The 57,671-nt window shown below is 38.0% G+C and carries 57 protein-coding genes, 6 pseudogenes and 1 riboswitch (1 of these 64 running past the window's edge); of the genes and pseudogenes, 38 read left to right on the top strand and 25 right to left on the bottom strand.

Annotated features, from left to right (window positions below; all coding sequences use genetic code 11):
- Positions 1-792: 792 nt before the first annotated feature.
- From NST56_RS11710 to NST56_RS11685, 6 genes are all read left to right on the top strand, one after another.
- A complete protein-coding gene (locus NST56_RS11710; RefSeq protein WP_339176822.1) occupies positions 793-1,278 on the top strand; it encodes a hypothetical protein in 486 nt (161 codons plus the stop codon).
- A 267-nt stretch (positions 1,279-1,545) separates the two neighbouring features.
- Complete coding sequence (locus tag NST56_RS11705; RefSeq protein ID WP_268505101.1) at positions 1,546-1,800, top strand: PH domain-containing protein; 255 nt, start codon at positions 1,546-1,548, stop codon at positions 1,798-1,800.
- Positions 1,801-1,867: 67 nt separating this feature from the next.
- Complete coding sequence (locus tag NST56_RS11700) at positions 1,868-2,425, top strand: SMI1/KNR4 family protein (protein ID WP_339176819.1); 558 nt, start codon at positions 1,868-1,870, stop codon at positions 2,423-2,425.
- Positions 2,426-2,524: 99 nt separating this feature from the next.
- Positions 2,525-4,279 carry a T7SS effector LXG polymorphic toxin gene (locus NST56_RS11695; RefSeq protein ID WP_339176817.1) on the top strand — a complete coding sequence of 585 codons (1,755 nt, stop codon included), beginning with the start codon at positions 2,525-2,527 and terminating at the stop codon, positions 4,277-4,279.
- A gap of 1 nt (position 4,280) precedes the next feature.
- The gene (locus NST56_RS11690; protein WP_339176815.1) at positions 4,281-4,844 is read left to right on the top strand and encodes an SMI1/KNR4 family protein; all 564 of its coding nucleotides are present in this window, start codon (positions 4,281-4,283) and stop codon (positions 4,842-4,844) included.
- Positions 4,845-4,948: 104 nt separating this feature from the next.
- Positions 4,949-5,410 carry a YrhA family protein gene (locus NST56_RS11685; protein ID WP_268449763.1) on the top strand — a complete coding sequence of 154 codons (462 nt, stop codon included), beginning with the start codon at positions 4,949-4,951 and terminating at the stop codon, positions 5,408-5,410.
- Between the two features lie 289 nt (positions 5,411-5,699).
- Here NST56_RS11685 and NST56_RS11680 read toward each other — a convergent pair whose 3' ends face one another.
- Positions 5,700-5,780: a putative holin-like toxin gene (locus NST56_RS11680; protein ID WP_229147581.1), complete on the bottom strand. Its 81-nt coding sequence runs from the start codon at positions 5,778-5,780 to the stop codon at positions 5,700-5,702.
- 339 nt (positions 5,781-6,119) lie between these two features.
- On the opposite strand from NST56_RS11680, the gene NST56_RS11675 reads away from it, so the two are divergent.
- The 4 genes and pseudogenes from NST56_RS11675 (at position 6,120) to NST56_RS11660 (ending at position 11,341) form a co-directional block, all read left to right on the top strand.
- A complete protein-coding gene (locus NST56_RS11675; protein ID WP_339176813.1) occupies positions 6,120-6,482 on the top strand; it encodes a hypothetical protein in 363 nt (120 codons plus the stop codon).
- 271 nt (positions 6,483-6,753) lie between these two features.
- Positions 6,754-9,348: a phosphoenolpyruvate synthase gene (ppsA, locus tag NST56_RS11670; protein WP_339176812.1), complete on the top strand. Its 2,595-nt coding sequence runs from the start codon at positions 6,754-6,756 to the stop codon at positions 9,346-9,348.
- 428 nt (positions 9,349-9,776) lie between these two features.
- Positions 9,777-10,073: pseudogene (locus NST56_RS11665) on the top strand (YolD-like family protein).
- A pseudogene (locus tag NST56_RS11660) lies at positions 10,066-11,341 on the top strand (UV damage repair protein UvrX). Before NST56_RS11665 ends, NST56_RS11660 begins: the two co-directional pseudogenes overlap by 8 nt.
- Before the next feature lie 26 nt (positions 11,342-11,367).
- On the opposite strand, the gene phrK reads toward NST56_RS11660, so the two are convergent.
- Positions 11,368-11,490, bottom strand: coding sequence for a phosphatase RapK inhibitor PhrK (phrK, locus tag NST56_RS11655; RefSeq protein ID WP_004399440.1), 123 nt, complete (start codon positions 11,488-11,490; stop codon positions 11,368-11,370).
- The gene (gene rapK / locus NST56_RS11650) at positions 11,487-12,602 is read right to left on the bottom strand and encodes a response regulator aspartate phosphatase RapK (RefSeq protein ID WP_339176810.1); all 1,116 of its coding nucleotides are present in this window, start codon (positions 12,600-12,602) and stop codon (positions 11,487-11,489) included. The genes phrK and rapK overlap by 4 nt, the downstream gene beginning before the upstream one ends.
- Positions 12,603-12,885: 283 nt before the next feature.
- Here rapK and NST56_RS11645 point away from each other — a divergent pair, with 283 nt between their 5' ends.
- Entirely contained in the window at positions 12,886-13,398 is a 513-nt protein-coding gene (locus NST56_RS11645) for a GNAT family protein (protein ID WP_010334533.1), read from the top strand.
- A 225-nt stretch (positions 13,399-13,623) separates the two neighbouring features.
- Here the strand turns inward: NST56_RS11645 and NST56_RS11640 are convergent.
- From NST56_RS11640 to NST56_RS11625, 4 genes and pseudogenes are all read right to left on the bottom strand, one after another.
- A pseudogene (locus tag NST56_RS11640) lies at positions 13,624-14,430 on the bottom strand (acyltransferase family protein); the annotation flags it as partial.
- A gap of 114 nt (positions 14,431-14,544) precedes the next feature.
- Positions 14,545-14,757 (bottom strand): aspartate phosphatase, encoded by a 213-nt coding sequence (locus tag NST56_RS11635; protein ID WP_339182191.1) that lies wholly within the window; start codon positions 14,755-14,757, stop codon positions 14,545-14,547.
- Positions 14,711-14,827, bottom strand: a pseudogene (locus NST56_RS11630) (aspartate phosphatase); the annotation flags it as partial. The gene NST56_RS11635 and the pseudogene NST56_RS11630, both read right to left, overlap by 47 nt.
- A 73-nt stretch (positions 14,828-14,900) precedes the next feature.
- Positions 14,901-14,981, bottom strand: coding sequence for a hypothetical protein (locus NST56_RS11625; protein WP_229147583.1), 81 nt, complete (start codon positions 14,979-14,981; stop codon positions 14,901-14,903).
- Positions 14,982-15,355: 374 nt separating this feature from the next.
- Here NST56_RS11625 and NST56_RS11620 point away from each other — a divergent pair, with 374 nt between their 5' ends.
- Both NST56_RS11620 and NST56_RS11615 read left to right on the top strand, forming a co-directional pair.
- Positions 15,356-15,808, top strand: a complete 453-nt coding sequence (locus NST56_RS11620; RefSeq protein WP_010334515.1) for a hypothetical protein — start codon at positions 15,356-15,358, stop codon at positions 15,806-15,808.
- 50 nt (positions 15,809-15,858) lie between these two features.
- Positions 15,859-15,984: pseudogene (locus NST56_RS11615) on the top strand (hypothetical protein); the annotation flags it as partial.
- A 143-nt stretch (positions 15,985-16,127) separates the two neighbouring features.
- Here the strand turns inward: NST56_RS11615 and NST56_RS11610 are convergent.
- Both NST56_RS11610 and NST56_RS11605 read right to left on the bottom strand, forming a co-directional pair.
- Positions 16,128-16,463, bottom strand: coding sequence for an LCI fold-containing protein (locus NST56_RS11610; protein ID WP_339176807.1), 336 nt, complete (start codon positions 16,461-16,463; stop codon positions 16,128-16,130).
- A complete protein-coding gene (locus NST56_RS11605; protein ID WP_168748018.1) occupies positions 16,447-16,821 on the bottom strand; it encodes a YoqO family protein in 375 nt (124 codons plus the stop codon). Before NST56_RS11605 ends, NST56_RS11610 begins: the two co-directional genes overlap by 17 nt.
- A 425-nt stretch (positions 16,822-17,246) precedes the next feature.
- On the opposite strand from NST56_RS11605, the gene NST56_RS11600 reads away from it, so the two are divergent.
- On the top strand, positions 17,247-17,888 hold the full coding sequence (locus NST56_RS11600; protein ID WP_010334513.1) for a glycoside hydrolase family 11 protein: 642 nt from the start codon (positions 17,247-17,249) through the stop codon (positions 17,886-17,888).
- A 793-nt stretch (positions 17,889-18,681) separates the two neighbouring features.
- Here NST56_RS11600 and NST56_RS11595 read toward each other — a convergent pair.
- Both NST56_RS11595 and NST56_RS11590 read right to left on the bottom strand, forming a co-directional pair.
- Positions 18,682-18,921, bottom strand: coding sequence for a hypothetical protein (locus NST56_RS11595; protein WP_326192254.1), 240 nt, complete (start codon positions 18,919-18,921; stop codon positions 18,682-18,684).
- Positions 18,922-19,103: 182 nt separating this feature from the next.
- Positions 19,104-19,607 (bottom strand): DinB family protein, encoded by a 504-nt coding sequence (locus tag NST56_RS11590; RefSeq protein WP_168748017.1) that lies wholly within the window; start codon positions 19,605-19,607, stop codon positions 19,104-19,106.
- Between the two features lie 313 nt (positions 19,608-19,920).
- On the opposite strand from NST56_RS11590, the gene NST56_RS11585 reads away from it, so the two are divergent.
- From NST56_RS11585 to NST56_RS11575, 3 genes are all read left to right on the top strand, one after another.
- Positions 19,921-20,541: a lytic polysaccharide monooxygenase gene (locus NST56_RS11585; protein ID WP_326332554.1), complete on the top strand. Its 621-nt coding sequence runs from the start codon at positions 19,921-19,923 to the stop codon at positions 20,539-20,541.
- Positions 20,542-21,015: 474 nt separating this feature from the next.
- Positions 21,016-21,291, top strand: a complete 276-nt coding sequence (locus tag NST56_RS11580) for a hypothetical protein (protein ID WP_326333434.1) — start codon at positions 21,016-21,018, stop codon at positions 21,289-21,291.
- A gap of 82 nt (positions 21,292-21,373) precedes the next feature.
- A complete protein-coding gene (locus tag NST56_RS11575; protein WP_339176805.1) occupies positions 21,374-21,769 on the top strand; it encodes a UPF0715 family protein in 396 nt (131 codons plus the stop codon).
- Between the two features lie 12 nt (positions 21,770-21,781).
- Here the strand turns inward: NST56_RS11575 and NST56_RS11570 are convergent, their stop codons facing one another.
- The gene (locus NST56_RS11570) at positions 21,782-22,012 is read right to left on the bottom strand and encodes a membrane protein (RefSeq protein WP_026014719.1); all 231 of its coding nucleotides are present in this window, start codon (positions 22,010-22,012) and stop codon (positions 21,782-21,784) included.
- A 71-nt stretch (positions 22,013-22,083) separates the two neighbouring features.
- Between NST56_RS11570 and NST56_RS11565 the strand changes: the two genes are divergently transcribed.
- The 4 genes from NST56_RS11565 (at position 22,084) to xynB (ending at position 26,512) form a co-directional block, all read left to right on the top strand.
- A complete protein-coding gene (locus tag NST56_RS11565) occupies positions 22,084-22,227 on the top strand; it encodes a hypothetical protein (RefSeq protein WP_339176803.1) in 144 nt (47 codons plus the stop codon).
- A 354-nt stretch (positions 22,228-22,581) separates the two neighbouring features.
- Positions 22,582-22,845: a permease gene (locus tag NST56_RS11560; protein WP_339176801.1), complete on the top strand. Its 264-nt coding sequence runs from the start codon at positions 22,582-22,584 to the stop codon at positions 22,843-22,845.
- A gap of 645 nt (positions 22,846-23,490) precedes the next feature.
- The gene (locus NST56_RS11555) at positions 23,491-24,882 is read left to right on the top strand and encodes an MFS transporter (protein WP_168748015.1); all 1,392 of its coding nucleotides are present in this window, start codon (positions 23,491-23,493) and stop codon (positions 24,880-24,882) included.
- A 28-nt stretch (positions 24,883-24,910) separates the two neighbouring features.
- Positions 24,911-26,512 (top strand): xylan 1,4-beta-xylosidase, encoded by a 1,602-nt coding sequence (xynB, locus tag NST56_RS11550; RefSeq protein ID WP_268447406.1) that lies wholly within the window; start codon positions 24,911-24,913, stop codon positions 26,510-26,512.
- A 170-nt stretch (positions 26,513-26,682) separates the two neighbouring features.
- On the opposite strand, the gene NST56_RS11545 is transcribed toward xynB, so the two are convergent.
- Positions 26,683-27,837 (bottom strand): xylose repressor, encoded by a 1,155-nt coding sequence (locus NST56_RS11545; protein WP_010334504.1) that lies wholly within the window; start codon positions 27,835-27,837, stop codon positions 26,683-26,685.
- A gap of 269 nt (positions 27,838-28,106) precedes the next feature.
- On the opposite strand from NST56_RS11545, the gene xylA reads away from it, so the two are divergent.
- From xylA to NST56_RS11530, 3 genes are all read left to right on the top strand, one after another.
- A complete protein-coding gene (xylA, locus tag NST56_RS11540) occupies positions 28,107-29,444 on the top strand; it encodes a xylose isomerase (RefSeq protein WP_339176795.1) in 1,338 nt (445 codons plus the stop codon).
- A 156-nt stretch (positions 29,445-29,600) separates the two neighbouring features.
- Positions 29,601-31,100 (top strand): xylulokinase, encoded by a 1,500-nt coding sequence (gene xylB, locus NST56_RS11535; protein WP_326217535.1) that lies wholly within the window; start codon positions 29,601-29,603, stop codon positions 31,098-31,100.
- A 347-nt stretch (positions 31,101-31,447) separates the two neighbouring features.
- Positions 31,448-32,143, top strand: a complete 696-nt coding sequence (locus NST56_RS11530) for a glycoside hydrolase family 11 protein (protein WP_326333439.1) — start codon at positions 31,448-31,450, stop codon at positions 32,141-32,143.
- 227 nt (positions 32,144-32,370) lie between these two features.
- On the opposite strand, the gene NST56_RS11525 is transcribed toward NST56_RS11530, so the two are convergent.
- Together NST56_RS11525 and NST56_RS11520 are read right to left on the bottom strand one after the other, a co-directional pair.
- A complete protein-coding gene (locus NST56_RS11525; protein ID WP_326333440.1) occupies positions 32,371-33,810 on the bottom strand; it encodes a flavin monoamine oxidase family protein in 1,440 nt (479 codons plus the stop codon).
- A 94-nt stretch (positions 33,811-33,904) separates the two neighbouring features.
- A pseudogene (locus tag NST56_RS11520) lies at positions 33,905-34,501 on the bottom strand (thermonuclease family protein); the annotation flags it as partial.
- A 299-nt stretch (positions 34,502-34,800) separates the two neighbouring features.
- On the opposite strand from NST56_RS11520, the gene NST56_RS11515 reads away from it, so the two are divergent.
- Positions 34,801-35,280, top strand: coding sequence for a hypothetical protein (locus tag NST56_RS11515; RefSeq protein ID WP_010334498.1), 480 nt, complete (start codon positions 34,801-34,803; stop codon positions 35,278-35,280).
- Between the two features lie 290 nt (positions 35,281-35,570).
- Positions 35,571-36,050: a DUF4944 domain-containing protein gene (locus NST56_RS11510; protein ID WP_326197491.1), complete on the top strand. Its 480-nt coding sequence runs from the start codon at positions 35,571-35,573 to the stop codon at positions 36,048-36,050.
- 159 nt (positions 36,051-36,209) lie between these two features.
- Here NST56_RS11510 and NST56_RS11505 read toward each other — a convergent pair whose 3' ends face one another.
- Positions 36,210-36,566 carry a YoqO family protein gene (locus NST56_RS11505; protein ID WP_326192241.1) on the bottom strand — a complete coding sequence of 119 codons (357 nt, stop codon included), beginning with the start codon at positions 36,564-36,566 and terminating at the stop codon, positions 36,210-36,212.
- 318 nt (positions 36,567-36,884) lie between these two features.
- On the opposite strand from NST56_RS11505, the gene NST56_RS11500 reads away from it, so the two are divergent.
- On the top strand, positions 36,885-37,241 hold the full coding sequence (locus tag NST56_RS11500; RefSeq protein ID WP_339176787.1) for a DUF3221 domain-containing protein: 357 nt from the start codon (positions 36,885-36,887) through the stop codon (positions 37,239-37,241).
- A 149-nt stretch (positions 37,242-37,390) separates the two neighbouring features.
- Here NST56_RS11500 and NST56_RS11495 read toward each other — a convergent pair whose 3' ends face one another.
- Positions 37,391-37,936: a hypothetical protein gene (locus tag NST56_RS11495; RefSeq protein ID WP_339176786.1), complete on the bottom strand. Its 546-nt coding sequence runs from the start codon at positions 37,934-37,936 to the stop codon at positions 37,391-37,393.
- 178 nt (positions 37,937-38,114) lie between these two features.
- Positions 38,115-38,603, bottom strand: a complete 489-nt coding sequence (locus tag NST56_RS11490) for a VanZ family protein (protein ID WP_339176784.1) — start codon at positions 38,601-38,603, stop codon at positions 38,115-38,117.
- Positions 38,604-39,654: 1,051 nt separating this feature from the next.
- Here NST56_RS11490 and NST56_RS11485 point away from each other — a divergent pair.
- A complete protein-coding gene (locus NST56_RS11485) occupies positions 39,655-40,428 on the top strand; it encodes an acetoin reductase (RefSeq protein ID WP_268449671.1) in 774 nt (257 codons plus the stop codon).
- A 286-nt stretch (positions 40,429-40,714) separates the two neighbouring features.
- Here NST56_RS11485 and NST56_RS11480 read toward each other — a convergent pair whose 3' ends face one another.
- Positions 40,715-41,752 (bottom strand): pectate lyase, encoded by a 1,038-nt coding sequence (locus NST56_RS11480; RefSeq protein WP_339176781.1) that lies wholly within the window; start codon positions 41,750-41,752, stop codon positions 40,715-40,717.
- 170 nt (positions 41,753-41,922) lie between these two features.
- On the opposite strand from NST56_RS11480, the gene NST56_RS11475 reads away from it, so the two are divergent.
- Together NST56_RS11475 and NST56_RS11470 are read left to right on the top strand one after the other, a co-directional pair.
- Positions 41,923-42,600: a YoaK family protein gene (locus tag NST56_RS11475; protein ID WP_268449713.1), complete on the top strand. Its 678-nt coding sequence runs from the start codon at positions 41,923-41,925 to the stop codon at positions 42,598-42,600.
- A gap of 255 nt (positions 42,601-42,855) precedes the next feature.
- Positions 42,856-43,554, top strand: coding sequence for an expansin EXLX1 family cellulose-binding protein (locus NST56_RS11470; RefSeq protein ID WP_229147329.1), 699 nt, complete (start codon positions 42,856-42,858; stop codon positions 43,552-43,554).
- Positions 43,555-43,883: 329 nt separating this feature from the next.
- On the opposite strand, the gene NST56_RS11465 is transcribed toward NST56_RS11470, so the two are convergent.
- Positions 43,884-44,180, bottom strand: a complete 297-nt coding sequence (locus tag NST56_RS11465) for a hypothetical protein (protein WP_339176779.1) — start codon at positions 44,178-44,180, stop codon at positions 43,884-43,886.
- A gap of 110 nt (positions 44,181-44,290) precedes the next feature.
- Positions 44,291-46,333: a molybdopterin oxidoreductase family protein gene (locus NST56_RS11460; RefSeq protein WP_339176778.1), complete on the bottom strand. Its 2,043-nt coding sequence runs from the start codon at positions 46,331-46,333 to the stop codon at positions 44,291-44,293.
- 148 nt (positions 46,334-46,481) lie between these two features.
- Positions 46,482-46,573, top strand: a riboswitch (SAM riboswitch).
- A gap of 96 nt (positions 46,574-46,669) precedes the next feature.
- Between NST56_RS11460 and NST56_RS11455 the strand changes: the two genes are divergently transcribed.
- The 7 genes from NST56_RS11455 (at position 46,670) to NST56_RS11425 (ending at position 54,212) form a co-directional block, all read left to right on the top strand.
- Positions 46,670-47,692, top strand: a complete 1,023-nt coding sequence (locus NST56_RS11455; protein WP_339176777.1) for a 2-hydroxyacid dehydrogenase — start codon at positions 46,670-46,672, stop codon at positions 47,690-47,692.
- Positions 47,693-47,710: 18 nt separating this feature from the next.
- Positions 47,711-49,189 carry an FGGY family carbohydrate kinase gene (locus NST56_RS11450; RefSeq protein WP_339176776.1) on the top strand — a complete coding sequence of 493 codons (1,479 nt, stop codon included), beginning with the start codon at positions 47,711-47,713 and terminating at the stop codon, positions 49,187-49,189.
- Between the two features lie 93 nt (positions 49,190-49,282).
- Positions 49,283-50,527 (top strand): MFS transporter, encoded by a 1,245-nt coding sequence (locus NST56_RS11445; RefSeq protein WP_286058461.1) that lies wholly within the window; start codon positions 49,283-49,285, stop codon positions 50,525-50,527.
- 442 nt (positions 50,528-50,969) lie between these two features.
- Positions 50,970-51,521, top strand: coding sequence for a MarR family transcriptional regulator (locus NST56_RS11440; protein WP_010334482.1), 552 nt, complete (start codon positions 50,970-50,972; stop codon positions 51,519-51,521).
- Between the two features lie 12 nt (positions 51,522-51,533).
- Complete coding sequence (locus tag NST56_RS11435) at positions 51,534-52,472, top strand: ABC transporter ATP-binding protein (RefSeq protein ID WP_339176773.1); 939 nt, start codon at positions 51,534-51,536, stop codon at positions 52,470-52,472.
- 10 nt (positions 52,473-52,482) lie between these two features.
- Positions 52,483-53,229 carry an ABC transporter permease gene (locus tag NST56_RS11430; protein ID WP_168747995.1) on the top strand — a complete coding sequence of 249 codons (747 nt, stop codon included), beginning with the start codon at positions 52,483-52,485 and terminating at the stop codon, positions 53,227-53,229.
- Complete coding sequence (locus tag NST56_RS11425; protein ID WP_339176772.1) at positions 53,223-54,212, top strand: ABC transporter permease; 990 nt, start codon at positions 53,223-53,225, stop codon at positions 54,210-54,212. The genes NST56_RS11430 and NST56_RS11425 overlap by 7 nt, the downstream gene beginning before the upstream one ends.
- 213 nt (positions 54,213-54,425) lie before the next feature.
- Here NST56_RS11425 and NST56_RS11420 read toward each other — a convergent pair whose 3' ends face one another.
- From NST56_RS11420 to NST56_RS11410, 3 genes are all read right to left on the bottom strand, one after another.
- Positions 54,426-54,953, bottom strand: coding sequence for a GNAT family protein (locus NST56_RS11420; RefSeq protein ID WP_339176771.1), 528 nt, complete (start codon positions 54,951-54,953; stop codon positions 54,426-54,428).
- Between the two features lie 57 nt (positions 54,954-55,010).
- A complete protein-coding gene (locus tag NST56_RS11415) occupies positions 55,011-55,775 on the bottom strand; it encodes a hypothetical protein (protein WP_268505127.1) in 765 nt (254 codons plus the stop codon).
- 68 nt (positions 55,776-55,843) lie between these two features.
- A complete protein-coding gene (locus NST56_RS11410) occupies positions 55,844-56,149 on the bottom strand; it encodes a DUF948 domain-containing protein (RefSeq protein ID WP_268449362.1) in 306 nt (101 codons plus the stop codon).
- Positions 56,150-56,302: 153 nt separating this feature from the next.
- On the opposite strand from NST56_RS11410, the gene NST56_RS11405 reads away from it, so the two are divergent.
- Positions 56,303-57,019 carry a 3-ketoacyl-ACP reductase gene (locus NST56_RS11405; protein ID WP_268505128.1) on the top strand — a complete coding sequence of 239 codons (717 nt, stop codon included), beginning with the start codon at positions 56,303-56,305 and terminating at the stop codon, positions 57,017-57,019.
- A 28-nt stretch (positions 57,020-57,047) separates the two neighbouring features.
- On the opposite strand, the gene NST56_RS11400 is transcribed toward NST56_RS11405, so the two are convergent.
- Positions 57,048-57,671, bottom strand: the 3' portion of a protein-coding gene (locus NST56_RS11400) for a cytochrome P450 (RefSeq protein WP_268505129.1). Its footprint extends 594 nt past the window's final position; 624 of the gene's 1,218 nt are visible here — the last part of the coding sequence; its start codon lies off the right edge, out of view — the gene reads right to left on this strand; it ends in the stop codon at positions 57,048-57,050.

Raw genomic sequence — 57,671 nt, 5'->3', positions numbered from 1 at the left:
AGAATTCAAGGATCTAGATCCAAGCGATGTTGATAAAGCTGTATTGTTTCACGCACCTTATGTGAAAGATGGGGAAGCATTTTATGACTCAGAAGAACAGTATCAAACTGAGGCTTCTCTTCATTATTTGATTAGAGATTTAGAGGGATATTAGTGAGTTTATTGTTAAAATGGCTGAGGATTTAAAAGATAAGGATAATGAATTAGCAAGCTGGTTAAGGTTGTAAGGGTTATTTAAATTGCCATATGGAGTTAATATGGATGCAGATGAGTTTTACAGACGGTTGCAACAAAATGAAGAATTAAAAAAACTGGTGGGTACAAGTTTAAAAACCATTGTCAAAACCTAAAGGAAGACACAAAAAACGCATCAGACTTTTCATCAGCTCAACAGGTTATAGCTGAAGTGTATGTTGCTTTACTCTCTTCATTTGAAGGTAAAGCTAAAGAAGCATTAGTACAAAGACTCAATGAAAATGCAACAATGCTGACAAACGCCACAGAGAACAGAAGTGCTTTTTTGAGAAGTATTAAAACTAAATAGTTAAAATAACCCCTTCACAAATTTTGAGGGGGTGTTTTTATTTTTTGGCATTCTAAATTAATTTGGGCTGCCGCTTAACATTTTCATCTTTATGGAACCTAGAATTCTAACAGCAGGAGATACGAAGCATAAGCCCGAATTTGAATACATCTCGAATAGAAAGTGCCCTGTATATGTATCATCGTTGGTGCCACTTCTTTCCCCTTTGTTTTTTAGTTTCGCTTTTGAAATGACAGGAGGACAACGCTGTGTGGAAAGCTTTAAGACAGTTACTCAAGAAACAGAAAGATCACAGTCAAATAGACGAACGTTATTTACAGATTCCAGAAAAGGATTTAAATCTTGATTTGAAACAAAAGGTAATTGAATTGGAGAGATTAGGGGAAGCAGTATCCGAAAAACTGCAAAATAAGTATACAGATGCTTTTGGAATTCAGGGTAAACAAAACCTTAGCATCCAGATTTGTAGGGACATAGATGGTGACATATTGAGTAATTTAACAGCTGAGAGGTGTTTTGAAAAAGAATACCGTTCACAAATAACATTTAACTATGGAGCTACGAAAGCCTACAATGAAGATTTGGACTGTTATACAATTGATTTATGGTATTTCTACGGCGGATATAAAGGAACCGGTTATGGAACATTATTCGATTTAAATAAAAATGACTTAGAAATAGAAATTGAAGAGACACTATTATTTTTACTCAATGATAAACAATCCGAGAAATAAAAAAAGAGAGCCGCAAAGGTCTTTCATTCATCGTTCAAATGCATAGTTGTCAAGATCCCTGTCCATTTTAGATTGGTAATCAGGGTGAGAGCTCCTGCTTCAACTTCATTTTCCTTTCTTTATTTATATTGGTAGACCATCAATAATTATAATCCTATATCCAATTATTGAGAATTTGATTTTTCCATAATATTATCAAGCCCAGTTTAATACTTCACAGGTTATGTTAAAATTTTACTGATTCATAATCAAAAGGGGAATGAGATTATGCTAGGGATTAAAGTTGAGAAATCAAACGAAAACTTAATTATTCATTGGCAACTTTCCAAAGTTGAAATTCCAATAAGAGAAATCAACGATGTATTCCTTGATCCAAATTACGGGGGAGAGGAGAAACGTGCAGTAAGGATAGGGTTTCCTTATGGCTCTACGGATAGGGTAGTGATTAAAACAGCTAATAGCACTTATATTTTGTTCACCACTCATGCAGCTATGATTATGAATAAAATTGTTAATGCTTAAAATATTTAAATTTCATTCACCATGTATTCGCAATGATAAATAGGTATTTACATTTGGGGTGAGTTATATGACTAACTTTGTTCATATGACTGTAAATGGTTTGAAAAGTCTCTTAGATGAAAAAGGAGCCATTAAATTGTTTTGTTCTGAAGGAGATACCATGGAATGCCTTGTTACTTTTTCCTCGGACAAAGCAACCCTTAATGAGATTCAAAGTTTTGAAACTAAACACCAGATTACCCTTCCAGAGGATTATCAGAAGTTCATCACACTACATAACGGTGCGAAAATTTTTGAGATTCTTGCTGATGGGGAGAATATAGGTGGAGGACTTCAGCTATTTAGCCTTGAAGAGATTGAAGAGGAACTAAACTATGAGGATTTGTTTGAAGGTATCAATGGTATCCCAATTGGCTACTTATTGGAAGAATGCCATTTAATGATCGATAAAGATAAAATTAAACAAGGTGATCCTAACTATCTCTATATATTTGAAAGTGGTTTAGAATATAATCCATTAAATTTAAACTTTGAAATATTTTTAGACCGGTATATATTGGCTAATGGGGAACCTTTTTGGGATTGGCGCTACTATACCGCAGAAAATTATTATAGAACAAGATAGTGTGATGTATAAGACAGTCATTTTGGCTGTCTTTTTCTGTTATTCAAATATATGATTGTGGTAAAATTTACATAGAGTGGGGCTAGGAAGGAGAATGATATGAAGGTATTTGAGGCTGATTCATTACTCTTTGAAGCGGATAAAAGAACCAAAGAGTATAAGGAACTAAGGTCACAAATGGTGAAGCTCAGAAAAGCGTTTAAAGACGTAGCCGACCTAGATGATAGCGAGTTTTCAGGTAAGGGTGCTGACAACATTAAAGCATTTTTTTATGATCAGATCGGCGTAACAGACCAATGGATTGATCTTATCGATATGAAAATTGCTTTCTTAAGCAGCATTTCTGCAAAACTTGAAGATGCTAAGATATCTGATGCTTACATAGAAGAAACCTTTCTAGAACATGAACTTGTCAATGCATACACAAAATCAAAATCCATTATGTCTGAACAAAAGAAAGCAATGAAAGATATTTTAAACGACATCAATGATATTCTCCCCCTTGAGATATTCTCAACAGAAGACTTCAAAGACAAACTTTCTTCTGCAGATAACAAACGTGAAAAAACAATCGATAAGCTAAACAAACTTGATGAGGATTTAAAAACTGAGTACGCTGAGACTGAGCCAAACGAACAATTTATTCAGCAAGATTTTAAAAAGTTGCAGGAGTCAACAGGTAAAGGGAAGAACGCCACACCAATTCACTATAACGCCAAAGCGTATAGAGAAAGTGACATACATAAGAAAAAAGGCGATATTGAGAAGCATTCTGAAGCTTATTTAAACGTGAAGAAAGAAGAAGCTAAAGAACGTGAAATTAAAGAATTAAAGAGAAAACTTAATGATGGTGTATCTGATCCTGATGAGTATTTAGAGATTGCTAAGAAAGTAGGCTACGAGAATCTCGAGCCGGCTCAAGTTCAGCTTGCAGTGCAAATTGAACAAGCGAAGCAACTAGAAGGAGCAGGAGAAATCACCTGGGATATCGTAAAAGGTGTAGGAGTTGGTTTATACGATGTTGGAAAAGACACTGTAACCGGCATATGGGATTTCATCACCGATCCAGGAGAAACATTGTCAGCACTGGGCAATGCAGTTCTTCATCCGGTCAAAACATATGATGCTGTTTCAGCAGCAATAGAAGAGTCGTATCAAAAAGATATGGTGAATGGAGATGCCTATTCTAGATCAAGATGGGTTACCTATGCTGTTGGTTCAGTGGCTGTAGCTGTTTTTGGAACCAAAGGTGCAGGAGCCATTAATAAAGCAGATGCAGCGGGTAAGGTCATAAACAAAGCAAGTCAGGCAGGGAAGAAAATTAATGACGTCAAGATTCCAGATTTTCTGCCTTATAATCCTAAGTACGACCTTGCCATGGCAGGGGGCGTGCCATACAATGTAGTAAACGGAGAAAGTTTAAAAAATAGGCTACTCCAATTAATTCAATCTGCAAATCCAAGAACCAGATTGCCGAGAACTAAAGGGCGCTGGGAAGGTACTCCAGGTAACAGTAAATGGTACTCTGATAAACCAGAAGTAAATGCAGTAACTAAAGGAGAGCCTATAGTATTTAAAGACAATAGGCCAATTTTTACACCTTGGTCTAAGGGAACAATTAAGTTTAAAAAGGGCGAACTAACTGGAGAAAACTCTGACTTCGCTAAAGTTTATAAACGTATCAAAAAAATGAAAGGTTTTAAAACACAGGCCGAAGCTGAAGATTGGTTGAAATATACTGCAAAGCTTACTCCACACCACCTAGACAACAAAACTATTCAGTTGATCCCAACTGCACTACATAAGAATGTACCGCATATAGGGTCTGCATCGGACTTAAGGAGAGGTTATTAATATGAGCTTTCAAGATATCAATAATAAAATGAAGCAATTTGAGCTTAAGTACTATGGAGAAGGTTCTCATAAAAAAAGTAGCGAAGCAATTGAGAAATTTGAAAAAGACTTAGGGGTCGCAATAGATGATCTATTTAAGCAATTTGTACTGTACTACGGGGGTAGTAATATACTGGCAGACAATGTTGTTTTCCCAGTACTTGAGAAAAACCCATGGGCAGATGATAACAAACCTAGATTAGGTATATTCTATGGGTTTGGCTTGGACGATGACGACTTTAATATTGCAGCTCTTACTGATACATACGATGATCAAATGCCTGATTGGATAATACCAATAGCTGATGCTGATGGTGGAAACCAAATATGCCTTGGTATAAAAGGGGAAGGAACAGGAAAGGTTTATTTCTGGGATCATGAGTTGACGAATGGAGTAAAAGACACCTTTCTGATTGCTGATACATTTGAAGACTTTATTCAAAGCTTATCAGTTGAAGAGGATTCAGAGAAAGAAGATGACGGTATTCTTTTCATGGAATTAGATGATGATTTACTAAACAGTTAAGCAAAAGTATTGCAAAGATAATGTTTAAGCTCTCGATAGGAGAGCTTTTTTATTAAAGTACAAGGGTGGATTAGAATTTAGCCGAGATAAAAGGGGGCAGTTTTATGTCGGTAAATAATTTATTAGGAGAAATTCGAAAAAGAAAAGCAAAGTATGGAGATGAACCGAACTCTCCCGCCACAGAAAAAGAAATCAATAAATTTGAAGCGGAGGTTGTAGGCAAGTTTCCAATAAAGGAGATTCCAACAGGTTATAAGGAATTCCTTCAAAGTGTAAACGGATTAGACTACAATGGTATAGTGATTAACGGGATCGACAATGATTTATTGGAAGAAGAAAAAGATGAAGAGGTTTACGGCTTTCTTGAAACAAATGAACTTTGGCACGAAAATGATGAGCAGAAAAAATATCTGTTTTTTGGTGACTCAGATACAGCCTGGTATTGCTTAGATGTAATTGAAAATGAGTACCTAGAGCTTGATAAACCCTCTGGAACGCCTATGAACAAATTTGATGATTTTAACGCCATGCTAGCTGATGCATTGAAAGTTAGTTTAGACGACTAAGAAAAAGTATTGCAATTGTATGAGATTTTGCAGAAATAAGCATCCAATTCAATAAAATAATGGTTTTATCCATAAAGCAATTGTATTGCAAATAACATTGCCGTCTGGTTATAATTAGGGAAAGATAATATAATTATTTTTTGCATGTGCTTAATGGAAGTGCATAAAATAAAAAAGACTAGGGTGTTGGCGCACCCCGGTTTTGTACAAAAAGCTGCCCGTCAAGGGGCTTGCTCGATGTGGTTTCTTGGTAGACCTATCCCTTCAGGTTCTGAGGCTCAAGGGAGGTCTATTTTTTATTTATATACGTCAACAGGGCAATTATAAACGACCCGAATGCAAGCATCATTAATGCCTGGAATGTTGACATAGCATCACCCCCTTTGTTAGGGGATGAGTAAGACTCCCTTCAGTGAGCAAACTTAGTGTACAGGAAATATTATATTATACATAAATCCCCTTGTTGTTAAAAATTAACAATATACTGACAACGAGCATGTGAAAGAATTTCTATCAACATCATTTATATTTGAAATGACAGACACATATGGTAGTTTGCGACTCGCAAAATTCAATGTGCAGCCCTAATTCAACTATTGAGTAGGATTGTTAAAAAGTGTTGATTTGTTGTTTTCAGCAATCGGTCTATATTACTGAATAGAAATTTAATAACTGTAGGATTATTAAAAACGAAAAGTGAGGATTGTATATGAAGACTGTTAGTCAAGAAATCCAAGATTTATCCATTACATCCTTGGAGTCAACTTTTAGTAAACTTTCAAATGCTTATAAAAGCGCGACAGAAAAAGGTTCAAACACAACTCTTGTCAAAAAGAGACTAAACGCCGTAAAAATTGGTTTGGAAAGCCTAAAAGGTACTTGGAATGGCGACTATTTTTGTTATGAACAAGAAATCATATTGACCTCTAAAGAAGTTCTACAAGATATCATTTCTTCTATAGAAAAACAAATAGCAAAAGCAAAAGAAGGCAGTTCTCAAAAAACATTAAACGAGCGTCGCTTAACTGCACTAAAACTGGCAATCGAATCTTTAGAGAACCGTCTTATATAAGACAGTTAATTGTTCCAGAATCGGGTGCGTTACATAAACAAACAAGATTGGAGGAAACCCTGTTTTTTAATGTGGCTAATGGTAGCGGGAAATTAAAAAAGAACCTGGTGAAATTGCCCAGGTTCTTTTTATATTGCACAAAAATAGACACGGTGATATAATCATGCTACGTGCGCTTTATTAATAAAAGTTATAGTTATCCATCTTATATTTTCATTATATCATGCTGTAAAGCTCTTGTCAATTTTTATTTTTGAAGGGGAGATGTAGAATGAGTTCTTTGGTTCTTGGTTTTCACGAAATTGAAAAAACACAGCATTTGCTTGTTGGAGGAAAAGGGTTAAATGTAGGTGAATTATCAAAAATTCAAGGTATACAAGTACCAGAAGGATTTTGTGTCACAACAGTAGGATATCAAAAAGCTATCGAACAAAACTTAACGTTACAAGTGTTGTTGGATCAATTGGCCGTGTTAAAAGTTGAGGATCGAGATCAAATTGGTAAAATCAGCAGGAAAATTCGACAAATCATTATGGAAGTAGAAATTCCTTCCGATGTTGTGAAAGCAGTTGCTCACTATCTCTCCCAGTTTGGCGAGGAACATGCCTATGCCGTGCGTTCGAGTGCGACTGCTGAAGATCTACCACATGCTTCTTTTGCAGGTCAACAAGATACCTATCTAAATATTATCGGCAAAGAAGCGATCTTGCAGCATATCAGCAAATGCTGGGCTTCCCTATTTACAGAACGAGCGGTAATCTACCGCATGCAAAATGGATTCGACCACAAACAAGTTTATTTATCCGTTATCGTTCAAAGGATGGTTTTCCCTCAGGCTTCGGGGGTTTTATTTACCGCTGATCCGATTACCTCTAACCGAAAGGTGTTATCCATCGATGCCGGTTTTGGACTTGGTGAAGCACTGGTTTCTGGCTTCGTATCTGCAGATTGTTATAAAGTGCGGGAAGAGGAAATCGTTGAGAAGAGGATCGCAACCAAAAAATTAGCTATCTATGGAAGGGAAGAAGGCGGAACAGAGACTAAGCAGATTGAACCTGATCGGCAGATGTCTCAAACACTCACTGACGGGCAAATTCTACAGCTGGAACACATTGGAAGGGAGATCGAAGCTCATTTCGGCCAGCCGCAAGATATCGAATGGTGTTTGGCTGATGATACGTTTTATATTGTTCAGAGTCGGCCGATCACTACTTTATACCCGATCCCTGAAGCGATTGATCAAGATAATCACGTCTATGTATCTGTTGGTCATCAACAAATGATGACAGATCCCATAAAACCTCTTGGATTGTCTTTTTACCTGTTAATTACTCCTGCGCCTATGCATAAAGCCGGTGGAAGGTTGTTTGTAGATGTTGCACCTAGGCTGGCTACACCTGTCGGCCGAAAAAATTTATTAAATACCATGGAATCCGATCCGCTTATAAAAGGCGCACTTATGACCATAATAGAGCGAGATTTTATTAAATTGTTACCAAATGATCAAACGGCACCGATTTTGGGCAGAAGTCATACAGATATGCTGGCACAATTCGAGAACGATCCGACAATCGTTTCTGATTTGATTAAGCGTAGTCAAGCATCAATAAAAGAGTTAAAACAAAACATTCTAACGAAATCGGGATCGGATTTGTTTGATTTTATTCTGGAAGATATCCAGGAATTAAAGAAGATTTTATTTGACCCGCAAAGTTCGGCTGTTTTTATGGCTGCGATGAATGCCTCAGCATGGATCAATGAAAACATGAACACGTGGTTAGGCGAAACAAACGCAGCTGATACGCTTTCTCAATCTGTACCGGGTAATATTACGTCGGAAATGGGTCTGGCGCTGATGGATGTCGCGGATGTGATTCGCCCATATCCAGAAGTGATTGATTATTTGCAGCATGCAAAAGAAGATAACTTTCTGGATGAATTGGTTAAGTTTGATGGAGGAAGGGAAACCAAAGACGCTATCTGTGATTATCTAAGCAAATACGGGATGCGATGTGCCGGAGAAATCGATATTACGAAAGCTCGTTGGAGTGAAAAACCAATTACACTTGTCCCGATGATTCTTGGTAACATCAAAAACTTTGAGCCTAATGCAGGCAATCGAAAATTTGAGCAAGGCCGCCAAGAAGCTTTAGAAAAAGAACAAGAGTTAATAGGTCGATTGAAGCAATTGCCAGATGGTGAACAAAAGGCTAAAGAAACCAAACGAATGATTGACCTCATTCGGAATTTCATTGGGTATAGAGAGTATCCCAAATACGGTTATGTTAGCCGTTTCTTCGTTTATAAGCAGGCTTTACTGAAAGAAGCTGAGCGACTCGTTCAAGCTGGCGTTATCCATGACAAAGAAGATGTGTACTATCTCACTTTTGAAGAACTTCACGAAGTCGTACGCGCAAACAAACTTGGTGATCAGATCATCAACAAACGAAAAGAGGATTACAAATTTTTCGAAAAACTAACCCCTCCGCGCGTTTTCACGTCTGATGGTGAAATATTATCCGGTGAGTACAAGCGAGAAAATTTGCCGGCTAATGCGATTGTAGGTCTACCTGTTTCTTCCGGAGTGATAGAAGGAAGAGCGCGTGTCATTTTAAACATGGAAAATGCCGATCTGGAAGACGGAGATATATTAGTCACCTCCTTTACCGACCCTGGCTGGACACCATTATTTGTATCCATAAAAGGTCTAGTCACCGAAGTTGGGGGACTGATGACCCATGGATCGGTTATCGCGCGTGAATATGGCTTGCCGGCAGTTGTCGGAGTGGAAAACGCAACCAGACTAATCAAAGACGGGCAACGAATTCGCGTGAATGGAACAGAAGGATACATTGAAATATTGTAATGCTTAAATCAAATTACAAATCACTGTCAAAGTGGACGGTTATTCTTTTATCTTCTTGAGCAGCGATAACGATACTTAGTGAATGATGAATATTGATGGTTTGCTACACACATTGAGGTCTTAGCTATTTTCGACAAGATCAGAGAATCAATGAAATATACACGAAATGTAAAAACATTACTTTAATATAAGCAAAGCCGGAACCCCATGGAGTGGGAATCCGGTTTTTTTATGTGAAAAATACTTGGCATGCGAAATCCGCATTTTGTTGGCGGAACACCTTTAAATGAAGATTTTAATTACCAACATTTACATCGAACGATTGTTCTGGTTCATTTTGAATGAAGAACGTTTGTTCTGTTGATATTAGATCAATAAAGGAGTGAGTCGATATGCTTAGAGACCGAGGAACAATCAAATGAACATCAATGATGCTTCCAGAACATTTAACAAGCTTAAACAAGATTTGATTGATGTATCAAAAATTGAAAAACCATCCTTAGATAACCAACAAATTGAAGAGATGGATATTCTCGTCTCTGAAGCACTTGAATTTAATAAAGAAGTTGAAATTCAAACTCTTTAACAATGGATTCGTTGAAAATGTTACCGGCAGAGTCCATTACATTAATTTTGAGGAACAAAAGCTTCACGTAAAAGACCAGAACGACAATACAGTTTATATCCACATGAATGACATCATAGGAGTTACATACAATGATTAATTACTCACAATTTCCACGTAAGAATATACTTTGTGTCGATATGAAATCCTTTTATGCTTCTGTATCGGCTGTAACAATGGGGCTTAATCCTTTAACATGCTATCTTGCCGTTGTAGGGAATACGGAGAAACAGGGAAGTATAGTATTAGCTGCATCTCCTGCACTTAAAAAAGATTTTGGAATCAAAATAGGATCGAGACTATTTGAGATACCTGAAGATCCAAGAATACACATTGTAAATCCGCAAATGAAGCTTTTCATCAGAGTTTCGGCTGAGATTACAAAGCTGTTTTACAGATTTGTTCCTGAAATGTGTCCATACGTATTCAATTGATGAATCTTTTTTAGATGCAGGAAAAGAAGATCCTGAAGAAATGGCCAATGCAATTCAAAGGAGCATGTGGAGTGAATTTGGCCTAATGTGCACAGTAGGCATCGGGGACAATATGTTGCTTAGTAAGCTTGCGCTTGATCTGGAGAGTAAGAAAACAAAGAGCGGTATTGCACGTTTGAGATATGAAGATGTGCCAAATAAACTCTGGAAGGTTCACCCGTTGTCTAAAATGTGGGGGATAAGAGTGAGGATGGAAAGAAACCTAAATCGGATGGGAATATCAACTGTAGGTCAGTTAGCCAAGTTTCCCTTAGAGCTACTTGAGAAGAGATTTGGAATAATGGGGAACCAGTTGTATTATCATGCTCATGGAATCGATTTATCTGAAATAGGTGCTCCGTTGATGCAGGGTCAAATTAGTTTCGGTAAGAGTCAGATTTTACTGAGGGATTATACAAGGAGAGAAGAGATTAAGGCTGTTCTGTTAGAGATTTGTGAGGAAGTCGCAAGAAGGGCACGTACCCATAATAAAGTTGGCCGAACAATCAGCCTGGGAATTGGATACAGCAAGGATGAGCTTGGTGGTGAATTCCATCGATCCAAAACAATTGATCTTCCCACAAATATCACGATGGATATTTATAGATGCTGCTTGATGCTTTTTCATACGTTTTACTCGGGTAAGACTGTGCGAAGTATCTCAGTCACACTTTCAAATATTGAGGATGATGTACATCAGCAGTTGAGTTTATTTGAAGTGGATAACGAGAAGAGAAGAAAGCTTGGGTTCGTTATGGATGGAATTAGAAGCAAATACGGATCGAATGCGATACTAAGAGCAGTCTCTTACACACCCGCAGGGACAGCGCTTCATAGAGCTGGGCTTACTGGGGACATAAATCATAAAATAAAAGCCCACTCAAAGTATGAGTAGGGCTAGATTAATGAATCAACCTTTTTTTAACCTCCGACAGGCCTTTCAGCTACCTGGATGTTAGATGGTGAATCTGTACTTAATTGCGTTAAAGCTACCCCACTTAAAATTACAGCTAAAATAGATACGCAAAGCACAAGTTTTTTCATAAGATTCCCTCCACCTGGTTCATTTTCTGTTCAGCCCAAATTTTCGCATTGAAAAAGCTTGTTGCTTCTTCAAAAGCACCTATTGATTCAAACCTTTTTGCAGCGATGTAGGACAATTCATCTACACTTTCAAGTTCATTTTGTTGTTTTAAAAACTCAATATTACTATTACAATTATTAAAATTATTTTTTAATTCCCCACAATAAAGGTTATATAAGATGCTAATTTTGGCTTCGTATACTTTATTCTCCATTAATATGAGTCTTTCCTGTGCTTTATTGTAAAAATTAATGGCTTTCATTTTTTCGTCAATTTTAAAGAGTTCTTTAATCATCATGAATAAAGAATTTATATAATAAATTGAATGTAACCAAGATTCATATCCTATTGCTTTTTCAAGAGATTCAATGCATTTATCAGGTTTGTTCCAATCAGAATAAACGATACTAAGATTGTGAAATAATTGAGCTTTTAAAAATTCATCTTTTGTTTCTTTTGCAATATCAATTGCTTCTAAATAATATTTTTCTGCTTCCTCAAAGCGTTTCATATCAGCATAGTTTGCAGCTGCAATCATTGTTGATGTAGCTAGTTTGCATTTATAATCAGGGTGTCGCTTATATATTGAAATTGCATTTTTTATATAGTGTTGTGCCACAATGCTTTGTTTAACAAGAGTGTATAAGTAAGAGACTTTAGAGTAAAATTCAGCTGCTTCAATTTCATCCGGAATTTCTGCAAGCTTTTTCTCAGCTAATCCATATAAGTTAATTGCTCGATCATAGTTTTTGTTGTATGCCTCATACATTGCTTCAAATAAATAAAAGTTGTATTCTAATTTATCATTTGTTTTTTTAATGAAGTTTTGATTGTCTTCAGTAAAATAGGTGTGCTTTTGCAAAGGTTCTCCTCGTGAGGAATGCAGCAACATTTTATGTCTTTCTTCTAATAGACTATAATACGCGAGAACTTCTTGATCTTCTTCCATATCATCAAAAAGTTTTTTTATCTCTGAATAATATTTAATTGATTCATCTACCTTTTGTTTTTTTATAGCAATGTACCAGTCATTCAGTGTAGTAGCGACAACTTCTGCAGCAATCTTACTCATTCAAACCCCTCTTTCTGAATATTTCAAAAACTCTAGAAAACAATCATAACATAATCATTGAAAAAAATGTAAAAGGGTGTAAAGTTTTTGGCGATTTTTCATTTAAATACCCTCCTCAATTAAAAGAAGGGTAGGGGTTTTATCTCGGTGAATCGTATTCTATTGCTTGTTCCCTATCAGAATTTCCTGAGTTGTTTGTGAATAAGGGTAGTGTTTAAGAGGTTATTGATGTCTTTTTATCGAAATAAAGACTAAGTTTAAGTATTTTGAGGGGAGTTCCTTTATGCATATAACAACAAAAAGGTTATTAATACGTGAATTTAAATTCAAAGATTGGAAAGCTGTATATGATTATACATCAGATATTAATGTTATGAAGTATATACCAGAAGGGACTTTTACTGAAGAAGATGCAAAAGAATTTGTAAATAAAAACAAGGGTGATAACGCTGAAAAATTTCCTGTAATACTAATAGATGAAGATTTCCTTATAGGGCATATTGTTTTTTATAAGTATTTTGGTGAACATACATATGAAATTGGGTGGGTGTTTAATCCGAATTATCAAAATAGAGGATATGCTTCTGAAGCCGCACAAGCGATCTTGGAATATGGATTTAAAGAAATGAATTTACATAGGATTATAGCTACTTGTCAACCTGAGAATATTCCCTCATACCGAGTTATGGAGAAAATCGGAATGAGAAGAGAAGGCTTTTTCAAAAGATGTATTCCACGAGGCAATGAATGGTGGGATGAATATTACTATGCTATTTTAGAGGAAGAGTGGAAATGAACGATTAAGGATTTTTAAGTATTGCTGATGGAGCAGTAAGAAAAACTTTACTTCAAAAAAGGTTTAAGATTTCTGTGGGGGTCATTTGTTTTGGAATCTCTCGAGATAAATTAGCCCTCTTATGCAAACTCGGAATGGAATTCGGGCTGCCTACATAAGAACAGCCCTTTGCCATTAGCTCGCAATCTTTAGTTTTACTGGTTTGTTTGTCTTAATACTACGTAATTAAAGAGCGGGTTTTTCCACTATTCTGTATGAAAGAAAAGCTACAGCAGCAGTGACAGCGATTAGAATTAGGATTAGTGGATAGTCAGAGAGTGATTTATCAATTCCAGTGTATAAGAAAATGTTGATAATCACCATGTGCCATATGAAAATTCCCATACTGATGTCGTCTAACCGGTTTAGCTGCCACAATATCTTTGGCCCATTGTAGCCGAACCAGACGATCGCATAACTCAGAGGAATAAACCATAAAAAGCTCCATAGTGTACTGTTTAGTGAGCTGAGATGTAGAAGGTCGATTTTAAAGAATAAAAATAAAGTAACAGACAATAAAAATAAAATAATACGCTTCGGTGACTTACTCCATGCCTTTGCCCAGAAGATACCCAAAGTGAAATAAAACATCTGCGGCAGGAAAGTATGTAAGTACAGCTTACCGATTACACTGCCAGGCAATAACTTCAAAGTTAAAAAAGAAATCAACACACTGAAAGTGGAAACAGCAAAAGAGCAAAGAATCATTTTCTTGAATCCGAAACGTTTATAAAACCAATATATAGCTGGTAGCACCAGATAAAAGCTAATCTGAACAGGAATTGTCCAAAGTGAATCGTTAAGGCGACCTGTGCCAATGTGATGGAATATGTCAGGGAAGTATTGAGGGTATAGCACAAGATTGCTAAGAAGCCATATCCAGTACTCTTTAGTAGTGAATAATGTAAGTGAGAGGGCACCTAGAACAATTAACAGTATTGTGGAGACTATAGCATAGGTGTATATAGCGGGTGCAATTCTAATGATTCGGCTCCAAAAAAAATTGGTTACATGATTTCCTTTAAGTTTGGATCTCTCATAAGAAGCGAAAAAGAAAAAATGCGCTTAGAAAAAAGAACATTTTGGAGGGGGTATAAGAAAAACATATTAAGAAGTATGTCCTCTGCTTGCAATTTCATACGAATGACCATCAGTAAAACCAATACTGGCTGTATGTCCTCTGCGTGCTTCTTGGACATCTTTTTGAGTGTTAGTTAAATAAATGCTTACAAATCCAATTAAAACAATGGCTAAAATAAAGACAGATGCATGCTTAAGTTTCATAAAGACAATCCCATCTCTGAATTTGTTTACGGGCATAAAGCACTTTCTCATAATAAGCAACAGCCACTTTATGGTCTCCTTTTTCATTGTAATACTTCGCTGCATCTCCCTCCTATATGAAATATCTAAATATGTAATATTTTATCATATTTAAATGAATAAGGAAGATTAATATTATCTTAAAAAACGGAAAAACAAGAGATGGATAGGGGGTTTTTTTTTGGTGAATCATATTCCAATGCCTGTTCACTATCAGACATTCCTTGAGTAGTTGGGCCAACAATATGATCCATTGGTTAAAACAGTTAGAAGGGCATTAAATTTCTCTGTCAAATCGTCACCATATACAGTCAAATCATATTTCCTCTACGATTAACAGGCTTATCATAAAAATTTAAAAAGAGCTGAAAAAGTAGTAAACATAAGGATTTTTGATGCTTTATAAAACATAAACATGATGTTCACTTGAACAGAGGAAGTTAAGGAAATTTAAATACTTGTGCAAAGGGAGAAACAATAATTTAGGAAGAGCATTTTTCTGAAGGGATAAAAAAAATGAAGTATTAATCATATACATATGAATAATCAATCCAGAAATCAGGAAAATTAACGAAAAAATTGTGAGGAACTTTCAATGAAACAATTTATTTTAGTTTTATCCTTATTAAGTATGATTGTTGCCTATCCCCTTCAAACAAACGCGAGTCCAATGCCTTGCAGTGTAATACTGGAGCCGGTAAATAAAAATCTTAAAAATGCTAAAGGTGTAGCATTAATCTATAAGGTGCAATTGAACCCGCCGAGTGCTGCCAGAACCAATATAAGCATTCTTGCTGTCCATCTTCCTGCTCCTTCTTCTTTTGGAAATTACGACAGTTACGAAGGATTTGCTACTATACCAGGTGAGATTAGTTGGCGGTTTAAACTTTATCCTACTCCTGAGGAAGAGAGCCCTAGTTGGGCGGGAAGGTTTGACTTAATTACAGCCGAAATGAAGAATGTTAAAGTTCAAGTTCGTCTAACTAATTCTAGAACTCAACAGTTGGGACCAAGTGTGTTAACGAATAATATTCAATCTTGTGATTAGAAGTTACTTGAAGGCACAAACGTGGTCAAACTTGGATTGGATTGAAGTTTATGATTAAATCGATTATTTTGTCTAAAGAGAAACCGATAAGCGGAGAATCAAATAAAAAGGTAGTCGCAATTTATGACTATAGGGATGAACCAGAGGAAGCTTTTTGGGTGCACTTATCAAAGGGGGGACGATCTGTTTTTAGCCAAATGGTGAGGGGGCGTTGTTGTACGAATAAACTTAAGGTTCTAGGCACAAATATTTCAATCATACTCGAGAAGAAGTTCTTGAGGTTAAAAAAGGGAGCTAGAAGCCCCCAATTGCAATCTTTTTATTCGTACACCTTCGTAATGGCCAATCCAATGTCCTTCTGAGACTTTTGTAATCCTTTTAAATACCAGCGGATTCCGTCTTTTTCAAATGTGTTGGCAAAAATACCTGTAGTGCTAGGTAAATCCCATGTGATAGCTTGGGCTTTAAAATCATCATTTGTAACATTTGCAATTCCCTGATCCGGGCTCGTACTTGCAGCGAAGGCTGGAAATGCTGAAACAAGTTTTTTGGGTTGCGCAGCGAGAAACAGAGGAAATAGAAATGAGAAATTTGATATTACATTTGATTTCATACATAAGAGACCACAAGGCAAAGAGTTAAAACTCTTTACCATGAGGTGTTTTCCTTAACCGATTCGCAATAAGCTTCATTAAATTCACTGCAATAGATACCAATACAATGATCAAAGCGATCTCAAGTAAGATGATAAGTCCAATATTGACATTGTGGCTATCAAAGTAATCACCGGTCAAGGAAAGGAGCTGATATATACCTAGCATTAGAGTTATAAAGATTGCTCCTAATGCTATTAGAGACTTTTTAGAGAAATCCTTAGCATGTTCGAAATTATAAATCATTAAGAATACAAATAGAGAAACCATAGCAATTTCATGAGTCAACGAATCACTTGCTGAGAACCCTTGAACAATTAAGGAAACAATTAATCCAATTATTCCGATTCTTTTATTCAAGATATCACCTGCTTTTATGATCTATGTGTCAGCTTACCAATTAAAGGGGAGTTTCTCAAGATGATACTCTTTAAACTTAACTTAAAATCGTGATGTTATTTAGATTTCAAGGAGCTGAAAAATGAACTCTCTTTTATATGGCATTCATATGGCTGCTTTCATTAATAAAGACTCCATCAGATTTAGAAACAAGAATTGCGATTCTACGAAAAAAGGATTAGGTTATGGTGAAACAAGATTACTTATAATGTAATTTTTGGGCCCTTGTAATTAAATTACAAATATTTGTAATATTCACTCATAAATTCATGGTATTATATTGAAGGGAACGATCAGAAGCTTTGGGGTAGTAATTAAGGATGTTTTAAATAGATACGAGTGCTACCTCATGTCAAAGTCAGAAAAAATATTATAGGAGGTAACATATGTTTAAGTTTACAAAGAAATTCTTAGTTGGGTTAACGGCAGCTTTGATGAGTATGAGCTTGTTTTCGGCAAATGCCTCTGCAGCTAACACAGACTACTGGCAAAATTGGACTGATGGGGGCGGAACAGTAAACGCTGTCAATGGGTCTGGCGGGAATTACAGTGTGAATTGGTCTAATACCGGAAATTTCGTTGTTGGTAAAGGTTGGACTACAGGTTCGCCATTTAGGACGATAAACTATAATGCCGGAGTTTGGGCGCCGAACGGCAATGCATATTTGACTTTATATGGTTGGACGCGATCCCCTCTCATAGAATATTATGTAGTGGATTCATGGGGTACTTATAGACCTACTGGAACGTATAAAGGTACGGTTTACAGTGATGGGGGTACATATGACGTGTACACAACTACACGTTATGATGCACCTTCCATTGATGGCGATAAAACTACTTTTACGCAGTACTGGAGTGTTCGCCAGTCGAAGAGACCAACTGGAAGCAACGCTACAATCACTTTCAGCAATCACGTTAACGCATGGAAGAGATATGGGATGAATCTGGGTAGTAATTGGTCTTACCAAGTCTTAGCGACAGAGGGATATCGAAGTAGTGGAAGTTCTAACGTAACAGTGTGGTAACAGATCATCTTTAATCCGGGGTAGCTAACGGGCTGCTGATCGTTCCTTGAGAAGTTTTATAATCATTGTGATTGTGAGTTACTAAGAGGCGACAGTCTTTTAGTTGGAATTCTAATATATGCCTCGGGCATGGTAAATGATTATTAAAATCGTTAATAATGGTTAAAGGTCGTTTTCTACTAGGCGAACGGCCTTGGCATTGCTGGTAGGGTATTCTCCATCAGGTTTTATAACTTTCCCTATAAGTTTAATGGAATAGTATTAAATTGAGAATGCTTTCAATTTTTTTCTCTTGCTCTCAACAGACACCTTCATATAATCCTTCTTCATCAAATATAAGCCTTAAGCAAATTAAAAATATCTCGGTAGTTGAACCAGATCCTCAAAACGTTATCCTCGTTAAAGATGGGACTGTTAAGAACAAAAAGTCTAACTTTTATAAAAAGTTATCGAGCTTTTATATCGGCAAAAATGAGTTAACTTAAAAAGAGTGGACAGAAGCAACCTCCTCACAATTCAAAAACGATAAATTGCAGGTAGAAATGGTAAGTTGGTATATGCCAATGAATACTGTAATAAATTCAGTATCCAAGGAGGCTTAAAACCCTATTACAATATAATTAAGAATAAGAAAGACTCTCATATTAAGGGTGATATGAAGTATCTTGTCAGGCACTAGGGTTTGCATTGGTCATCGTATTTTGCTGGATCTGATAGCTTTCTCATTACAGATAGAGGTGACCCAAAGGTCGCTGAATAGAGTTTAAACAAAAACCCTCCCTTTCTGGGAGGCTTAAAATGATATATTTACTAATGTGTAAACCAACGCAACGATGAACAAGAAATATGAAATATAAGAAATTGCTTTTGACGACCTTGCTTTATGTTTTTGGAAAGTATATATAAGTGCAAAGCCCAAAAAGAAGACAGTCACAAACCAAGAAGTGTATGGAGGAAATATTGCGACCAACAACACCATTATCGTTGAAAAAATAAATGAAGAGTAATGAGTACCTTTTTGATCATTATTCAAAGAAATCACCTTAATGAATTTTTACCCATTTTAATGTGTATCAACACAATTTAAAAAGAGATTAAAAAAATGCCAGACATTATTTCTAATGTGAACAAAAGAAAAGAGCATGTTTTGAAAAAAATGATCAACACATGCTTTTATATATTGTAATGGGTTAACTTCTTTATAAAAAAGTTTGCTTACATTTGCGGGGGTTCCAAACCAAATGTTGTCCATTCCTCTTTTGCTGGACCATAAATACCAGGAACAGTTAATCCTGCCTGTCTCATAAGAACAGTCATTTGTCCTCGGTGGTGATTTTGATGTTGAATCAAAAACATCAAAAGTGAACCATTTGGCAATTGTTGACCAATAAAGTTGATACGTTCTTGAAGTGTATGATCAGTCCATTGGGTTTTTAATGCCTGTACAAATGCATTACTGGCTTGATGATAGCTGTCTGCTATAAACTGAGCCGAAGTAGGAACAGGGTAATCATCAGCAGGGGCATGAAATGTTAAGTCTGTATTTGAGGTAATGATGCGAATGGCTGCAACAGTATGCCAAGCAATACGGCCTAAAGTCCAATTTTGTGAAGTGATTTCTTGTTTAAGTGATTCATCAGTTAGACTATTTAGCAGTTTCTGTGTAGCATCGGCTTCGAACTCCCATGATTTCAAAAAATGGTCTAAGGTTTGAAACACAAAAATCCTCCTTAAGATTTTTTGTTTTCTTTTTACAGTTTCATTATACCTGCCCGTTTAGGTAAAAAGAACAAAACTTTAGACAAGAATGATTCAAGTAATAAATTGGTGAATCACTATAAGAATATACAGAACACATATATCGAGCCGCATGGTTAAATGATGCTGCATATGATATGTGTTTTGGAGTTGCCAAAGCAGAGATTGAAGAGTGCTTGCCATCAAAAATAAAGAAGGAGATTACCTGACATATAATGAATTATTATATCAGGAAAGAGAAAAACGTTACAGCAAAGGGAGGAATGAGTTGGTAATGAAGGGTTTTATCAAAGGCGCTGTTCTAACTGCTGTTCTAGGTGTTGGTGTTACTTTATTTGCAGGTGATGTATCTGCACATGGGTATATAAAAGAACCTGCCAGTAGAGCGTACATGGGGTCCTTAGAAAAACAAATAATTGGTTGGACGGCAGCTACACAAAAATATGGTTCTGTAGTTGATAGTCCTCAATCGGTAGAAGGCCCAAAAGGTTTTCCATCCGCGGGTCCACCAGATGGAAAAATTGCATCTGCAAATGGAGGCTCTGGTCAAATTGACTTTGGGCTAGACAGGCAGACTGCAGATCATTGGGTAAAACAAAACATGCATGGAGGACTAAACACCTTTACTTGGCAATATACTGCTCCTCACGCTACATCAAAGTGGCACTATTATATAACCAAGAAAGATTGGAATCCAAACAAACCATTAACAAGAGATGAGTTTGAATTAATTGGAACAGTAGATCACGATGGTTCAAAGGCAGATACTAATCTTTCTCATAAAATTTATGTACCAACTGATCGCAGTGGTTATCATGTCATTCTAGGGGTGTGGGACGTTGCGGATACCTCTAATGCCTTTTATAATGTAATTGATGTAAACCTAATGCAATGATATTAACCTCCAACGATCAAACTTAACCCCAATGGACAAGAATATGAGGCTTCATCAGAAAATTTCCACCGCATCTGGCACAGTGTTTACCGCTGAGGTTTTAATAGCTGCCAATAGTTATGACTATACCGGTAAAAGCGATGAGTATATCCGATAAGCCATCACCAGCTTTACTGTATCAACGAAGGAAACTGTAACGAACCGGGAGGACACAGAGTGTTTGAGTGTGGAAGTTTCAGAATCATATACTGTGAAGCTACTTAGAGGAAGCTATACTATTGCCGATCGGTTAGATGTTCATGCATCTGCCGATCTTTTTTAAACTTTAATAGTTGTTTGCTCAATATTAATTTCATTGTTATCTGAAGCAACTATTGAAATTATTAATGACCCTGATGTTTGAAGCAATAGCACAGAGCCAATGACGTCCTTAATAAAACTACGATTTTAAAGAGAACGGAGATTTATTTTAATATGAATTTTAAAAAAGCTGCAGTCATATTTTCATTTGCTTTTCCAATTATTTCAGCTATATTAATACTTAATTTTTTGACTGGGATTATATCAATGGCGTGGCAAGGAATGCCGGTATTGTTCCCTTTATTACTCTCACCTATAGGGATAATGATGGCATTAGTTTCAATAAAGACAAATAAACGGTGGGCTATATGGGGAATCATCTTAAATTCAGTTTTGTTTCTATTCCCTTTCTTTTGGTTTATAGGTGGAACTTTGTTATTCGGAGTCTAATTTTTAATATGACGTGAAAATCAATGAAGATGTTGAACAATTCAATCACGGTTAAAAAGGATACATGGTAGGGGGTGCTGAATTGAGCCTCAATCAAAAGACGTTAAACAGTTATGTTTATACGCTGGTATTCTCAAGTTTGTCATATGGTCTAGTCTTTGGCTTGTATATCTTTGTTTATTCAGATTTTATGGCGATCGCATTAATCACAATAGGTATCATTGCATTCTACTCTTTTATCACTTACTTAATATTTGCTTTTCCTTTACAATTATTACTAAGAAGAAATCCCAGAAAGTTCAGTTTGATCTATTTTTTAATTTATACTGCAGTAGCTCTTCTAGCTGTGTTCGTGTTCTGGTTTATTGATTATCCGCCTAGTGCTCTTACAGTGTTCAGGAGCTTACATTATTACATAATGAGCATTGCTGCTGCGTTAATTTATTGGTTCTGGGATTCCATATGCCTGCAGAAGTAGTTTATCTACAATTTAAATCATGTATTTCACAACGTTCACAACAAGTATAAAAGCCGCTGATCCGAACAACAAATACGCAGACCTTATTTGTTTCTTTGAAAGTGTCTCCACTCCCATTAAAACAAAGAGAAGTGCAACCAATACTTGGAGAGAAAACAAGAGGAATGCACTTTGATGATATAAAGAATACACGCATAGGATTAAAGCTACACATGAGATCAAAATTTTTGAAGCTTTAAGCAAAGAACCACTCCTAGGAAGTTTTATTAAACCATAACACGATATGAGCTTTTAGTGGGAGAGGCAAAGGGGTCATGATAAAAGAAGTGTTTTATTTAAAATTGGGGGGGGTTAACTTGAACATTTTTATTTGGATTGCCATGTTTATAGCTATTTTTGGCGGCTCTTATGCAGGTTACAAAAGGAATAAAAAGAAAGAACTTAAACAGGAAAAGTAAATAATATAAGTTTACGGAAATGGACTGTGAGATTCTTAAAGAGTATTAAGTTAAATGCTCTTTTCCATTCCACATCTCCGGCATTCAAGTAAGAATACACCGCTCTTTACAGAGGCTTTTGAATAAATCTAATCGCCTTTGTTGAGGGTAAGGAGTATTTATTTGGTATTGGAATAGAGTGGAAAGAGGATGGTGAGTCAAAAAGCATAGCAGCTGAGAGGATTTGTAGAGTGGGCTGCTATACTTGTAGACCTATATCAAAAGCGGTTTAATAATGGAAACGGATTTAAAAAGGGGTGAAAAGCCATCAAAATATTAGTTGTGTTATCCAGTTTTATGGGAATTGTGTTATCAATGATTGGACAAATATTTGGAATCCTAACCGATTTCTTTATTCCAGGCATTGCTCGGTTTATAGGGGTATTAGCGGGTATTCTAGTGTTACTTAGTTTGAAGTCAAGAAATAGAGAAATACAGGCTTTTATAGTAGGTTCAAGTACTGCGTTAGGAATAATGGGATCAGGAATTTTATATGTTCCAGCTGCGATTATCAATGTCTTCATTAGTTTCAAGCTAAACAAAAAGTTTAAAAAAGAGAACGTAAAGGAGCAGATCTGAATAGACTGCTTTTTTTAGGACTACCATGGAAAATTGCAGGAATAAAATAATATTTTTATTCAAAGTAAGGTTTAGATTCAAAATTTTACAGGCTTTTTAGATATTAAACAAAATGGTATGAGGTACGATCATTACTTTGTCAGGTTTTTTTGAAGAGAATCATCAGGATATTTGAGAAACTGAGTGTATAAAAAAAAGAAGGCGATCATCAACATTTGCTGCAGGGTGATTTAAATTTTCTGAAAAAGCATTGAAAAAGTGAATAGGATTATATAATATGAAGTCAAGTTAGTTTGTCCAATCAACAAACTAATGAAGGGTGCTTGTTTAGTTTCATAAGAAAACTAAGTATAAAGGGGGGGAATGAGAGGCTCGATCCAATTGGAGCTAAACAATATATAACACGAAAGAGTGAATCTTTAAATTCTTTCCCAGTATACGAGATATTACGAAAAAATGATTTATTGCTTGCTGATACAGACCATTTTGTACGATGAAAAATGCTCTTTGAAATTAAACCACTTTGTTTTTTTTTTTTTTTTTTGAAAGCGCTTTAATAAAACACTTTCCGGCCGATGTGATTGAGAAATTTTTAAACCATTTCATACTGTTCCTTATTTAAGGATCGAAAAGGGAGGAAAAGTCATGATCAGTGAAAATTTAAGGAAGATTAGCATGACTGAAAAAGTTGGTTATGCTTCTGGAGATTTTGCATGTAATTTAATTTATGCAACGGTGTCTACTTATCTTTTGTTCTTCTACACCGATGTATTTGGTTTATCGGCTGCAGCAGCCGGCACCATGTTCTTAGTGGTTAGAATCATTGACGCTCTCGCTGATCCTTTTATTGGAACAATAGTAGACAGAACAAATAGCAAATTTGGACGCTTTCGACCGTATCTTTTATTTGGAGCTTTCCCATTTGTAGTACTTGCAATACTCTGTTTTACAACTCCAGATTTCTCAGATATGGGGAAATTAATATATGCCTATGTTACCTATGTTGGCTTGTCGCTTACATACACAACCATAAACGTTCCATATGGCGCGTTAACTTCTGCAATGACCAGAAATAATCAAGAAGTTGTTAGTATAACATCTGTTCGTATGTTATTTGCAAATCTTGGGGGACTTGTCGTTGCATTTTTTGTTCCCTTATTGGCTGCTTATTTAAGCGATACTTCCGGCAACGAATCTCTTGGCTGGCAGCTAACCATGGGTATTTTGGGAATGATAGGCGGGTGCCTTTTAATCTTTTGTTTTAAAAGCACAAAAGAGCGTGTCACTCTTCAAAAGTCTGAGGAGAAAATTAAATTATCGGATATATTTGAGCAATTTCATGTGAATCGTCCACTTGTTGTATTAAGCATTTTCTTTATTATTATTTTTGGAGTGAATTCAATAAGTAATTCAGTTGGCATCTATTACGTGACATATAACTTAGGAAGAGAGGATTTAGTGAAGTGGTACGGTTTGATTGGAAGTTTGCCTGCTTTGGTCATTTTACCGTTTATTCCAAGGCTTCACCAATTATTGGGAAAGAAAAAACTACTAAACTATGCATTATTACTGAATATTATCGGCCTCTTAGCTTTACTATTTGTTCCGTCAAGTAATGTATATCTTATCCTCTTCTTTCGATTAATTGCTGCTGCTGGAAGTATCACCGCCGGGGGATATATGTGGGCGCTCATTCCTGAAACAATAGAATATGGAGAGTATAGGACTGGGAAAAGAATGGGTGGGCTCATTTATGCTATTATCGGATTTTTCTTTAAATTCGGTATGGCATTGGGAGGGATTGTTCCTGGATTGGTTCTAGATAAGTTTGGATACGTGGCAAATCAAACACAAACCCCGGAGGCATTAACGGGAATTTTAATTACAGCAACTATCATTCCAGTATTCTTGCTGGTTCTAGCCATGATTGATATTAATTTCTATAATTTAGATGAAGAGAAATACAAAAAAATGGTACGAGAATTAGAGAATAGAGATAAAGTTTATTTGGATAATATCGAGGAATTCAAGGCTTAAATAAGAAAATGGCTGAGGAGGAGTTCAAATGAAGATTATTAATCCAGTACTTAAAGGATTCAATCCCGATCCAAGTATCTGTAAGGTAGGAGAGGATTATTATATCGCTGTCTCTACATTTGAGTGGTTTCCAGGTGTCCAGATACACCATTCAAAAGATTTAGTGAATTGGCGTTTAGTCGCACATCCGTTACAGAGAGTTTCACAATTAGACATGAAAGGGAACCCTAATTCAGGCGGGGTTTGGGCGCCATGTTTAAGTTATAGTGACGGAAAGTTTTGGCTGATCTATACGGATGTTAAGGTAGTAGATGGCGCATGGAAAGATTGTCATAATTATTTAGTTACTTGTGAAACGGTCAATGGTGATTGGGGGGACCCAATCAAATTAAATAGCTCAGGATTTGATGCTTCTTTGTTCCATGATACGGATGGAAAAAAATATTTATTAAATATGTTATGGGATCAGCGAATTGACCGGCATTCATTTGGAGGAATTGTTATACAGGAATATTCTGATGAGGAGAAAAAATTAATTGGTAAACCGAAAGTTATTTTTAAAGGAACCGATAGAAAACTAACAGAAGCTCCGCACCTTTATCATATTGGGAACTATTATTATTTATTAACTGCAGAAGGAGGAACACGGTTTGAACACGCTGCAACAATGGCCCGCTCTACAAATATTGAAGGTCCATATGAAGTTCATCCCGATAATCCAATCTTAACGTCATGGCATGATCCTGGAAATCCATTGCAAAAATGTGGTCATGCATCCATTGTTCAAACACATACAGGTGAGTGGTATTTAGCTCATTTAACGGGACGTCCTATTCATCCTGACGATGATTCAATTTATCAGCAGAGAGGATATTGTCCTTTAGGCAGAGAAACTGCTATTCAAAAACTCTATTGGAGAGATGAATGGCCTTATGTAGTAGGTGGAAAAGAAGGAAGCTTGGAGGTAGAAGCACCTTCTATACCCGAAACAATGTTTGAAGCAACGTACCCGGAAGTTGATGAATTTGAGGATTCAACATTAAATATAAATTTTCAAACTTTAAGGATTCCTTTTACGAATGAATTAGGTTCATTGACTCAGGTGCCAAATCATTTACGATTATACGGTCATGAATCATTAACCTCGACATTTACTCAGGCATTTGTAGCCAGACGTTGGCAGAGTCTCCATTTTGAAGCGGAAACTGCTGTAGAGTTTTATCCGGAGAATTTTCAACAAGCCGCTGGATTGGTGAACTATTACAATACAGAGAACTGGACGGCTCTTCAAGTTACGCATGATGAAGAACTTGGCCGTATTCTTGAATTAACAATATGTGATAACTTTTCTTTTTCACAACCATTAAAAAATAAAATTGCTATTCCTCGAGAAGTAAAGTATGTATATTTAAGAGTAAATATTGAAAAGGAAAAGTATTATTATTTCTATTCTTTTAACAACGAAGATTGGCACAAAATTGACATTGCATTGGAATCGAAAAAATTATCTGATGACTACATCCGTGGGGGAGGGTTCTTCACAGGAGCCTTTGTAGGGATGCAATGTCAAGATACCAGTGGTAATCATATTCCGGCCGACTTTAGATATTTTCGCTATAAAGAAAAATAATTTTTGCATGAAAAAAGGAGACTTCTATTTGAGAACTCCTTTTTTCATATTAGAAGGTGTCATATGCAAATATCCTTCAGAAATACTCCTATTCAGCTTTAAAATAACAAAACAAAAGAGCTCATCTAAAGATGAGCTAGAACATAGGGATTTGACATTTTAATCATAAATTACATTGTAATCATATCTAGAAAATGATCAATAACAATGGAGGACATTCCTAATGCTGGTGCATTTTTTCCTAAGAAAGAAGGCAATAATTCATAGCTATTGCCTAATTGGGAATAAACCCTGGACGACACTTCGCTTCTAATTGAATTTAGTACCATAGGATGCGATTCAATTATGCTGTTTCTTAAAATGATGGCTTGTGGATTGAATGTATTTAGAATATTGGTAAGGCCTACTCCTAAATAAAATCCAAAAGTCTGTAATGCATTTAAAGTGCCGATATCATTCAGATGGGCGAGGTCTATGATCTCTTGATAGGACACTTTTTTCTCTTTAGTCTGAAGAGATTTTAATAAAGCCTTCTCTGAAGCATACAATTCCCAGCAACCCCGGTTTCCGCAACTGCATTTAGGACCATTAAAGTCTATTGTCATATGTCCCATTTCTCCGGAGAATCCGCTTATCCCTCTATATAAATCATTATTGATAATAACACCAATCCCTATCCCTGTACTGATACTTGCATATATAATGTTATCGTGATTTTTTGCAGCACCAAATACTTTTTCTCCATATGCGCCGGCATTTGCCTCATTTTCAATAAAAACGGGCACATTGAACTTCTCTTGTATGAAAGATTTTAAGTCAATATCTCTCCAGTTGGAGTTCGGAGTGAAAACAATTTTTTGATTTTTATCAATTAGTCCAGGCACGCATATGCCTATACCAATAAGCCTGTACGGAGATTGTGGCATATGCGTAATAAAGTGATGAATCATATCAATTAAAATATCTTTGGTTATTTCTGGAGAATTCGATTCCAAATGGTGGTGTTGATCAAGAACGATCGTTCCTTCAAGGTCTGTTAAAATGCCATTAATATAATCCACACCAACATCTATTCCTATGGAGTATCCCGCCTTTTTATTAAAAACAAGCATGACAGGTCTTCTTCCGCCACTTGATTGTCCTTGACCGATTTCAAATACAAGATTTTCTTTCATCAGGGTGTTTACCTGTGATGAGACAGTTGATTTATTTAATCCAGTCATTTCAGATAATTTTGCTCTTGAAATAGGTGAATTCTTAAGAATTTCTTTTAATAATAGCTTTTGATTTACTTTTTTGACAAAGGTTTGATCAGCGATATCCACTTCATCCACTCCAATAGTATAAACTTTATATTAAGTTACATGTTTTCGGTTTCAGTATGAGACATAGTACATAGCTAATTTACCTTTATTATATCTAATGTGTTCATGAAAAACTTAAAAAAATATTGAAAATACTGATGAGGTTATATAAAATTAAAATAAGTTAGTTTGTTCGAGCAACAAACTAATATGCAACTTACTTACATTATGAAATAAAAATGCTGAATTGTATGATCATGTTTTGAATTTATTTTTAAGGGGGAAATAAGATGGCTCAAACTCATTCTAGTTCAGTCAACTATTTTGGAAGCGTAAACAAAGTGGTTTACGAAGGGAAAGATTCCACTAATCCTTTAGCATTTAAATATTATAATTCTGAAGAAGTAATCGGCGGAAAAACGATGAAAGAGCATTTGCGATTTTCTATTGCCTATTGGCACACATTTACCGCTGACGGCACAGACGTTTTTGGGGCAGCTACGATGCAAAGACCATGGGATCACTATAAAGGAATGGATCTGGCGAAGGCGAGAGTAGAAGCAGCTTTTGAGATGTTTGAAAAACTGGATGCACCATTTTTTGCTTTTCATGACCGAGATGTTGCACCAGAAGGAAATACGTTAAAAGAAACAAATCAAAATTTAGATATCATCGTGGGCATGATTAAAGATTACATGAGCAATAGCAACGTTAAGCTATTATGGAATACTGCAAACATGTTTACGAATCCCCGTTTTGTCCATGGTGCCGCAACTTCCTGCAATGCAGATGTGTTTGCGTATGCTGCAGCACAAGTAAAAAAAGGGTTAGAAACAGCAAAAGAGCTTGGCGCCGAGAACTATGTATTTTGGGGCGGCCGTGAAGGATATGACACATTGTTAAATACCGATTTAAAATTGGAACTTGATAATTTGGCGAGATTTATGCATATGGCAGTGGATTATGCGAAGGAAATCGGATATACAGGACAGTTGTTGATTGAACCAAAACCAAAAGAGCCGACCACTCATCAATATGATACAGATGCAGCAACAACCATTGCCTTTTTAAAGCAATATGGCTTAGACAATCATTTTAAATTAAATCTCGAAGCCAATCATGCCACATTAGCCGGGCATACATTTGAACATGAATTACGGATGGCAAGAGTACACGGTCTTCTTGGCTCTGTTGACGCGAATCAGGGTGATCCTCTTTTAGGCTGGGATACAGATGAATTTCCAACAGATTTATATTCTACGACATTAGCAATGTACGAAATCCTGCAAAATGGCGGCCTTGGAAGCGGCGGATTAAACTTCGACGCGAAAGTTAGAAGAGCTTCTTTTGAGCCTGATGATCTAATATATTCCCATGTTGCGGGGATGGATGCATTTGCAAGAGGATTGAGAGTAGCCCATAAATTGATCGAAGATCGTGTGTTTGATGATGTGATTCAACATCGTTATCGCAGCTTTACTGAAGGAATTGGTCTTGAAATTACAGAAGGAAGAGCTAATTTCCATACTCTTGAGCAATATGCGCTTAATAATAAATCAATTCAAAACGAATCAGGAAGACAGGAGCGATTAAAAGCTATATTGAACCAATACATTTTAGAAGTATAACAGATAAAGAGAATCACGATAAAAAGGTTTGATACCCAAGTTACCTGAGGCTGCCCGTCATGATTTCTTACCTTTTGCTTATTGTTATGACGGGTACTTTCTATAATTGGGCTTTATTTTAAGTGAGTGGTTTTTATAAGGGTAAGGGGTGAAAAAATGAAGTATGTCATTGGAGTAGATCTTGGAACGAGTGCTGTTAAAACAATTTTAGTCAATCAAAACGGCAAGGTTTGTGCAGAAACGTCGAAGAGTTATCCGCTCATTCAAGAGAAGGCAGGGTATAGTGAGCAAAATCCCGAAGACTGGGTGCAGCAAACAATTGATGCATTGGCTGAATTGGTTTCCATATCCAACGTTCAAGCCAAGGATATTGACGGGATAAGCTATTCAGGACAAATGCATGGGTTAGTCCTGCTTGACCAAGACTTAAAGGTGTTGCGTCATGCAATTCTTTGGAATGACACCAGAACGACGCCTCAATGTATTTGGATGACTGAAAATTTTGGCGATCATCTGCTTGATATCACAAAAAACCGAGTTTTAGAAGGGTTTACATTACCTAAAATTTTATGGGTGAAGGAACATGAGCCTGAACTTTTTAAAAGAACAGCTGTTTTTTTGCTTCCCAAAGACTATGTGAGATTTCGTATGACTGGTGCCATTCACACCGAATACTCCGATGCAGCAGGAACGTTGCTTTTACATATTACTCGCAAGGAGTGGAGCGATGATATTTGCAATCGATTTGGTATTTCTGCAGATATTTGTCCTCCGCTTGTTGAATCTCATGATTGTGTAGGATCGCTGCTTCCTCACGTTGCGGCGGAGACAGGGCTATTGGAAAAAACAAAAGTATACGCCGGGGGAGCTGATAATGCTTGCGGTGCTATTGGAGCGGGTATTCTTTCTTCCGAAAAAACACTATGCAGTATTGGGACGTCAGGGGTCATACTTTCCCACGAAGAAGACAAAGAAAGAGACTTTAAAGGGAAAGTGCACTTTTTTAATCATGGAAAAAAGGATTCTTTTTATACAATGGGAGTCACACTCGCTGCAGGGTACAGCTTGGACTGGTTTAAAAGAACGTTTGCACCAAACGAATCGTTTGAGCAATTATTGCAGGGAGTGGAATCTATTCCGATAGGAGCCAATGGACTGCTATACACTCCTTATTTGGTTGGTGAAAGAACGCCACATGCTGATTCTTCTATTCGGGGAAGCTTGATCGGAATGGATGGAGCCCACAAAAGAGAGCATTTTTTGAGGGCAATAATGGAAGGCATCACATTCTCTTTACATGAATCAATTGAGCTATTCCGCGAAGCCGGAAAATCAGTAAATACTGTTATTTCTATTGGTGGGGGAGCTAAAAATGAAACGTGGCTGCAAATGCAAGCTGATATTTTCAATGCGAGCGTGATTAAGTTAGAAAATGAACAAGGCCCAGCCATGGGGGCTGCTATGCTAGCTGCCTTTGGAAGTGGGTGGTTTGAATCCCTTGAAGATTGTGCAGAGCAGTTTATTCACAAGGCTTCTACATTTTATCCCAAGGAACAAAATGTTCAACAATATAAAACGCTATTCGATTTATATAAGAAAATTTACACTCACACTAAGGATCTCAATACAGCTTTGAAGAGCTTTCGAACAAACTAATGATTAGTGAGGGCCGGTAAGCGTTTATTTTTTCCAGGAGATCAATGAAAGAACAATTAACGACTCATCATGATCATAAGCCCCTTTAATCACATAACTACAGCTGCATCATAGAAGTTGGGTTTATATATCTGTTAACAAAATTGAAAGCGGTATCAAAGAATCTTTAGTGCAATTCTATTGATAATCAAAAAACACAAAGCTATTACATTACCAAGCTAAATTTTTAGGGGGATAGCTGCAGGAAGAATATTATAGCTACTATGCTGCTTTCTTTTAAAAGGTGGTGAGGGACAAACATTACGGTAAGACTCAAATACAATCTAATCAAACAGGAGGTATACCAAATGAAACAAAAAAGAATGAAGTTTTTTTTAGCGGTTTTATTTAGTCTATTGCTGACATTACCTGCATGGTCCGCACAGGCGGCAACTACAATCACCTCAAATCAAACTGGCTCCCAAGATGGCTATGACTATGAATTGTGGAAGGATTATGGGAACACAAGTATGACGCTCAATAGCGGCGGCGCGTTTAGTGCCCAGTGGAGTAACATTGGGAATGCTTTATTTAGAAAAGGCAAGAAATTCGATACAACCAAGACTCACTCACAACTTGGAAACATATCAATTCGTTACAACGCAACCTTCAATCCGGGAGGAAATTCTTATCTATGTGTTTATGGATGGACGAAAGATCCACTCGTAGAATATTATATCGTCGATAATTGGGGCACCTATAGACAGACCGGAATACCAAAGGGTACTATTACTGTTGATGGAGGGACATATGACATTTATGAGACCACTCGCATCAACCAACCCTCCATTATAGGCATCGCGACTTTTAAACAATATTGGAGTGTCCGACAGACAAAACGCACGAGCGGAACCGTATCTGTCAGCGAACACTTCAAGAAGTGGGAAAGCTTAGGAATGCCAATGGGTAAATTGTATGAAACCGCGCTTACGGTAGAGGGATATCAAAGTAATGGCAGTGCTAATGTAACTACGAATGTACTGACTATTGGCGGTAAGCAATAAATCATGCTGATTTGGTAACCGTTCAAACTCTTGATTTACGATCAAATCGGAAGTATTGTCTACGCACAAAAAACCCCTCACAGTCATGTGAAGGGTTTTTTTAAATTAGTAGCTATACTATCTAATTGCTGTTTCTCTAGTATTCAACAACATCAATGTCCGTCATTAAAAAGCAATATCATATCTAAATAAAGGAGTCGATAAAAGGAATATAAAAAACGGAGGATTTAAGTGATATGATTCACTCCATACGCCGTTCGTATTCCGGATTCAATCGCTCCTTGCATCCATCCATGAGTAAGTGAGGCGTGTTCTCCAGCGAAATGTATTTTCCCTTCAGGGGTAGGGATATATGGATACAGCTGTAATTCCTGTCCTGGTTCAAAAGCTGTGAATCCTCCAGCTGAATAAGGGTTGAGGGTCCAGCTAAAAGAAGCGCCGGTCACAAATTCTGACCACACTATATCACCATATATTTCTGATAAATTCATTAAAGTATAGCGGAGGCGCTCTCCCTCTGAAAGACTGTCCCATATCAGCGCCTCATCCGCCCATGTATAACTCGCTACAATAACAGCATGACCATTCGAGCCAATGTCAATGCTGGGATAATATGAAAATCTTATCGGAAGATCAGTGATCGATTTGCCGCCGCGCTGCCCAGCTTTTTCCCAAAAACGACTCTTAAACTCTATTCCGATTTTTGTTGCAGCAATATAGTTGAGTTCACGAATGGCCCGCCGTTTATAATAAGAAAATGAATCATATGGTTCGACTTGGACAAAACGCAATGTTGAAAATGGAATGGTTATGATAGCGAGATCGCCTGTCACTTCCAAATGGTTTGCTGTCTGTTGATGAATGCAGTTGATCGTAACATTGTTTTGATTTTGAGATATTTTCACCATTTTATGATGGAAGACAATATGTTCTTTTAATTGGGGAAGAAATGCTTGAGGAAGCCGATCCATGCCGCCTGTTATTTCATAGAAGCGAGTTGGCGACGTATAGAAGATGGATTCCCGTAACACTTCAACAAGGGACATACCCATATATGCTTCCATATCCAACAGTACGCCGATCATATCGATTGCACCGTTTGAAAAATAAGTATTCAAGTAAGATGCTAACGAATGGTTCCTGTACTGTGCTTCAACAACCCGCCAATTTCTCGCGGGATCTACAGAAATAAAATTGAGGATAGGCTGCAATACAGAAAGCATCAGCTCTTCGGCCGTTTTTCCTTGTTCATTTTCTGCAACTGGGTATCTTAAGATACCCGTATTGCTTTCAAAATGATGAAGACGTGTTTGAATGCCATTGGCGTAAATGATGTCCATTGGAGTTCTGTTCAAAAATACATTGGTTGGCAGGCTGAATTTTTTTATATATTCCCAGGTTAGAGTATGGATCTCCGGAATGCGCATTGGTCCAACATTGAAATACAGCCCGGCACTGAAGGGAGATCGCAACGTGCAAACTCTGCCCCCGACTCTATCACTCGCTTCCAGAATCGTCACTTTATGTCCTGCGTTCTTCAGTAAAGATGCAGAAACAAGCCCAGCCAACCCGGCGCCAACGATAATAATGTGCTTTGGGTACTGTGATGAGTTAAGACCATTTCTAATAATCGCAATCATGTCTTCGTTCTTTAGTAGAGCATTCATTTATGTAAGGCACCCTCTTTTTTGATTTATTGCATTATATTCATTCAAAAGGGTGTCTATCACGAACTATATCCTTTTTTCACTTGTGTTTTTCAGTGGAGTGCTGCTTAACACAGCCTTTAAATCCTCTGGCATTCACATAACCGTTTTTACTCCAAATAGAACGTTTTTTCGTTTGTGCCTCCTGTTCATCTTTTCTAAACTGGTTTATGTATTTCGTATTTGGCTCATAAACATATGCTACTCTGGCTAATCCTTCTTTTAACAGTGTTTCTTGAACAGACTTGCCATCGACATAAACGTAAGCTAACAGCCTTCCGAATTTATCTCTGCGCTCTCCTTTATCAAATTCTAATTGCAGCTTGCCGCCACTAACCAATTCTTTGTTTCGTTTAGATGCATCCTCGCCATATGGCTGAACACATGAATTTGGCTTTTTAGTCTCTGGAGTATCAATGAGCAAGTAGCGAACTGTGTCAATATTGCCGTTATAGCTAACTTTGATCGTATCTCCGTCAACAGGCCTTTCTAACACAGCATCCACCAAGCCTTTTTTTGCTTCAGGTTGAGAATTCTTGGCAACTGGCTGTTTAAGATCTGAATTGCTTTTTTCAGCAGTATCATTTAATCCGCAGGCTGCCAACGAAAAACTCAAAGCTAATAGACTAAAGCCTAACATTGCTTTCTTCAATTCCATTTCACCTTCTAGAATTTATGTTCTGTTTCTAAGTCAATCAATCAACATTCATTATACTGATATCGCTATTTATTGTGAATGTAATTGATCTTAACACGTACAAGCTCTTGATCAATATTCAAATATCACAAAAAGGTTTCGAAACCATAACATAATAGAAATAGAACATGTTCAGCTGAATTGCCTGAAATTATTCGAAGCATAAGGGAGGGCTTTTTATTATGCGTTCAAAATTAAAGATACCGGAAACTTATATTGGGTAAGCTAATGAAAAAGAAAGAAGGAGATACGAAGTGAAGAAGCACTTACTTTCCTTATGTGTTTTAATATTTGCATTGATTTTTGTTCAAACAAAGACTCAAGCCCTGACATTTACAGAGTTGCCAATTAAACAAAAAACAGAGCAATGGTCAGTCGAGATAACCGAAGCAAAAAATGCAAAGGAATTAGCGAGTCCAAAAAAGGGGGAATATCACGTCTATTCAATGGACATCAAAAACATAGGGGAAGCCGCAGCTACAGTAGATGTACAATTGTATAGAAATGATCCTGATTCAACCACGAGGTTTTCACTTTTTGGCTGTCCCAACGAAAATTGTGTGAGACAGAAGGAGGATTTAATAAGCTTAGCCGAAAGTTTAAACGATGGTACCCCGCTGAAGTTTACACATTTTATGGTGGCTGAAAAGGCATCTGAATTGGAGGTTGTTATTATTTGGACACAAAAAGGAAAAGAAGGACGCCAATTAAAACAAACCTTTACATTCAGTTAGAAAAGGTTAATTAGACAATATAGTGACCTACATAGGAGCTTGAGCATTAAAGCTGTTTGAATGTTGTTTCCATTTGGGTTAACAGGCAGATAATCAACACCTGATCAGTCTTAAGGCAGATATAGCTGCGTTGCGAATCATATGAGCTGAGAACCACCAAGAAAGTCTAATATAGCTGAAAAATTTGAAAAGATAATTATTGGGCTGCTTGAACAGCAGCTCTTTTTCATTTTCAAGTAACATTTTGATCATTTATTCTACTAATTAAAATGAAGAAAGCGAGGGAAAACATGAGAAGCAAGCATAAAATCAAAAAAGTACTAATCATTACAGCTCCATTATTGATTTGTTTAGTAACGTTCTTTGCTATGATAGCAGGAGACAAAGTGAAATATGAGGGAAGCAGCAGGAACGGATTGTGGGTTTCTACCATTGAAAAATCAGATAAAACTTCGATTGGACCTAATTACTTCTTGAATTTATATTGGCAGGGGAATAAGAAAGAAGCGAAAAGAACCATTGTTGAAAAAATTACATTATACATAGATGGTAAAAAGTATGATGACAGAGAGAATTATGATTTATCAGAGTACACAGGTGAAGAAATGCCAGGCGGAGGACAAATGGAAGACCACATTGCTACGTTTGATTTTATGCCTGAAGATGAAGTAATCGGACATGATGTAGTTGTTAAGGTGGAGTGGAAGACTGGTAAGGAGAAACATACAGATCAAATGAGATTACAAGAGAAACCATGGTATAAAAGATAAATCTGCAATGGCGAGTTTAGGTTTAGGGATGAAACGTCCAACATATAGGTCTGCTTTCAAAAACATCTGATTGATAAGTACATGTCAGGATAAAGGCATGTTTTTATCCAAGTAAAATAAAAACATGCAAGTTTGGCTCCTTCCCTGTACATAAGATACTTACATTTCTTTTAAATGCTCGTAAAGCAATCTAAAGCAAACAGTACCAGATATCAAAGGGACTGCAAATAAAATAATCACTGCTGTGATCTCCCAGCCGTTAAAGAAATCGTGGTTTTTAATGAATACCTGTCCTTCTATAATGATAAAAGCTACGATTCCTGTTAATACTAAAAAGCATGAAAACAGAATGATCCGTGCTTTTGTTTTTAGCTTTTTAAACTCATCTTTAAAATAAATGAAAACGAGAACGAAAGAGCAAAAGGATGCTGCAGTGCTTATTACATCAATATTTTTCGTGACTTTCTCAATGATGACACATAAGATGAAAAGAAAAAATGCTAAGTTTTTAGACAAAAAATCTCTCCTTATTTTATGGCTACCCAAAAAGTTTACAAGCTTTTCACAAAAGACACAATGCGATGTTAGTAAATGAGTCTATTGGTCAACTAAATAGTTAATTTATCATATTGTACCATGTACTAAATATTCAATTGTTTTTTGTGTGCAGGCACTAGGGAATGATGTGTAACGGAAAGGGAAAGGGAAAGCTGAATTGAAGGGAGTTTACCGTGTACATCTGTGCTGCAAATCTATAAATTTGTCCTGTCGTTACGGGTGCAACACTTTTGTGTCACGTTATTATAAAGATATACACCAAAAAGGGAGAGATAAATGCATAAAATCGCGATACTGGTCTTAGCGTTCTTTGCTTTTATTTCAGGCTGCAATGATAAGGAAGAAAATAAAATAAAAACGCCAAAGATGCAGAACCTTGTTGGTTTTATCCTTATTAAGGATGAAAAGTCAGCCATATTTCTTGAGGGCAAACATACTCCTGATAAAGAAGACTTTCAATTGTCTCAAGATAGACTAATAAAAAAATATAAAAGTCATGTTGTGATATTGGGATTAAGTCAAATTGAAAACAAAGAAGACCTTGTGACAGGTAAAAAAATGAAGGTGTGGTTCAACACTCTTAAAGAATCTGATCCTCCAAAAACAATAATTAAAAAATTTAAAAGGTTATAACAGTTGGCATCCCCCACATATGATCATTTCATAAAAAGCTCTCCAAACCATATATAACAATTTGAAGAGTAATAAATATAGCATGAAAAACAGCACTCACACGAAGACGTAGTGCTGTTTTAACGTTTGCAGAACATTGCATAAAAGGGTTATTTCCAGACTGACAAATATTTCTTTCGATATTTGCTATCTTTCTCGAGCTCAATCAATTCCATTGCTATTTCCCTAATGTACTCATCTTTGTCTTCATCGTATAATTTTTTTAATCCTACAATCATATCGTAGCGAATCAATGTATGATGTTTTTCGTTTATTCCATTTTTAAAGCGATCAATAATATGAGTAAGCACCATTTCTTTTTGTTTTGGCCCAGCTAAGCCAACCTTCCAAATTGATTGTAAACTATGCCGAGCAGTTACAAATTTTGAATCCTTGGTCACTTCCCATAATGTTGGAAAGTCGCGCAGCATCCGTTTATCCGGATCACTGATTGCTAAACCAGCAAGAAACTGTGCTGCTCTCGCTCGCCTGTGGTTATCCGGATCGGTCAGCCATCCTATTAATTGGTCCCACACTTCATAAGCCCAGTCTACTTTCTCTTTTGTGGCGTTAATAATATTCTGAAAGGCTTCTAATTGCAGATTTTTGTCCTTTGCTTCTAGATGTTCAAAATGAGATTTCATTATACTGTCCATTTTCGTATCACCTTAAAATGATTAGTTATGTTAATTATATCCTTTCACTTGCGATCTTCCAATAAACATCATTTCTCGTGCTAGTGATGGTTTTTGATTGAACAATTAATTGACACCTTTTCGATCATATTGTGTGCTTGAGGGAGTTACATGTCTTCATCAGAAAGTGATTCAATGTTTATGAAAGAATCGGAATTTTTTTATATAACGACGGAAGAATACAAAACAGCCCGTATCCTAGTGCAGCACCTGACGTATTAAGGATTAAATCATCAACGTCAAAACTTCTATAAGAATTTCCTAAATACATAGAAATCGAAAGTTGCGTTAGTTCTATAAACAATGAGATAAAAAAACCAGTTAATAAAATTCGTTTTAGGTTCCTTAACTTGTCAAATAAAAGAGGGAACAATAAGCCAACTGGCAGCAGTAAAATTAGATTTCCACCAAGAGATCTTATCACATAAAACTGCAAACCCAGATGATAAATATCTACCACGAAGCAAAACGGGATAAAGTTATTTCCATACAAAAATGGATGATAGGAATCGTTCCTCAAGTTCGCAATTAAATCGCGATCTATAGGTAAAGGAAATATTGTAACACTTATCAGTTCAAAGAAGTAAACAAATAAACAAAAAATAACAAGGTGCTTATAAATGGCCATTCGTTCTTTCTTATATATAAATCGCTTCATAATTCTATAAAGAATAAAACAAATATAAAGTACAAACATCAATATCAAGAGAAAAGTTGAGTCAAGCATAAATACACCACGAGTTCTTTTTTTGATCTATTCTAACATAATTAGGAAAGAGATTGAGATTACAATATTAGAAGACTTTTATCTAGAATGCAATGTGTTTAATTGCTTTCAAAAAGGGGCGTTCTTTTAAAGAAAGCCTAATTTCGTATGGACAAACGCATTTGGCTGTGAGGCAAAATACAATACAGTAAAACCAGAGGAACGAATGGAGGGTTCGATGTGTTTAGACAATATCCAGTTTGGTATACGCCTTACGATCTGAACTATCATGTGCCTCAACACCTAACAATCTCTTATGATCCACAACGATGTTATCAACGTTGCATGTATCAAACTGGCGGTAACTATGAGTTATGTGACAGATTATGTTATGGAGAAATACAAGTGTAAAAGAGGGGACTTTCTCCTCTTTTACACCACATAATAAAAACCAACATTAAGAATCTGATAATAAAAAAAGGAATTGAATAGGGATAACTCTATTTGAATGATGAAAAAGTGAACCAGGTCGATGAGCTCCTCTTCATCATTTAAAAAAACGACTTCATCACGCATTCTTTGGAATCAAGACCAAAATGGCATTACACCATACGAAATTCAATGGTATGTATGTTAAGCAAGAGAAACTACATTGAGAAGTATGACCATAACGATGACATAATAGCTCTTGGGAACCGCTTTAATGTATTCCTAATACAATGTAGTACAGCGCATGATGACTAAAGAAAACGGATAAGAGCTCGGTGTACATATCGTTACCAATGGTGTTGTCATGTTTACACACGTCATATAGATAAATCTGTATTATGGATCAATCCTGTAGTGATTTCAACTTGAATTAACTATATAATACAAGCTTTCTTTTGAAACAGCAGTTTAGCGATGTGGAAAAACACTGATTTGTTAAAATAAATATATCGTCACTAAACCTCATTTCGAAAGGGGAATTTTTATGACCAAGGTAGCAATAGTTACTGGTTCCGCAGGCGGTTTAGGGAGAGGGATAGCAGAGAGGTTGTGCAAGGATGGTTTTAGTGTCGTTCTGCATGACATTAACGAGGAACTGCTGCATGCAACTGTTTCAGACTTCAAAGAAAATGGCTTTCATGTTATCGGAATAAAAGGGGATGTATCCAAGCGTGAAGACCAATTCAATTTAGTTAAAGCAGCGGCAGATACCTTTGGTCGTTTGGATGTGTTTGTAAACAATGCTGGCATTGAGGCAGTTTCTCCATTTTTAGAAATAACAGAAGACCAACTGAATCAATTGTTCAAGGTTAATGTCAATGGCGTTGTGTTTGGCACTCAAGCAGCTGCCGACCAATTCATTAAGCAAGAAACAAAAGGCAAAATCATTAACGCATGCAGTATAGCAGGGCACGAATCATTTGAAATGCTAGGAACATATTCCGCGACGAAGCATGCTGTGAAATCTTTTACTCATTCAGCTGCTAAAGAGTTAGCCACATATAAAATAACAGTAAACGCATATTGTCCTGGTGTTGCAAAAACAAAAATGTGGGATCGCATTGATGAAGAAATGGTTAAACATAGCGATGATTTCAAACCAGGAGAAGCATTTGAAAAATTCTCTTCAGACATTGCTCTCAAAAGATATCAAACACCTGAAGATGTGGCCAATTTAGTCTCATTTCTAGCTTCAGATGATGCAGATTACATTACCGGTCAAGCTATTTTAACTGATGGCGGCCTGGTTTATAGATGATAGAATTATAAAAGAATCCATTTTGGAGATGGATTCTTTTTGTTCGAGATGAATCAATAATGACTCTTGTTGTATAATGAGAAAAGCAATTGAGAGGTCCATGTATTCATGTAAGAAAATTGAATGGACATTTTGGTGAAAAAATATTTGGTACGTGAGAGCATGTTTAACTTGTTCAGGAAACAAGCAACATTATGGCGCATGTGTGAGTTTTAGACACAAGCAAGACACACAATACATAGCCATAAAAGAGGGGCTTGACATTTTACGCAAGCCCCTCTTTGTGTCAATAGCCAAAAACCAGTGTTGTACTTTGTGATCCGGCATATTTTGTGACAAATTCTTTTGTGTACTGCGGAGTTTGAACCCGGTAACTGTAATTGGAGCCTGGATTCCATGTTGTCAACGGAGAGGATTGCCTGTTTAAGGACGGATAGCTTCCTGTATCCTTAAAGTATCCGGTGCCCTTGTCATCAAGGATTCCTCCTTTTTCGCTGCCTTTTCCAAAATAATTGTATTCAGAGTATATTTTTGCCTTTGTCGCGATGGTAATCGCTTGGTTAAAATTGTTGCTGTAATTGTTTTTGACATGAAAGTAGCCATACCTCATCAGCCCAGGGCCTCTTACATACAAATTCTCAAAATAGTTGTTGGCAATGGTCATGTGCGGATAGCCGTCATATTGGTGCTGGGAATCATCAGGATATCCTAAAATTAAACCGTACTTATGATTTGCGAATTTTGAGTTGCTGATGGTGATATAATCAGCTGATTTACCGATATACAACAGCTTGTCCAGGTCACTTCCGCCAGCACTATAGCTGTGTCCTGAAAATGTCACATGGTCGATCCAATAGTTGAAGCCTGAATCTAGATAAAGCTGAATATCGTTATTTCCGTTAATCTGCGGGCTGTGTTCAAAGGTCAGATTTTGAAAGATGACGTTTCCGGATGAAGATGATGTTGTTAAATAAATATTTTTCAGCGTTTTCTTAGCGTAAGAACCGACCAGTGTTTTATTTGAACCAATGGTTACCGTTGTTTTTGAGGAAGCGGTTAGATCATTTTGAAGCACTAAAATTTTAGGTGTTGACCCGCTCAGATGGGTTTTTAAATCACTTAGACTTTGGATATAGACGATCTGACCGTTTTTTCCGCCGGTTGTGCTCGCTTTAGAGACTCCTTTTTCATTTTTTGCATTTCCGGCAAAGCCTAAGATGCCATTCGTCGAAGTATTTGGAAAATCGACGGCGCCTAAAGCTTTTTCAGGCAAGAGAAGCAATAATAAACTTAAAATGGCAAATAATAAAGAAAATCGTTTCAAAGCCACTCAGCTTCCTTTCAAATTTAAATAAATTGCATATGGATTATTATTACAGTTGGATAAAAGGAAGAATAGAGTCTATATTCCTGAACAAAACCGGGATTTTATATGTTTTCTTGATGTAAATAAAAGAATTACAATTGGAACAACACGAAAGGATTGATACATCATTGACTGCTGCAGCATATCGAAACACTTTGCTTTCTCTTCTTTGTTTAACAGCGGGAATCGTGGATGTGATCGGTTATTTAAGCCTAGGACACGTCTTCACGGCTAATATGACGGGAAATATCGTTTTATTGGGATTAGCGATCGGAAAATCTCTTCAAATCACTGTTTTTCATTCTTTAACTGCGCTAATCGGTTTTATCGTGGGAGTAATTGTTTCCACGATCATTGTTGGAAAGGCAGAGAAAACATTTTGGCCATCCCCTGTAACAAAAGCGCTGGCAATTGAGGCATTCATTTTATTTGTTTTTGCTTGTCTTTCAATATCTTCTGCTTTGGTTCCCGTGTACATCCTTATTATCCTTTTGAGTATTGCCATGGGGATACAAACAATAGCAGCTAAACGACTGGGGATTGCAGGCATTTCTTCAACTGTTTTAACCGGAACATTGGCTTCTCTTTTAGAGGATCTTTCCGGCCGGTTGTTTTTCTCCAAACAGAATAAAACATTCTTAAGAGATGCTGTGTTAAGGGCGTTGGCCATCATATTATATTGTGTCGGGGCTATTATTGTAGCTTTTGCAGAGCCGCATTTTCATTACATCATTATTTGGGTTCCAATTGTGCTCATTTTAGGTATTATACTTACTGCTCTGACCAAGTTGCAAAAAGTAAAGTGAAAATTTCCCGCTTGTGATTTGAAGCGGGGATGGGAATTTTTTGAGCTTAGACATTATGAATGAAATAAGAATTTTGGTTCATATGTGCATCAGAACATAAGGATTGCATTGTCATATAAAGTGCACCCTTTGATATATATACAATAGTGAATTAGACATAAATCAATCTATGAATCTATGTCCTCTTTTAATCCACATTGATGAGTATTACAATGATAATGATTCTCATTTAAAGCTTGGATTAGGAGGATGTCTATGAAAAAGAAGATGAGTGCTGTAATTAGCGTAGTTATGCTGATGATCCTTTGCTTTTGCCCGCAAGCTTCAGCAGCCTATAACGACTTGCACGAAGGCTATGCAACCTATACCGGATCAGGCTATTCAGGAGGGGCTTTCCTTCTTGACCCAATCCCATCCGACATGGAGATTACGGCAATTAACCCAAAGGACCTTAATTACGGCGGTGTGAAAGCTGCTCTTGCCGGCTCTTATCTTGAAGTGGAAGGGCCAAAGGGGAAGACGGTCGTCTATGTTACCGATCTATACCCTGAGGGCGCCCCAGGAGCCCTTGATCTTTCACCAAATGCATTCAGCAAAATCGGTGCTATGAAAGATGGAAAAATTAAAATCAAATGGCGTGTGGTCAAAGCGCCAATCACTGGCAATTTCACATACCGGATTAAAGAAGGCAGCAGCCAGTGGTGGGCAGCAATTCAAGTCAGAAATCACAAGTATCCCGTTATGAAAATGGAATACTACAAAGACGGAAAGTGGATCAACATGGAGAAAACGGACTATAATCATTTCCTCAGCACCAATTTAGGAACGGGCTCTCTTAAAGTCAGAATCACTGACATTCGCGGAAAAGTTGTAAAAGACACGATTCCAAAGCTTCCTGAAAACGGAACATCTAAGTCATACACAGTTCCTGGGCATGTGCAGTTTCCTGAATAAAACAGGTTATAAGAAAAATCTGAAAATAAATCATAAAAAGCAGGTTACCGATCCTGCTTTTTATTTTTATGGAAACTGAACATCATAGTTCGTTTTATTGGACTAATCGTTGTTACCTGTACAATAATAAAGCCCTTTCTGTATTGAGTCATACGAAGAATCAATCAAGTTGTGCATGAATTTGAATTGTGGTTTGACCGGTTATCCTTTCCCGAGGAGCGAAGTTTTGGTGGTGGCCAATCTATACTGCTGAGAATTATTACTGGCTGGAAGACAGCTGAATGGGGAAGAGCGGTGCCTGAAAGAACCGCTCTCCTGTAAAACTCGTATTAATCTTTCGCTTGGTGTTCCTCTCCTAATGTTAATAGCCATTCTTTTAAGATATGTTTTTGCACATATCTTTTTCCGTTTATTTCAATATGAGGGAGGTCTGTGAGATCCTTCGCTAAGTGTTTCGCCTCCGCTTGGGTTATGCCTAAAAAATGCCCGATGTAAAAGTGAATATCTCGTTCTTTAATCAGCATGATGTCATTTTTTCCGTTAGCTTTTGGGTTGTTAATATGCTTTAATCCTTCTCCGATAAAATATCCAGCCAATGCAATACCGATTCCTAAAAAAACGTCCATGTGTCTGCCTCCATTATGTAATCGTCATGTTATACGATCAATCCATATCATTGGTTTCATTTTTTTGATTGTGTACACAAAAAACCGCCAGAGCAAGCTCTGGACGGTTTCTATGCTTTCTCAATCTGCACTCGGCCTGAGAAAAAAGTGGCGCCTCCGCCCATATCAGACAAGCGGTCTGGGGTCAGGGCGTTAACAAGCTGATTTTTGCCTGGTTCATCTGCCCATAATCCTTGGCTGACGACAACACCGGGCAGCACTTGTTCTCCGACTGCGGCGGTTAGTTCACACTCACCTCGGCTGTTCCAAATCCGTACAGCTTCACCATCAGTGATGCCGTGTTCTTCGGCATCTATCGTGTTGATAAAGAGTTTCGGTGTTTTTTCAAGTTTGACGTGCTTTGCATTGTTGGAAAACGTTGAATTTAAGAAATTATGATTCGGCCCCGGAACATACATAAACGGGAATTCTTGATCCGGCGCAAGCGGCGTATGTGTCGGTAACGGCGGGAAACCGGCTTGTTTCATTTTTTCTGAATATAATTCTATTTTTCCGCTCGGTGTCGGCAATTTACCCGGGAACAGCGGCTTTTCACGCTTCGCCTTCATAAACGAACGTTCAGTGAGTGATTCATAACGAATCTCTGCCAAATAAGGATTATCTGGATGGTGAAGCGCCTGGCGGATTAAGTCTTCATCTGAATCTTTCAGCTCCTGATCCGTAAATCCCATTGCCTCAGCCAATAACCGGAATACCTCGGTATTAGACTTACTTTCTCCGTATTTCTCAATCACCGGCTGCTGAAGCTGAATGTAATGGTGCCAGTATGAGGTGTAAAAATCAGTATTTTCAAAAGCAGATGTAGCAGGCAGTACAATGTCCGCATATTTGGCTGTTTCTGTCAAAAACAAATCATGAACCACGGTGAACAAGTCATCCCGCAGGAGGCCTTGTCTGACTTTGTTCGCTTCTGGCGCCACAACGGCTGGGTTCGTCCCATAAATAAAGAGGGAGCGAACAGGAGGGGCTGTTTCCAGAAGGACTCTGCCCAGCTGGTTCATATTAAACGATCTCGGTGTGCGGCCTTTCAGTAAATCAGGACGCTGAAGCGCGTTGGTGTTATATTCTAAAATTCCGCTATTATGCTTGATAGCGCCGCCTCCTGTATGCATCCATTGACCGGTAATCGCCGGAAGACAGGCAATCGTTCTAACAATCATCCCACCGTTGTCGTGATGCTGAAGGCCGTTTCCGATTCTGATAAAGGAAGGGGAGGTTTCACCATACATTTTTGCCAGCTGATAGATATCGTCGGTACTGACACCAGTGATCAGCGATACCTTTTCTGGATGATACTGTTTCACATGCTCGCGCAATTCTTCATAGCCGACTGTATATTCTGATAGAAACGCTTCATCGTGAAGGTTTTCTTTAAATAATATGTGCATGATTCCAAGGGCAAGCGCGCTGTCGGTACCGGGTTTTATAGGAATAAACCAATCTGCGAGTCGTCCTGTCTGATTTTTATGCACATCAATTACAACAATTTTTGCGCCTTTTTTCCGTGCTTTTTGTGCGATTGTAATTTGATGCATGTTTGTGCTGACTGCGTTAATTCCCCAAAAGATAAACAGTTTTGTATGAATCGTTTCTTCAGGATCGATTCCAGCACTCACACCCATGGTATATTTATAGCCTTCTGAACCGGCTTTGCTGCAAATCGTCCGCTCAAGCTGGCTTGAGCCCAGACGGTAAAAGAAGCGGCGGTCCATTCCTTCAGCCGTTAATTTTCCCATATTGCCGTAAAAGCTGTAAGGCAATATGCTTTCAGCTCCTTCTTCAGCAATCAGCTGTTTCCAGCGAGATGTGATGGTGTCAATCGCTTCTTCCCAAGAAATTGGTTTAAACTCTGCCTCGCCCTTCATACCTATCCGTTTCAGCGGAGTCGTCAGCCGCTTCTCATCATAGATGCGCTCAGCCATATTTCGTACTTTGTTGCATATATTTCCGGCTGTCACGGGATGATCAGGATCACCCTGCACTTTCACAATTTTCCCGTCTTTTTTATGTACCAGTAATCCGCACTGGTCCGGGCAGTCCAGTGAGCAAACGGATTTAAAAATGCCGTTTTGTTGAGTGGCAAACGATTTCATAGCCCAGTTCCTCTCCCTAGTTAGATATATTGTAAGAATTATAACATTTCGAATGATAACGTCAATTCTGAAAAAAAGACATTGACATCAATCTGGGTCTTCTTTATGATTAACGTATTCTTAATTCTGAAAATTACATACAAAACATTTTCTATCAAGAGAGGTGGAGGGACTGGCCCTATGAAACCTCGGCAACATTATTGTGCCAATTCCAGCAAGCGTCAGCTTGAAAGATAGGAAAGTAAGGTTTATACCGGCTTCTGTCTGTGGCAGAGTGCGCCTATACATGAATCTCTTTCCATCTTTGGAGAGAGATTTTTTTTGTGAAAAATAACGATGAAAAGGATGTTTTGCATCATGACGGTTTTGATTACAGCACCGTATAACGAAGAAGGACGAAAAGAGCTTGAAAAATTGTTCGGTTCCGTTGTTTATCAGTCTTGGAAAGAAAACGGCCGGGCATATAGAGAAGAAGAATTGATTCAGCTATTACAAGAGTCAAATGCGACGGGGTTGATTACTGAGCTTGATCAAGTGACAGAAAACGTGTTTGCATCAATGCCGGCACTTTCATTCGTGGGCGTATGCAGGGGGATGCCTTCCAATGTTGATGTGACAGCAGCGTCAAACAGAGCTATTCCGGTTTTCTATACGCCTGGGCGAAACGCACAAGCTGTTGCTGAAATGTTTATCGGAAATGTAATATCATTTCTCCGTCATACAAATACCTCAAATCAATGGCTAAAGGATGGAAAATGGAACAGCGATTATTTGCAGGCGTATGCCAAATTCAAAGGTAATGAAATAACAGGAAAAACCGTGGGTATGGTGGGATTCGGAGCGGTTGGGCAAAGGATCGCAAAACTGTTGACTGCATTTGACTGCAAGGTTTTGTATTACGATCCATACGTACACCACGATCATCCGCTATATGAAAAAGTATCTCTGGAGAAGGTTTTTTCAGACAGTGATATCGTTTCTGTTCATCTGCCGCGTACAGATGATACGCTTGGCCTCATTGATCGTTCGTATTTTGACTTGATGAAAGAGAGCGCCATTTTCGTGAATACATCACGAGCTGTCGTGGTAAACCGAGAGGATCTTTTATCTGTACTGAAAGAAAGTAAAATCAGGGGTGCAATATTAGACGTTTTTTATCACGAGCCTCCAGAGGAATCGGATTATGAATTTATTTCATTGCCTAATGTTCTGGCAACACCGCATTTAGCAGGAGCAACATTTGAAGTAGAGGATCATCACGTTACCATTCTGAACGAAGCGCTTAAAAAGTGGAGGGATGAAAAAACTCTCAATATTCCGACTTTATATAACAAAAACGATCTTACAGCAGAGGTGTAAGAAAAGGAGGGCATCAGGATGACGAAACAAAAAGGTTATCTCGTATTTGACATTGGCACTGGCAATGCAAGAGTTGCAGTCGTAAGTGTGTCGGGCAGCGTTCAAACGGTTGAACGGGAGGACATTGTATATACGGCCGAGCCGCTTTATCCGGACAGCCGCTATTTTTCTCCACAGGCGCTGTGGAATCAAATCATGAATCTGGCTAAACGTGCGATGTCTCGTTCTCATCATATTGAAATTATTGGTCTCACTTCAACAAGTCAAAGACAGGGGATCGTGCTGTTTGATCAAAATGGTGAGTCTTTCCTCGGTCTGCCGAACATTGACAATCGGGGCAGGGAGTGGGAGGGAAATATACCGAATCGTGAAGAAGTATACAGCCGAACAGGCCGTCTGCCGACTGCGCTTTTTTCAGCGCTCAAGCTTTATGGCTTAAAGCACCGCCAGCCCTCCTTATGGGAAAAAACTGCAAGCTTCACAAGCATCAGTGATTGGGTGACGTATCAGTTGAGCGGAGTATTGACATATGAACCGTCACAGGCGACGGAAACGCTGCTGTTTGATGTAAAACAAAATACATGGTCAGAAGAGATGTGCAATATATTCGGTTTCTCGCCATCTATTCTTCCGCCTCTTTTAAGAGCGGGAACAGTCATTGGATCGATAACTGATGAGTATGCGTCAGAATTGGGACTGTCACATCATGTGAAGGTTATAGCGGGTGGGGGAGATACACAGCTTGCTGTCAAAAGCACTGGCGCTGCTCTGGGAGATGCAGTCATTGTATCAGGTACGACAACACCGATTACCAAAATGATTGATGAAACTCATGAGGACAGACATCATAAAGCCTGGCTGAACTGCCACACAGATCAAGGACAGTGGCTTGCAGAGACGAATCCCGGGATAACAGGTCTGAATTTTCAAAAATTAAAGGATATTTTCTATCCGAATGAACCGTACGATGTGATGGAACAAGAAATTACTGCAATAGCTAAGGAAGATCATTCCTGTGTGTCGTCCCTCGGTTCATATTTATCGGCAGAAAAAAACAATCTAGCGAAGGGCGGCTTTCTCTTTGATGTACCGCTTTCAGCCCATTTAAGCAGAGCGCATTTTGTACGTGCGGCATTACAGGAGATTGCATGTTCAATCAAATGGAACTTTGACATTTTAACAGAGATCACTCCGTTTAATCGTGACTATGTGTGGGGATGCGGAGGCGGATTCCAAAGCAGAGCATTTACACAATATATCGCCAATCTTCTTCAGAAAAAAATCTATGTCAAAGAAGGATACAGTCAGGCATCAGTCGTTGGTGCTGCGGTGGTTTGCAATGAGGCCTTTCGTTTGACCGAAGAAATGTCTGGAAGTGTTCGGGTGATAGAGCCACAGGATTGCCGGATAGAAATGGCTTTATACGAGGAGTGGAAGCAGGTCCAGCGCTTCTTTTCAGGATTAGAGCCGTCATCGGGAAACAAGGTATTAGCATAAGGCGGAATTTGCCGCCGTTTGAGGAATTATACATGTTCTTACTTTATTGAGGTAATACGGTAATTGAGATAAGCATCTAAGGAGGATACAGATATGTTAGATCAAATTGGTATACCAAAGCGGCTGGCCTGGGGGTTTTTAGGGGTTGTGCTGTTTATGATGGGAGACGGCCTTGAACAAGGATGGCTCAGTCCTTTTCTGATTGAAAATGGGCTCACCGTTCAGCAATCTGCTTCGATTTTCAGTATATACGGCATTTCACTGGCCATTGCTTCATGGTTTTCAGGTGTATGTCTGGAAGCATTTGGGGCAAAGCGAACGATGTTTATGGGGTTGTTGTTTTATGTGATCGGTACAGCTGCTTTTATCGTCTTCGGATTTGAACAGCTAAATCTGCCTGTCATGTATGTGACTTACTTTATTAAAGGCTTAGGATACCCGCTATTTGCTTATTCCTTCTTGACATGGGTCATCTACAGAACACCGCAGAACAGGCTCAGTACAGCTGTCGGCTGGTTCTGGATTGCATATTGTCTGGGCATGTTTGTTTTCGGTGCTTGGTATTCAAGTTATGCCATTAAAACGTTTGGTTATTTAAATACGCTGTGGAGTTCTATTTTCTGGGTATGCCTCGGCGCAGTCTTCGCGTTGTTTGTTAATAAAGACCGATTTGAAAAGAAGAAAAGAAAAAGATCAGAAACGGCGGAGGAGCTTTTAAAAGGCGTTACCATTCTCGTTACCAATCCGCAGGTGCTGACAGGAGGAGTGATTAGAATCATCAACAGCATCGGCACATATGGTTTTCCTGTGTTTTTGCCGATGCACATGGCTCAGCATGGCATTTCAACTCATGTGTGGCTGCAGATTTGGGGAACGATTTTTCTGGGCAATATTGTATTTAACCTCATTTTTGGAATTGTCGGTGATAAATTCGGATGGAAAAACACCGTCATTTGGTTTGGCGGTGTCGGCTGCGGCATTTTCACCGTTTTATTATACTATGCGCCTGTTTTTTCAGGCGGGAATATAGCGGTTGTGAGTATCATCGGCTTTGTATGGGGCGGTTTGCTGGCAGGCTACGTGCCGATTGGTGCGATTGTGCCGACAGTTGCCGGAAAAGACAAAGGAGCCGCCATGTCCGTTTTGAACCTGGCAGCCGGCTTATCGGCATTTGTCGGACCTGCTTTAGCTTGGATGTTCATCGGACTCGTCGGTGCACAAGGCGTTGTCTGGATTTTTGCGGTGCTTTATCTTGCAAGTGCAGTCATGACGAAATGTATTAAGATACCTGAAGAAAAAGAAGGACAGAAAGCAACTTCCCCTCAATATGCATCCTGATGAAAAGCGCCCCTGGAATAGGGCGCTTTTTTCAGCAATGGTTTCAGTTACAGAGTGCTCCGGAATGTTTGGTCTGAAAGGGGCTTCATCATCACCAGTCCTCCCAATAAAGAATGATAGTTTGAGCGATCGCTTCTTAACTCTCCTGATTGTATGTCTATTTTCTTCAAATGTATCTTTGTAGGGCGCGCGTTCAACCATTGTAGTAATGTCGCGGCATTTAATGGTTTTCTGTATTTCTCTTCAATTAAATCTTCAAAAAAGCGGATTCCAATGCTTTTTCCTTATCAAATTTACGTTACCCAACCATGATATACCTTTTTCATATTGATCAATATGATATTGTCGTATGATTTGCAATAAAATAGACAATATGTTGACAAAGTGACAAAAAGTGCTATGATGATAAAGACAACTAATTGTCTTTTTGAGGAGGGTTATAATGGATTTTTCTAAGGAACTAAAAGATTTATTTTTAATGCAGCAGTCTTACGCTACACTTTTTTCTGTTTTAAACAAAATTCAATCACGAGGTGATGAGTACTATGAAAGCTTAACGACTAGGCAATTTATGACAATGGTCTCCATACTGCATTTACCGGAAGAAGAAACCACTTTCAACAACATTGCCAAAAAATTAGGTACGTCGAAACAGAACATAAACAGGCTGGTCAGCAGTATTGAAAAAAGAGGATATGCCGTTACTGTGCCAAGTAAACGTGACAAGCGTGCGGTTAATGTGAAAATTACCGATTCTGGAAAACGCGTTTTAGAGGAATGCGGTGAAAAAGCTGTGTACTTTATGGCAGATATTTTTCAAGGATTTTCGACGGAAGAATTAGAGACACTGTGGAATTTATTGAAAAAGCTATACAGTTTTGACGGAGAAGAGCAGGATGGTTTCGAAGAAGACGCTCGTGACTTTGAAATTGAACAAGAACGTGATGATCTGAAAATAAAAGTTCTTCAGGAATTCGCAAAACGGAGAATGTAAAAGGAGATACGTATGAACAGCGTGGCATCAATTGAAAATTTGAAAAAGCAGTACACGAACAAAGCTGCGGTAGACGGCATTTCATTTGAAGTAAAGGAGGGTGAAGTTCTTGGGCTTCTTGGCCCAAACGGAGCAGGAAAAAGCACAACGATTCATATTATATCCGGAGTACTGTCGGCCACTTCCGGAAATGTTACGATATTGGGCCATAATGTAAAAAACGGCGCAAAAAAAATGAAGATGGGTATTGGAATTGTCCCTCAGGATATCGCCATCTATGAGGATATATCCGCTGAGAAAAATGTTCGCTTTTTTGCCAGCCTATACTCTCTTAAAGGAGAAGGTCTGAAAGCCCGGGTTAAGGAGGCTTTGGAGCTCGTACAGCTATATGATCGTAAAGATGATAAGCCTAAGACTTTTTCAGGTGGGATGAAAAGAAGATTAAACATTGCCTGTGCTATTGCCCATCAGCCGAAACTGATTATTATGGATGAACCGACTGTTGGAATAGATCCTCAATCCAGAAACCACATTCTGGAGTCTATTAAAGTGCTGAAAGAAAAAGGAGCAAGCATCATTTACTCAACACATTATATGGAAGAGGCCGAGGCTATTGCTGATCGGATTATGATTATGAATGAAGGAAAAATCATTGCTAACGGGACGAAAGAGGAATTATACAAAAAAGTAAATAAAGAAATGACCTATTCTTTTCAGCTGGCGAATGCAGATAAATTAAACAAAAACATTCTAAAGGATATCGAAGGGGTTATAAAAGTGCTCTTTATAGAGAATGAATTGAAAGTTACAGTCCGAAAGAACCAAGATCCCCTAGGTGAAATCATAGCAGAATTAAGTGTTCAAGGATGTAGCATTCTGCATATGAGCAGTCAAGAGGCATCCTTAGAAACGGTATTTTTAGAGCTGACGGGAAGAAATTTAAGAGATTAGGAGAGGCATCATGAATTTAGTGAAAGTAATGTCATTTGATTTTAGGAATATTTTAAGGAATCCGGTTCTCATTTTAGCCAATACGATTTTTCCTTTCATTCTTATTCTGATCATGGGCTTTGTCACAAAAAATAGCTTTGGGGCAGGCCGTATCAGTTCCTACGATTATTACGGGGTGAATATGATGATTTTCTCAGCGGCTCTGATCGCGATGACCGCGTCCAACACATTTATGGAAGAAAAGGTGAAGAGAGGAAACATCCGCCTTGTATACGCCCCCGTTTCAAAGACAAGTATTTATCTTTCAAAATTACTATCAACTTACATATTCAGTGTGATTTTGTACACCATGAATGTATGGATGGCTCAAACGATTTTTAAATTGAACTTTGGCGGTGAAGATCTTCCGTATATCTTGCTTTTACTGCATGTCTTTTTGTTCTTTGGCTGCTGTTTCGGCACCATGTTTTGCTGCATTTTCAAAAATGAAGAACGGGCGAATAGCATCATGCAAATTCCAGTTGCTTTTTTTGTTTTTTTAGGAGGCGTTTTTTTCGGGATTCATAGATTTGGAGATACCGTAAATGAAATTTCCGTATTTTCTCCGGTTAAATGGGTAGAGGAATGCTCATTTCGCCTCATTTATGATCATGATTTCAGTATTTTGCTGCCTGTGGTATCCATTCTTCTCTTGGCTTCAGTCGTTTGTATTGCCGTTTCCCATGTTGTTTTTAAGCCTGAGGGATATGTATGCTGAATCTATTCCGAAATAGGTGGGAACGAATACTGGCCAAGAAAGCCATTATTATCATTGCAGTGATCATCATTCCGCTGATGGTTGGGGCAGCCATTCTTTTTTCCGGTAAACCGGTCTTAAAAGAAACCATTGCATTTGTTACGGAGCAGGATGAGATGAAAAATCTCCCCAAAGATCCTGCCTTTCGAGTGGTTATGATCCATCAAAAGCCGAGGTTCTCTGATCTTGTGTTAGGAAAATATGCAGCAGTTGTAGAAAAAAATCATCAAGACTATAAGGTAACCACTTTGAAAAGTAAAGCTGATGAAAAAATGATTCGGGAGCTTTTTGAGACTGGGAAAATGCCGATCAGCTATAAAGGAGAGGATAAAATAAGGATTGAAAGGGGGACAGGCACAAATATTTTAGGATTTATCCTGATGCTTGTTTTTATGCAAGGTGTCGCGCTCACTGCTTTGTATCCTGAAGATCGGATGTTTAAAACCTTCAGGCGGATTTTAGTGTCACCTGTAAACGAGAACAAATATCTGATTGTTCAGTTTACCTTTACATTTTTATGTCTATACATACCAACCTATCTGGCCATTGTGATGACAACATTATTATTTCATGTGGATATTGGCTTTCGCTTGGACATTTTTGCTGAACTGCTGGCTGTTCTCGTAGTGCTTGCAGCGTCATTCGCTATTTTTATGTCTTCAGTTATGGATCGAAACTTAAGCTTGGTGACGAGCGGAATCAGTGTGGTTACGTCTGTATTGTCAGGCTGTTTTATTTCTTTTACGCCTAATCTCCCCGTCTTAGATGTACTCTGTACCATTTTGCCGCAAAAAGCATTCATGACCTTAATCCATGGGATAGAAATGGGGCAGACAGTGCGGGAATTCAAATTTCAGCTTTTTTATATCTTTCTTTGGTCGGCATTATTTTATGTCTTTGGAGGCTTTATTTCAAGTAGCAGGACAAAAAAAGGGATTTATTAATGGATGTCCCTAGATGTATAGAGCGCTACGAACCTTTTTTATATATGACAAGGCTTCGTCTTCGTCAATGCCGCGATGATATGTAGTCTTTTTGATTGCCGTTGCTGTAAGTATTTTCGGCTATGATATTTTGGGAGGCAACCTTGAAGAGGGAAAGGCAGACGAGAGAATAGGGAAGAGCAGCAAGAGAATGTCTTATCATTCTCTTGCTTTTCATGATTGTATAATAGAATAAACATTTGTATCATAAGGCACACCGCTTTGGTACATATATTGTCTTAATACGCCTTCTTTTTCAAATCCCATTTTTAGCAGCAAACGATTTGACGCTTCATTGTCCCTAAAAACAACTGCACCGATTCGCGTTAGTCCAAGGATGCCAAAGCCGTAAGACACAATTTCTAAAATGGCTTCTGACGCATAGCCGTTTCGCCAATTCGCCGGGCTGATTTCATAACCGATTTCTGCACGTTTATGCTTGGGAGCCAAAGCATGAAATCCAATCGTACCGATGAGTTCTTTGGTGTCTTTTCTTTCAATTCCCCACCGTATTCCTCGTTTTTCTTGATAATTGTCGGCAAACTGGTGAATCATTGTATTTGCCTGATCTATACTTTCAAAGGGATCAAGTCCGTAGTAGCGAGTGACGTCATGGTTTGAAAAACAAGAAAAAATGGCTTCCGCATCTTTCTCTGTCATCTCTCTTAGAATAAGCCTGTCGGTTTCTAATACAGGAAACACCAAATCCCTCCCTAATGATGTATGTAGGTTTATCATATCCCTTTTATTTCCTCTTTTCTATATGGAAAGCGAATTTGATGAAACAAAGGATCGAATTTGTTTTTCTAAATCCTCTTTGTTTTTCTTAAATTGTTTCATTCGATGACCGTTCGCGCCCGATGGGTGAGGGAAGCCATGAAGGCAGGTCAGCTGCCAGTTGCTGTTTTGCCTGATCAGTGTTTCACAGACTGTTTCGGCTGCTTTGCCTAGCGGGATAAGAAGAGCAGGGCCCGATAGCTTTTCAAGTTCAGCGGGGAAATACTTATATGCATAAGTGCTTAGCATAGATGAGCGGGGGATAACAGGACTATGTCCTGTATAGTTTTTCTGCTGAATGAAAACAGGGTATTTGATAACAGAAGTGGTGTGAAGCATATGGCGCAAGTCGCCGAAAAGCTGTGCGGCGCTTTGAATGCCTAAAACCTGCGGCAGTCCGCATTGATCCAGCATCGTTATCAGGTTATGTCTCATAGTTCCAGAAAGTCCTGCAGCTTTTTTGGTGTCTAAAGCCATCTGTTCTAGAGAACGGCCTTTGTGCAAGCTTTCGATGGCTGTTTCATAAGCTGTTTTCATTTGTGAAAAACCCGGCGTTATGCCTGAAATCACAATCGAAGCAGCTTGATTGATATATTCATTATGAGGTGAATAATACATTTCTAGCGCGTTTTCTTGGTTTATGCGAAATGGGGAAGTAAACAAATCTGTTTTCGAAAGCGGTCTTGATACCGGAAGAGTATGTAGTTTCTCTGCAAATGTTGCCAAACCGCTGCGGTTTTCAATCATGGCTTAACCTCCCTAAAAATGATATCCCATTGTCCATTTTAAACGTAACAACGGGATATCATTCATATTTAACCTCTATTCAAATGTCCAGCATGCCACACCTCTTTAACTGCTTGAGGCGCTTCTTTCACTTCAGCAGCAGTCTGCTGCAACGCGGTTTTTTTCATTTCAACATCGTATTGAATCATTTTTTGCTTTTGAGACAGCTGCTGTGCTTCCGTTTTTACCACTTCAACTTGTTTTTGCATCGATTGCGTAACTGCAGTGAGTTCCTTCATGGTGGGATCTATTTTTTTCTTGTTTTGAATCACATTTATCCCTAAGTAAATGATTGAAATGGCTATTACTGCAATACTGATATAAACGATAACCATATATATGTTCACCCCTTTTCTAATGTCATACCCTATTTCGCCTACTATAATCAGGTGAAATGTTATCTGCGCAGTTCATATGATTTGCGTATTGGTTTTCATGTGCTTATAATGTGTTATCGTACATATGTAAACAAAGAAAGGGTGCTTCAATTGCAAAGTTTACAAAATAAAACTGCTCTTATCACAGGCGGAGGCAGAGGGATTGGACGCGCTACAGCTCTTGCGCTTGCAAAAGAAGGCGTAAATATCGGTTTAATCGGACGCACTGCCGCTAATGTTGAGAAAGTCGCAGAAGAAGTAAAAGCACTTGGTGTGAAAGCTGCGTTTTCTGCTGCGGATGTAAAGGATGCAGCACAGGTTGATCAAGCTGTGGCTTCTATTAAAGAGGAGCTTGGCGAGATTGATATTCTTATTAACAATGCCGGAATCAGCAAGTTTGGCGGATTCTTAGATCTATCCGCTGATGAGTGGGAAAATATCATTCAAGTGAACCTAATGGGTGTATACCATGTTACTCGTGCTGTGCTTCCTGAAATGATTGAACGCAAAGCTGGTGACATTATTAATATTTCTTCTACAGCCGGCCAAAGAGGAGCAGCTGTCACAAGCGCTTACAGCGCATCTAAATTTGCCGTTCTTGGGTTAACGGAATCTCTCATGCAAGAAGTGAGAAAGCATAATATCAGAGTCAGCGCGTTAACGCCGAGCACTGTCGCAAGTGATATGTCGATTGAACTGAACCTGACAGACGGTAATCCTGAAAAGGTTATGCAGCCTGAGGATCTTGCTGAATATATGGTGGCTCAATTGAAATTAGATCCGCGTATTTTCATTAAATCTGCAGGATTGTGGTCTACAAATCCGTAAAACGAAAGCCTGTCTGTGACAGGCTTTTTTATTTGAATTCAATCCGCACAGGTAAATGTTTAACGCCAAACACGAAAGGACTTGGTACCGCTTCAAGTTTCTGTTCATCATCAGCTTTTTCAATATAAGCTGACATAGACAGGAGGGAGGAAAGAGCGATGTTTGCTTCGAGTCTGGCCAACGGTGCCCCGAGGCAAAAGTGAATTCCGAACCCAAAGCTGAGATGGGGATAGGAGGAGCGGTTAATGATAAAACGATCAGGTTCAGAAAATTTAGCTTCATCCCGATTGGCTGACGCGACCCAGCTGATAACGGAAGATCCTTTCTTTATCAATGCTCCGCCAAGCGCTATATCTTCTGCTGCAACTCGTCCGATGGCTTGAACAGGCGGATAATAGCGGAGCGTTTCTTCTATTACATTGGGGACATAGTCTGTATTTTGTCTTATCTGTTGTTGCATGGCTGTGTCTTCGGTGATATAGCGAACAGCATTCGCGATTAAGTTAGTAGTCGTTTCGTTTCCCGCGACAAGAAGAAGAATGCAAAAACCGAGCAGCTGCTCTTCTGTTAGATATTCTCCATCCACCTCTGACTGCAAAAGCATTGTAATCAAATCTTCTTTTGGGTGAGCTCGTCGTTTTAATAGAATGTC

Source organism: Bacillus sp. FSL R5-0560 (genome assembly GCF_037966305.1).
In the GTDB taxonomy this organism is placed as follows: domain Bacteria; phylum Bacillota; class Bacilli; order Bacillales; family Bacillaceae; genus Bacillus; species Bacillus mojavensis.
This window is presented reverse-complemented; position numbering and strand designations above follow the sequence as displayed.

Excerpts from the sequence above, each read along its gene's own strand:
- NST56_RS11705 (WP_268505101.1), top strand. The coding sequence starts at position 1,546 with ATGCTAGGGATTAAAGTTGAGAAATCAAACGAAAACTTAATTATTCAT.
- NST56_RS11700 (WP_339176819.1), top strand. The coding sequence starts at position 1,868 with ATGACTAACTTTGTTCATATGACTGTAAATGGTTTGAAAAGTCTCTTA.
- NST56_RS11695 (WP_339176817.1), top strand. The coding sequence starts at position 2,525 with ATGAAGGTATTTGAGGCTGATTCATTACTCTTTGAAGCGGATAAAAGA.
- NST56_RS11690 (WP_339176815.1), top strand. The coding sequence starts at position 4,281 with ATGAGCTTTCAAGATATCAATAATAAAATGAAGCAATTTGAGCTTAAG.
- NST56_RS11685 (WP_268449763.1), top strand. The coding sequence starts at position 4,949 with ATGTCGGTAAATAATTTATTAGGAGAAATTCGAAAAAGAAAAGCAAAG.
- NST56_RS11680 (WP_229147581.1), bottom strand. The coding sequence starts at position 5,780 with ATGTCAACATTCCAGGCATTAATGATGCTTGCATTCGGGTCGTTTATA.
- NST56_RS11675 (WP_339176813.1), top strand. The coding sequence starts at position 6,120 with ATGAAGACTGTTAGTCAAGAAATCCAAGATTTATCCATTACATCCTTG.
- ppsA (WP_339176812.1), top strand. The coding sequence starts at position 6,754 with ATGAGTTCTTTGGTTCTTGGTTTTCACGAAATTGAAAAAACACAGCAT.
- phrK (WP_004399440.1), bottom strand. The coding sequence starts at position 11,490 with ATGAAAAAACTTGTGCTTTGCGTATCTATTTTAGCTGTAATTTTAAGT.
- rapK (WP_339176810.1), bottom strand. The coding sequence starts at position 12,602 with ATGAGTAAGATTGCTGCAGAAGTTGTCGCTACTACACTGAATGACTGG.
- NST56_RS11645 (WP_010334533.1), top strand. The coding sequence starts at position 12,886 with ATGCATATAACAACAAAAAGGTTATTAATACGTGAATTTAAATTCAAA.
- NST56_RS11635 (WP_339182191.1), bottom strand. The coding sequence starts at position 14,757 with ATGCCCGTAAACAAATTCAGAGATGGGATTGTCTTTATGAAACTTAAG.
- NST56_RS11625 (WP_229147583.1), bottom strand. The coding sequence starts at position 14,981 with ATGTCTGATAGTGAACAGGCATTGGAATATGATTCACCAAAAAAAAAC.
- NST56_RS11620 (WP_010334515.1), top strand. The coding sequence starts at position 15,356 with ATGAAACAATTTATTTTAGTTTTATCCTTATTAAGTATGATTGTTGCC.
- NST56_RS11610 (WP_339176807.1), bottom strand. The coding sequence starts at position 16,463 with ATGGTAAAGAGTTTTAACTCTTTGCCTTGTGGTCTCTTATGTATGAAA.
- NST56_RS11600 (WP_010334513.1), top strand. The coding sequence starts at position 17,247 with ATGTTTAAGTTTACAAAGAAATTCTTAGTTGGGTTAACGGCAGCTTTG.
- NST56_RS11585 (WP_326332554.1), top strand. The coding sequence starts at position 19,921 with ATGAAGGGTTTTATCAAAGGCGCTGTTCTAACTGCTGTTCTAGGTGTT.
- NST56_RS11580 (WP_326333434.1), top strand. The coding sequence starts at position 21,016 with ATGAATTTTAAAAAAGCTGCAGTCATATTTTCATTTGCTTTTCCAATT.
- NST56_RS11565 (WP_339176803.1), top strand. The coding sequence starts at position 22,084 with ATGATAAAAGAAGTGTTTTATTTAAAATTGGGGGGGGTTAACTTGAAC.
- NST56_RS11560 (WP_339176801.1), top strand. The coding sequence starts at position 22,582 with ATGATTGGACAAATATTTGGAATCCTAACCGATTTCTTTATTCCAGGC.
- NST56_RS11555 (WP_168748015.1), top strand. The coding sequence starts at position 23,491 with ATGATCAGTGAAAATTTAAGGAAGATTAGCATGACTGAAAAAGTTGGT.
- xynB (WP_268447406.1), top strand. The coding sequence starts at position 24,911 with ATGAAGATTATTAATCCAGTACTTAAAGGATTCAATCCCGATCCAAGT.
- xylA (WP_339176795.1), top strand. The coding sequence starts at position 28,107 with ATGGCTCAAACTCATTCTAGTTCAGTCAACTATTTTGGAAGCGTAAAC.
- xylB (WP_326217535.1), top strand. The coding sequence starts at position 29,601 with ATGAAGTATGTCATTGGAGTAGATCTTGGAACGAGTGCTGTTAAAACA.
- NST56_RS11530 (WP_326333439.1), top strand. The coding sequence starts at position 31,448 with ATGAAACAAAAAAGAATGAAGTTTTTTTTAGCGGTTTTATTTAGTCTA.
- NST56_RS11525 (WP_326333440.1), bottom strand. The coding sequence starts at position 33,810 with ATGAATGCTCTACTAAAGAACGAAGACATGATTGCGATTATTAGAAAT.
- NST56_RS11510 (WP_326197491.1), top strand. The coding sequence starts at position 35,571 with ATGAGAAGCAAGCATAAAATCAAAAAAGTACTAATCATTACAGCTCCA.
- NST56_RS11500 (WP_339176787.1), top strand. The coding sequence starts at position 36,885 with ATGCATAAAATCGCGATACTGGTCTTAGCGTTCTTTGCTTTTATTTCA.
- NST56_RS11495 (WP_339176786.1), bottom strand. The coding sequence starts at position 37,936 with ATGGACAGTATAATGAAATCTCATTTTGAACATCTAGAAGCAAAGGAC.
- NST56_RS11490 (WP_339176784.1), bottom strand. The coding sequence starts at position 38,603 with ATGGCCATTTATAAGCACCTTGTTATTTTTTGTTTATTTGTTTACTTC.
- NST56_RS11485 (WP_268449671.1), top strand. The coding sequence starts at position 39,655 with ATGACCAAGGTAGCAATAGTTACTGGTTCCGCAGGCGGTTTAGGGAGA.
- NST56_RS11470 (WP_229147329.1), top strand. The coding sequence starts at position 42,856 with ATGAAAAAGAAGATGAGTGCTGTAATTAGCGTAGTTATGCTGATGATC.
- NST56_RS11465 (WP_339176779.1), bottom strand. The coding sequence starts at position 44,180 with ATGGACGTTTTTTTAGGAATCGGTATTGCATTGGCTGGATATTTTATC.
- NST56_RS11460 (WP_339176778.1), bottom strand. The coding sequence starts at position 46,333 with ATGAAATCGTTTGCCACTCAACAAAACGGCATTTTTAAATCCGTTTGC.
- NST56_RS11455 (WP_339176777.1), top strand. The coding sequence starts at position 46,670 with ATGAAAAGGATGTTTTGCATCATGACGGTTTTGATTACAGCACCGTAT.
- NST56_RS11450 (WP_339176776.1), top strand. The coding sequence starts at position 47,711 with ATGACGAAACAAAAAGGTTATCTCGTATTTGACATTGGCACTGGCAAT.
- NST56_RS11445 (WP_286058461.1), top strand. The coding sequence starts at position 49,283 with ATGTTAGATCAAATTGGTATACCAAAGCGGCTGGCCTGGGGGTTTTTA.
- NST56_RS11440 (WP_010334482.1), top strand. The coding sequence starts at position 50,970 with ATGGATTTTTCTAAGGAACTAAAAGATTTATTTTTAATGCAGCAGTCT.
- NST56_RS11435 (WP_339176773.1), top strand. The coding sequence starts at position 51,534 with ATGAACAGCGTGGCATCAATTGAAAATTTGAAAAAGCAGTACACGAAC.
- NST56_RS11430 (WP_168747995.1), top strand. The coding sequence starts at position 52,483 with ATGAATTTAGTGAAAGTAATGTCATTTGATTTTAGGAATATTTTAAGG.
- NST56_RS11425 (WP_339176772.1), top strand. The coding sequence starts at position 53,223 with ATGCTGAATCTATTCCGAAATAGGTGGGAACGAATACTGGCCAAGAAA.
- NST56_RS11415 (WP_268505127.1), bottom strand. The coding sequence starts at position 55,775 with ATGATTGAAAACCGCAGCGGTTTGGCAACATTTGCAGAGAAACTACAT.
- NST56_RS11410 (WP_268449362.1), bottom strand. The coding sequence starts at position 56,149 with ATGGTTATCGTTTATATCAGTATTGCAGTAATAGCCATTTCAATCATT.